The sequence below is a fragment of the Pedobacter sp. UYP24 genome (assembly GCF_054057295.1).
Map to the genome: position 1 here is coordinate 115,343 of NZ_JBSRZD010000009.1, position 41,894 is coordinate 157,236.

General features: G+C 39.8%; 36 protein-coding genes (1 of these 36 cut by a window edge). 13 read left to right on the plus strand and 23 right to left on the minus strand.

The features are described from left to right. The 3 genes from ACVWYN_RS15215 to ACVWYN_RS15225 all read right to left on the minus strand — a co-directional run. On the minus strand, positions 1-118 hold the beginning of the coding sequence (locus tag ACVWYN_RS15215; protein ID WP_457289732.1) for a Gfo/Idh/MocA family protein. The gene continues 1,244 nt to the left of window position 1, outside the view; only the first 118 of its 1,362 coding nucleotides appear in the window; its start codon is at positions 116-118; its stop codon lies off the left edge, out of view. A gap of 5 nt (positions 119-123) precedes the next feature. Beyond that, positions 124-825: a 3-keto-disaccharide hydrolase gene (locus ACVWYN_RS15220; protein ID WP_457289733.1), complete on the minus strand. Its 702-nt coding sequence runs from the start codon at positions 823-825 to the stop codon at positions 124-126. A gap of 121 nt (positions 826-946) precedes the next feature. Then, entirely contained in the window at positions 947-1,603 is a 657-nt protein-coding gene (locus tag ACVWYN_RS15225) for an HAD family hydrolase (RefSeq protein ID WP_457289734.1), read from the minus strand. Between the two features lie 88 nt (positions 1,604-1,691). Between ACVWYN_RS15225 and ACVWYN_RS15230 the strand changes: the two genes are divergently transcribed. Continuing rightward, the gene (locus ACVWYN_RS15230; protein WP_457289735.1) at positions 1,692-1,925 is read left to right on the plus strand and encodes a hypothetical protein; all 234 of its coding nucleotides are present in this window, start codon (positions 1,692-1,694) and stop codon (positions 1,923-1,925) included. A 61-nt stretch (positions 1,926-1,986) separates the two neighbouring features. Continuing rightward, positions 1,987-3,066, plus strand: coding sequence for an aminotransferase class V-fold PLP-dependent enzyme (locus tag ACVWYN_RS15235; protein ID WP_457289736.1), 1,080 nt, complete (start codon positions 1,987-1,989; stop codon positions 3,064-3,066). A 47-nt stretch (positions 3,067-3,113) separates the two neighbouring features. Here ACVWYN_RS15235 and ACVWYN_RS15240 read toward each other — a convergent pair whose 3' ends face one another. Further along, positions 3,114-5,684: a glycoside hydrolase family 38 C-terminal domain-containing protein gene (locus tag ACVWYN_RS15240; protein WP_457289737.1), complete on the minus strand. Its 2,571-nt coding sequence runs from the start codon at positions 5,682-5,684 to the stop codon at positions 3,114-3,116. Between the two features lie 180 nt (positions 5,685-5,864). Between ACVWYN_RS15240 and ACVWYN_RS15245 the strand changes: the two genes are divergently transcribed. After that, positions 5,865-7,109 (plus strand): TCR/Tet family MFS transporter, encoded by a 1,245-nt coding sequence (locus ACVWYN_RS15245; protein WP_457289738.1) that lies wholly within the window; start codon positions 5,865-5,867, stop codon positions 7,107-7,109. A gap of 7 nt (positions 7,110-7,116) precedes the next feature. Here ACVWYN_RS15245 and obgE read toward each other — a convergent pair whose 3' ends face one another. Together obgE and ACVWYN_RS15255 are read right to left on the minus strand one after the other, a co-directional pair. Beyond that, entirely contained in the window at positions 7,117-8,124 is a 1,008-nt protein-coding gene (gene obgE, locus ACVWYN_RS15250; RefSeq protein WP_457289739.1) for a GTPase ObgE, read from the minus strand. A gap of 3 nt (positions 8,125-8,127) precedes the next feature. Further along, positions 8,128-8,703 carry an adenylate kinase gene (locus ACVWYN_RS15255; protein WP_457289740.1) on the minus strand — a complete coding sequence of 192 codons (576 nt, stop codon included), beginning with the start codon at positions 8,701-8,703 and terminating at the stop codon, positions 8,128-8,130. A gap of 296 nt (positions 8,704-8,999) precedes the next feature. Between ACVWYN_RS15255 and ACVWYN_RS15260 the strand changes: the two genes are divergently transcribed. The 5 genes from ACVWYN_RS15260 to ACVWYN_RS15280 all read left to right on the plus strand — a co-directional run bounded on the left by ACVWYN_RS15260 (position 9,000) and on the right by ACVWYN_RS15280 (position 15,273). Continuing rightward, positions 9,000-11,693 carry a family 78 glycoside hydrolase catalytic domain gene (locus ACVWYN_RS15260; RefSeq protein WP_457289741.1) on the plus strand — a complete coding sequence of 898 codons (2,694 nt, stop codon included), beginning with the start codon at positions 9,000-9,002 and terminating at the stop codon, positions 11,691-11,693. Between the two features lie 328 nt (positions 11,694-12,021). Continuing rightward, entirely contained in the window at positions 12,022-12,693 is a 672-nt protein-coding gene (gene folE / locus ACVWYN_RS15265) for a GTP cyclohydrolase I FolE (protein WP_457289742.1), read from the plus strand. Continuing rightward, entirely contained in the window at positions 12,690-13,406 is a 717-nt protein-coding gene (locus ACVWYN_RS15270) for an SDR family NAD(P)-dependent oxidoreductase (RefSeq protein WP_457289743.1), read from the plus strand. The genes folE and ACVWYN_RS15270 overlap by 4 nt, the downstream gene beginning before the upstream one ends. Before the next feature lies 1 nt (position 13,407). Further along, positions 13,408-14,502 (plus strand): oxygenase MpaB family protein, encoded by a 1,095-nt coding sequence (locus ACVWYN_RS15275; RefSeq protein WP_457289744.1) that lies wholly within the window; start codon positions 13,408-13,410, stop codon positions 14,500-14,502. 81 nt (positions 14,503-14,583) lie between these two features. Further along, on the plus strand, positions 14,584-15,273 hold the full coding sequence (locus ACVWYN_RS15280; protein ID WP_457289745.1) for a MarR family winged helix-turn-helix transcriptional regulator: 690 nt from the start codon (positions 14,584-14,586) through the stop codon (positions 15,271-15,273). Here the strand turns inward: ACVWYN_RS15280 and ACVWYN_RS15285 are convergent. From ACVWYN_RS15285 to ACVWYN_RS15305, 5 genes are all read right to left on the minus strand, one after another. Then, positions 15,238-16,224 (minus strand): glycosyl hydrolase, encoded by a 987-nt coding sequence (locus tag ACVWYN_RS15285; RefSeq protein ID WP_457289746.1) that lies wholly within the window; start codon positions 16,222-16,224, stop codon positions 15,238-15,240. The genes ACVWYN_RS15280 and ACVWYN_RS15285 overlap by 36 nt on opposite strands. Positions 16,225-16,247: 23 nt before the next feature. Then, positions 16,248-18,077, minus strand: a complete 1,830-nt coding sequence (locus ACVWYN_RS15290; protein WP_457289747.1) for a hypothetical protein — start codon at positions 18,075-18,077, stop codon at positions 16,248-16,250. 32 nt (positions 18,078-18,109) lie between these two features. Continuing rightward, positions 18,110-19,768: a glycoside hydrolase family protein gene (locus tag ACVWYN_RS15295; protein ID WP_457289748.1), complete on the minus strand. Its 1,659-nt coding sequence runs from the start codon at positions 19,766-19,768 to the stop codon at positions 18,110-18,112. 273 nt (positions 19,769-20,041) lie between these two features. Beyond that, entirely contained in the window at positions 20,042-21,841 is a 1,800-nt protein-coding gene (locus tag ACVWYN_RS15300) for a hypothetical protein (RefSeq protein WP_457289749.1), read from the minus strand. A gap of 160 nt (positions 21,842-22,001) precedes the next feature. After that, the gene (locus ACVWYN_RS15305; protein ID WP_457289750.1) at positions 22,002-22,895 is read right to left on the minus strand and encodes a winged helix-turn-helix domain-containing protein; all 894 of its coding nucleotides are present in this window, start codon (positions 22,893-22,895) and stop codon (positions 22,002-22,004) included. A gap of 100 nt (positions 22,896-22,995) precedes the next feature. On the opposite strand from ACVWYN_RS15305, the gene ACVWYN_RS15310 reads away from it, so the two are divergent. The 3 genes from ACVWYN_RS15310 (at position 22,996) to ACVWYN_RS15320 (ending at position 26,193) form a co-directional block, all read left to right on the plus strand. Continuing rightward, the gene (locus ACVWYN_RS15310) at positions 22,996-23,613 is read left to right on the plus strand and encodes a hypothetical protein (RefSeq protein WP_457289751.1); all 618 of its coding nucleotides are present in this window, start codon (positions 22,996-22,998) and stop codon (positions 23,611-23,613) included. 748 nt (positions 23,614-24,361) lie between these two features. Next, a complete protein-coding gene (locus ACVWYN_RS15315) occupies positions 24,362-25,132 on the plus strand; it encodes an HAD-IIB family hydrolase (protein ID WP_457289752.1) in 771 nt (256 codons plus the stop codon). Beyond that, the gene (locus tag ACVWYN_RS15320; protein ID WP_457289753.1) at positions 25,129-26,193 is read left to right on the plus strand and encodes a glycoside hydrolase family 130 protein; all 1,065 of its coding nucleotides are present in this window, start codon (positions 25,129-25,131) and stop codon (positions 26,191-26,193) included. The genes ACVWYN_RS15315 and ACVWYN_RS15320 overlap by 4 nt, the downstream gene beginning before the upstream one ends. Before the next feature lie 14 nt (positions 26,194-26,207). On the opposite strand, the gene ACVWYN_RS15325 is transcribed toward ACVWYN_RS15320, so the two are convergent. The 12 genes from ACVWYN_RS15325 to ACVWYN_RS15380 all read right to left on the minus strand — a co-directional run bounded on the left by ACVWYN_RS15325 (position 26,208) and on the right by ACVWYN_RS15380 (position 35,186). Next, positions 26,208-27,101: a F0F1 ATP synthase subunit gamma gene (locus tag ACVWYN_RS15325; protein WP_457289754.1), complete on the minus strand. Its 894-nt coding sequence runs from the start codon at positions 27,099-27,101 to the stop codon at positions 26,208-26,210. Further along, positions 27,101-28,678, minus strand: coding sequence for an alternate F1F0 ATPase, F1 subunit alpha (locus ACVWYN_RS15330; protein WP_457289755.1), 1,578 nt, complete (start codon positions 28,676-28,678; stop codon positions 27,101-27,103). The genes ACVWYN_RS15325 and ACVWYN_RS15330 overlap by 1 nt, the downstream gene beginning before the upstream one ends. Positions 28,679-28,682: 4 nt before the next feature. After that, a complete protein-coding gene (locus ACVWYN_RS15335) occupies positions 28,683-29,459 on the minus strand; it encodes a F0F1 ATP synthase subunit B family protein (RefSeq protein WP_457289756.1) in 777 nt (258 codons plus the stop codon). A gap of 6 nt (positions 29,460-29,465) precedes the next feature. After that, the gene (locus tag ACVWYN_RS15340; RefSeq protein ID WP_457289757.1) at positions 29,466-29,735 is read right to left on the minus strand and encodes a F0F1 ATP synthase subunit C; all 270 of its coding nucleotides are present in this window, start codon (positions 29,733-29,735) and stop codon (positions 29,466-29,468) included. A gap of 12 nt (positions 29,736-29,747) precedes the next feature. Continuing rightward, on the minus strand, positions 29,748-30,452 hold the full coding sequence (locus tag ACVWYN_RS15345; protein ID WP_457289758.1) for a F0F1 ATP synthase subunit A: 705 nt from the start codon (positions 30,450-30,452) through the stop codon (positions 29,748-29,750). Then, the gene (locus ACVWYN_RS15350) at positions 30,449-30,742 is read right to left on the minus strand and encodes an N-ATPase subunit AtpR (protein WP_457289759.1); all 294 of its coding nucleotides are present in this window, start codon (positions 30,740-30,742) and stop codon (positions 30,449-30,451) included. Before ACVWYN_RS15350 ends, ACVWYN_RS15345 begins: the two co-directional genes overlap by 4 nt. Positions 30,743-30,758: 16 nt before the next feature. After that, entirely contained in the window at positions 30,759-31,049 is a 291-nt protein-coding gene (locus ACVWYN_RS15355; RefSeq protein ID WP_457289760.1) for an AtpZ/AtpI family protein, read from the minus strand. A 1-nt stretch (position 31,050) separates the two neighbouring features. Next, positions 31,051-31,434 carry a F0F1 ATP synthase subunit epsilon gene (locus tag ACVWYN_RS15360; protein WP_457289761.1) on the minus strand — a complete coding sequence of 128 codons (384 nt, stop codon included), beginning with the start codon at positions 31,432-31,434 and terminating at the stop codon, positions 31,051-31,053. 6 nt (positions 31,435-31,440) lie between these two features. Further along, complete coding sequence (gene atpD / locus ACVWYN_RS15365) at positions 31,441-32,886, minus strand: F0F1 ATP synthase subunit beta (protein ID WP_457289762.1); 1,446 nt, start codon at positions 32,884-32,886, stop codon at positions 31,441-31,443. 33 nt (positions 32,887-32,919) lie between these two features. After that, positions 32,920-33,108, minus strand: coding sequence for a hypothetical protein (locus tag ACVWYN_RS15370; protein WP_457289767.1), 189 nt, complete (start codon positions 33,106-33,108; stop codon positions 32,920-32,922). Positions 33,109-33,351: 243 nt separating this feature from the next. After that, entirely contained in the window at positions 33,352-34,857 is a 1,506-nt protein-coding gene (locus ACVWYN_RS15375) for a trypsin-like peptidase domain-containing protein (RefSeq protein ID WP_457289763.1), read from the minus strand. A gap of 11 nt (positions 34,858-34,868) precedes the next feature. Beyond that, on the minus strand, positions 34,869-35,186 hold the full coding sequence (locus tag ACVWYN_RS15380) for an HPF/RaiA family ribosome-associated protein (protein ID WP_457289764.1): 318 nt from the start codon (positions 35,184-35,186) through the stop codon (positions 34,869-34,871). Positions 35,187-35,447: 261 nt separating this feature from the next. Here ACVWYN_RS15380 and ccsA point away from each other — a divergent pair, with 261 nt between their 5' ends. Next, positions 35,448-38,693 (plus strand): cytochrome c biogenesis protein CcsA, encoded by a 3,246-nt coding sequence (ccsA, locus tag ACVWYN_RS15385; RefSeq protein WP_457289765.1) that lies wholly within the window; start codon positions 35,448-35,450, stop codon positions 38,691-38,693. Between the two features lie 481 nt (positions 38,694-39,174). Further along, a complete protein-coding gene (locus tag ACVWYN_RS15390; RefSeq protein WP_457289766.1) occupies positions 39,175-40,992 on the plus strand; it encodes an endo-1,4-beta-xylanase in 1,818 nt (605 codons plus the stop codon). Positions 40,993-41,894 lie beyond the last annotated feature (902 nt).

The window sequence follows — 41,894 nt, forward strand, 5'->3', positions numbered from 1 at the left end:
TCCGTTTATAACTACTTGCGTTGAAGCCAAAGGCACCACCGCCAAATATTTTTGTTCCAACAGTAAGTGCTGCCGTTGCAATACCCGCCTTTTTTATAAAATCACGTCGCTTTTCCATAAGACCTAAAGTTTTTTAATTTTTATATTTCTGAAGGAAACAACTCCCCCATGCTCTTGCAAAAGGATTTTACCTTTATCTATGCTTCCGAAAGCCGGAGTAGTTTTACTGAATTTGCTTAACGCTACAGCGTCTGCAAATTCTTTACTATCTCTGGTAAATTCCAGAATCTTATAGTCGTTTAACCAGTGTTCTACATGTTTACCGTTAGCAACAATTCGGATAGAATTCCATTGTCCGGCAGGATATAATTTTTTTACCCGTTTGGAAGGCTCAAGTATGTCATATAAAGAACCCGTCAAATGATTGGCTTTCTGATTATCCTCTGCCAGCATATCATCCAGAATTTGGTATTCCATACCCAGGTTCCCTCCCGTTTGGTATTTGCTATAAAAATATTTTAAGCCGCTGTTAGAGGTCAGCTCTACCTTATAATCCAGTATAAGTTCAAAATTACTATATTCAGCGATAGTTACAATATCGCCACCCTTTCCATCGGCTACGGCCTTCAAGGTTTTATCCACTATCTGCCAACCTGACGGCACTTCTGCACCTGACGTGGTAGTCCAGCCCTTGGTAGACTCGCTATCAAACAGCAATATCCACCCCTTTTTGCGTTCTGATTTCGTTAATACATTAGCTTTCTGGGCATAGGCAGATGAAGATACTGCTACCCAAAAAAGCAAAAGAATAAAAGCTCGTTTCATTTCAAATTAATTTGTGCTTGTTAAGTTAGCAATAACATTTTGATTTACAAGAGTGGTCTAACCTCTATGCTACCTTTACCTCTATAAATAATTATTATGGAGACAAAAAACAAAGCAGTGATCAGAGTAATTGCAACAACTTATCGGCAGTTAGTTCCTTATAATCGCTAATATAAAGGTCGCAAGGCGGAAGTTCCTCCATTGTATGAGAGGTAAGTACCCCAACTACTTTCATTCCAGCGTTTAACGCGGCAGAAACACCGGAAAAAGAATCTTCAAAAACTATACAATGCTGTGGCGTAACGCCAAGATTTGAAGCAGATTTAAGGTAGACTTCTGGATCTGGTTTATGTTTTTTCACATCTTCACTGGCAAGCATAGAACCAAGAAAATCTTGAATATGCACCTTGCTTAAAATTAGTTCAAGATTAGCAAAAGGCGCAGAGGTAGCAACACCTAGTTTAGCTCCATGATCCTTTAAATCAAGGAAGAATTTCAGAAACCCTGCCACAGGATCTACATGCGGTTCATAAATTTTTCTGAAAAGGCTTTCCTTCTCCTCTTCAAGTTGTAAAAGTTCCTGACCAGTTATTGGTCTTTTCAAAAAGTGACTTAAGATATAGCCGTTGCTTTTACCAAACATGTGTTGTGCAAACTCTTCATCTGTTGGAGACAAATTTCGTGTCGAAAAGAATTCCCTAAAGGCAAGGGAATGGTAAGGGTTAGTGTGGCATATTACGCCATCCATATCAAAAATTACAGCAATATCTTTAATCATACCCCAAAGATAACATCATTTTTTATCCTACCATGTCTTATCATTCTCCCATGCAAATGGCAGGTTTCTCCCACTAAAAGATTCTTTTGTGGGAGAATTGTGGGACAAAGATGGCATCAGGGGCGAAGCAGTAGGAGCCTTCATTACAGCAAGCCTATATTACGATACGCTGGCCCACATATTTTATAGAATGGGACTGTATGATGAAGCGCTATTGAATCAAAATAAATCTATTAGTCTAATTGAAGATCAAAAACTGCCTAAAATTTTATTAATAAATGCCAGGGCAGAGGCCAAAAAAATGAAAGCGAGAACTTTGTAGTATCTCAGATATAGACATAACATGCTATTTTTATTAATTTAGCCTTTATTAAATACACCACATGTCTTTAAAAGATCAATTTCCGATACTCGATACTTGCACTTACTTAAATACTGCCAGCTCTGGTTTAATTTCAAAACAACAGGTGCAGTGGCGCACAAACCACGACTTAGAATTCTTTACTAAAGGCAGTGGTTTTAGAATTAAACAAGCAGAATTTTTGCAAGAGGTAAAAGTTAACATTGCTCGTTTCTTTGGTGCCAAGGTGCAGAATACCTTCCTTGTACCCAACTTTTCTTTTGGCTTTAACACTTTTTTAGAGGGATTGCCATCGGGGCAACGTTTCTTGCTTCTTCAAGAAGATTATCCATCTGTAAATTATGCCATCGAAATTAGAGGGCACAGCTGCCAATATGTTGAAATGGGCGAAAACCTTGAGGAAAGGCTGATTCAAAGTATTAAAGAATCAAAACCTACCGTATTTGCATTTAGTTTGGTGCAGTATATTAGTGGCATAAAGCTTAGTCTTAATTTCATCAAGGAGCTTAAACAGCTTTTCCCTGATTTACTTATTGTTGCTGATGGCACGCAATTTTGCGGTACTGAAGCATTTGATTTTGAAACTTCCGGACTAGATGTAATTATGGGCAGCGGTTATAAATGGTTGCTTTCTGGTTATGGGAACGGCTTTGCCTTATTAAAAGATGAGGTGGCTGACTACCTATTTAAGGACGCCAAAATTCGCCCTGCACCTAAAGAAGCCATGTTATCTGGAAAAAGTACTTTGGCTATACACTTTGAACCTGGCCATTTAGATACGCTGGCATTCGGCACAATGGACCAGTCGCTCAACTATTTAACCAGTATTGGAATAGACACTATCCAAGACCAAATATCTAAACTGGCCAACAGGGCTAAGCAAGAATTTACAGACAGGAACTTATTAACCAATATTGTAGTAAACAGGGAACTGCATTCCTCTCTATTCAACTTGCAATTAGACAAACAGTGTTATGAAAAGCTCCTTGCAAAAAAAATTATCTGTTTACAACGTGGGCCTGGTGTTCGTATTGCCTTTCATTTTTACAATACAGAAGCAGATTTACTTAGACTTCTATCTGTTATAGATCAAAGTATATAAAATTGTACTGGCAGCATTATTTTGCAGGTTTACAGGAAAATTATTCCTTACAAATCAACCTTTATATTGCTTATACCAAATGCAGGTATATTTATTACCAGGTTTGTTTTACCCTCTTTCGCTTTTTTAATAGCTAGCTCCCTAATGATTTTACCGTTTAGCTCAATCAGCCTAACTGCTTTTGCACTCAAGTTAACGGCAACATTGGCATTAACTGTTGCAGCAGATGGATTAAACAGACGAAAAAGCACTGCTGCATCTTCCAGTTGAACAGATGATACTTCTATATTGGGGTTAGATAAGGTAATTAACGAGGTAGAGATAGAAGATTGTTCAGAATCTTCACTTAAACGTACTTGAAGTGGCTCATTAAATGCTAAACTTTTTGTCCAAATATTTGCTTTATCCCAATTGCCTGGATGTGGTACTAATGCATAGTGATACTCAGAAGGACCTGATATTGAATAATTTCTTCCCCATAAACCCATCCCAGAATATTGAAGCGTAAGGCCAAGAAGCCCATACTCATCATGCTGATAACTCGTGGTGTGATCGGTAAACAGCGCCATACCTATTTGGCCATCTTTATCGTCTATATCCACCCAGTTCACAATGATATTGTTCTTTATACTATCCCATCTACTAAAGAAGGTATCGCTCAATTTACTCTTCAACACGTCAAACGCTGCATTTTTATAAACCTCCTGTTTGGCTACAGCAATTGGAAATAAAGCCGATAACTTAAACCTATCATTGTAAAAGGCCTTCTTTAACTGCTCTTGTTTCCAGCCTTTATGTTGAAAATAGTCTTCGCCAATGCCCGGGTTACCCTTCCAGTGTATTTTGGTATCAAGGTCTATCCTGTCCTCTCCTTGTGTTAAGGTTAGGTATTGCGTGAAGGGGTGAATGGAAATTAAGCCTTCTATTTTAAGCTTTACACGTAGTGGGCCTAGTTCCACCACCGTGATCTTTGCTTCTCTATCTGCACTGGAATGAAAAGCACTATCACTATAAAAATATCCCTTCATTTCATTGAAGAGCACTTTGGATGATGGGTCTACAAACTCTTTATTGTTTACCATTTTGGCGACTAGGCTTTTTATCGTCCCTCCTTTTTTGCCATCAACTATAATTTTATAGCGATCTGTTTGAAGGATATAAGTTTTGTCAATTTTAGTTACCGTTATTCCCAGGGCTGGTTTTAATGAGCCAGAGGTTTTCTTAATATGATAAGTCGCCGAGGCCATTGCAGGTACATCCGCTTTAAATAACAATAAGGCTCTACCGGAAGAATCAGTTGCCTGTTGAGCTGCGACTGATTTTCCATTTTGATCAAAAACGGAAAAAATTACGCTTTTATCAAGACTTATGGGAACTGATACTACTTCTGAACGGTGATGTCCTAATGTGTTATAAACCACAATATGAGTAGAAAGGGTTGCCTTTTGCTTTGGGGAGGGCATGATAGTTTGAAGCACACTGTCTCCCGTCCGATTCGCATTATCCGTCCACAATTTTACTTGATCGGCCCAATTGAGTTGCTTTGATTTATCTACTATATTATAAGGTACTATCCATGAATCATGGTGCTGAGCAATCAGCAAATTTTCCCAGGATGTTTTGAACAAATCTTTATGGAAAGGTATTTTGTGATTTATGGCATGGATAGCGTATAACTTTTCTGCCATGATCACTTTATTTTCTGCTATGCGTGTATGCTGAGCAAGGCGCTGTAAGATCTGCGCGCCCCATACCAGGCTAACCTGCACGTTTTCCTGCGTGAAATTCCAAGTTTTAGCATTCGTCTTGTCGGCAGTATTTGTTATATAATCCTTCCAAAGCTTATATTCAAATTGTTTAGGCTGACCAAGCCATGGTCCATTTTTCCAACCGGCATCCTGTATAGCCATTCCAATTGGGTTTGCTATACCTTGTGCCCTCGCACCGCTCAGGTATTCTGGCGCATTATTCCAGGCGATGGTTTGCCAGGTTGAATTGCTTTTGAGCCCTTCAGATTGGTAGCGTGGTACGGTTAACAAACTGGAACCATCTGGCCCTGTCCAGTTTACCAGTTCGCCGCCATACGCTGTGGTATAACCGCCCCAACAAGTATTTGGGTTTTTTAACGAAGCATATTGATAACCAAATGAGCGCAAAATTTGTGGGAGTGCGCTGGTAAAGCAGGGCTCTTCAGAAGAATAGGTAGTAAATTTAGCTTCAGGGAAATGTTCTTTAATTTTTTTTATCCCAATCTCAAATTGTCTAATTACAGATTCACCCTGTATGTTGAACAAATAGCTTTGTCCGTAAGAAGGGTTAACAAATTCAATTCTTCCATTATCAGATTGATTGGCAGCGTATTTTTTTATTCTCTCATATCCGCTGGCGTCATTTCTTTTAACAACATCCCAGGTAATTGGTTCAATTTCCAGGTTAAGTTTCCAAAAGGGATTTTTATCCATTTGATCTGCTATGAAAGTTGTATAACCGGTAGGATAATGGCCAAGGATGCCACCGTGATAGCCATCAATAAAATAGGTATTTTGGGCAATCAGCTGATGGGGAAGAGCCGTTTGAAGACAAAATAGTGATAGGATTGCGAAGTAAAATTTATTCATCTGGTTATAGTAATTAGGCTGGTACAGCCGCAACTAATTTACCTTTCTTTAAGATATTGCCGAAATTAATCTGAAAATTAGAACGAGATGAAGAAAACATAGCAAAAAGGATAAATAACACAAACAGCAAATCTCTATTACTAACAAAAATATTATCTTGCAGGCCATTTATAAATTACCATGGCAAAATCTGGCAAGGCAGCCCTCAGTTTTATCTTTATTACACTGCTTCTTGATGTAATTGGTATCGGTATTATCATTCCTATTTTCCCAAAACTTATTGAGCAATTAATTGGTGGCAATATTAGTCAGGCTTCCAAATGGAGTGGGTGGTTAACGTTTGCCTATGCAATTATGCAGTTTATTTGCGCACCCATTATCGGCAACCTAAGCGATAAATATGGACGCCGGCCTGTGCTGTTGCTTTCTCTTTTTGGCTTTGGTATTGATTATATTTTCCTGGCGCTTTCTCCAACCATCTGGTGGTTGTTCGTTGGGCGGATCATTGCGGGTGTATTTGGCGCGAGCTTTACCACAGCAACAGCATACATTGCAGATATAAGTACGAGTGAAAACAGGGCACAAAATTTCGGGATGATTGGAGCTGCCTTTGGATTAGGCTTTGTAATTGGCCCTGCAATTGGCGGTCTGCTTGGCGAAATGGGCCCTAGAATTCCATTTATAGCTGCTGCTATTCTCACGCTTATCAACGTAATTTATGGTTATTTCGTATTACCAGAATCTCTTGATAAAGAACACAGGCGCCCGTTTGAGTGGAAAAGAGCCAACCCGTTGGGCTCTTTATTACAGCTTAAAAAATATAAAGGTTTAGGAGGTTTGGTCGTGGCTCTTGTATTTGTATACATTGCCAGTCACGCGGTACAAAGTACCTGGACGTTTGTTAATATGGAGAAATTTAAATGGAGCCCTTTTACCGTTGGTATGTCATTAACCGTTGTAGGTTTACTTGTAGCTATCGTTCAAGGTGGCCTAATCAGATTTATCAACCCCAAATTGGGTAATGAAAAAAGTATTTACATTGGTTTGGGAATGTATGCGCTTGGCTTATTGTTATTCGCATTCGCTACCCAAAGCTGGATGATGTTTGCCTTTCTGGTTCCTTACTGCCTTGGCGGTATTGCTGGCCCTGCTTTACAATCCATTATGTCAAGCAATGTTCCTCAAAATGAGCAGGGTGAATTACAAGGAGCGCTAACAAGTCTCATGAGTGCAACATCCATCATCGGGCCATTACTTATGACTCATCTGTTTGCTTGGTTTACAAGACCTGGGGCACCAATAAAATTTGCAGGAGCACCTTTCCTTGCGGGCGCTGTATTTATGTTGATCAGTGCCGTAATTGCAGCAAGTACAATGAAAAAAGATACTTTCGTTACTCGCGGCGAGCAGCCTCAAGCCAAATAAAGAATTATTAGTCTATTTCAGCGTTGATGGCCAGCCAAAGCATATCCTTCAATTCAACCAATCCTTTCTCTGCTACAGAAGAGATAAATATAAAAGGAATATTTTTAGGAAGTTCTTTCTTCATTTCAGTCGTCAGTTCCTCGTCCAACATATCAGATTTCGTAATTGCCAATACATGGGGCTTTTGCATCAATTCAGGATTATAATCTTCCAGCTCTGATTTTAATATGGCATATTCTTCCTTAATGGTTCGGCCAGTATCAGCAGGCACCATAAATAGCAATACAGAATTACGTTCAATATGACGTAGAAAACGATAGCCTAATCCTTTTCCTTTAGAAGCACCTTCTATTATGCCGGGAATATCTGCCATAACGAATGATTTGCTATCGCGATAGGAAACAATGCCCAAATTAGGAACTAAGGTAGTAAAAGGGTAATCTGCAATCTCTGGCTTAGCTGCCGATACTACCGACAATAATGTAGATTTTCCTGCATTAGGAAAACCAACTAAACCAACATCTGCCAATACTTTTAATTCAAGTACCATCCACTCCTCTTTGCCTGCCTCACCAGGCTGAGCAAAACGAGGGGTTTGTAAAGTAGGGGTTTTAAAGTGCCAGTTTCCTAGTCCACCTCTTCCTCCTGACGTTAATATTTTAGTTTCACCATCTTTAGTGATCTCAAACAACACTTCACCGGTTTCGGCATCTTTAGCTATGGTTCCTAAAGGAACATCAAGAATTTCATCCTTACCAGATTTACCGGTAGATGTTCCGCTTGACCCAGGTAAACCGTCTGGAGCAATAATATGCTTGCGGTATTTAAGGTGTAACAAAGTCCAGAATTGAGTGTTACCTCTTAAAATAACATGGCCACCTCTGCCGCCATCGCCACCATCGGGACCACCCGTAGAGGTAAGTATATCTCGGTGTAAATGGGCAGAACCTGCACCACCTTTACCTGATCGGCAACAAATCTTAACGTAATCTACAAAATTGGATCCTTGCGACATGCTTTATTTTTGGTATTGATCTACTTGTGCACAAAGCGCATTAAAGATATCATCAATTTTTCCGATACCGTTTACCTTATTCAGTTTGCCTTGCGCCTCGTAATACGGCAATACATGTATAGTTTTATCAAAATACTCTTCAATACGTTTTTTTAGCTTATCCGCCTGATCATCAACACGACCTGTTTCCAATTGGCGCTGTGCAATGCGTTTAGTCAATTCTTCCTGATCAACATCTAAAGCAATCACTCCTGCAATAGCACTTCCTTTGCTTACCAGAAAATCATCAAGCGCTTTTGCTTGTGGTACCGTACGCGGAAAACCATCAAAAATAAATCCATTAGCCTGTGGATTCTTATCGGCTTCTTCTTCCAGCATCGCAATCGTAATCTCATCCGGAACAAGTTCTCCTTCTGCAATTAGTGCGCTTACTCTCTGACCTAAAGACGTTTGATTTTTAATATGGGCTCTGAAAAGATCTCCTGTTGAAATGTGTATCAACTGGTACTTACTAATCAGCTTCTCTGATTGGGTGCCTTTGCCTGCACCTGGTGGGCCGAAGAGAACAAGATTTAGCATTTGTGGTGTGTTTTATGTACAAAATCCTCCTGTAATAACAGAAGGCCTGCAAATATATGAATATTTCGGTAAATGCTCATTTCTATTGAACAGGAACGACTCTAATCATCGTATGGATCCGTACCAAACATATCCATCACCAACAATAGCGTTATGGTAAAAAAGTATTTTAATTGCTGAAGACCGAACTAGAAATGACAGGTGATGGATTTTCCTAAAAATATAAACGGTAATAAAACATTAGGCAAAAAACGTATTTTGCTAGTCGTATAATACACCACACCAATTACGTCAAAATGAAAAGGATCTCTGCCCCTGTTATTTTATTTCTGCTTTATCCGGCAATTCTGTTTTGCCAGTCTGCAACAATTAAAGTAGAAAACCTAAAATGCGACAACCTGGTAAACCCCATTTCAATTGAAAGTCTGTCACCAACTTTGAGCTGGCAGCTGGTATCGGAACTTCAAGTTAAAAATCAAACTGCATACCAAATAATAATATCAACCAGCGCTATATTGCTAGTGCAAAACAAAGGAGACTACTGGAATAGCGGTAAAATCATATCATCAAATTCTACGCATATCAGCTATAAGGGCAAAGTATTATCGTCCAGAAAAAAGTTATACTGGAAAGTGATGATCTGGGACGAGAAAAACCAGCCTACACATTGGAGTAAAAATGCTTCCTGGACTATGGGCTTATTGCAACCGCAAGACTGGCAAGCGAAATGGATTGGGCAGTTTGAAAACCCATATCCAGATTCTTCCATTACCTACCCCGCACCCTTCTTCCGCAAAGAATTTGCTATTCAAAAAAAAATAAAGCAGGCAACAATTTATGTAAGCGGACTAGGTTTTTATGAGCTTTTTTTAAATGGCAAAAAGTTAGGCGATCAGGTTTTAGCCCCTGCGGTTACCAATTATGATAAAAGGCCGTTTAAGAAATTATTATACCCTTATGATGATCAATCTACCCAAAGGGTGCTCTATAATAGTTTTGATGTTACTTCCAGTCTCGGTCAACAAAACGCCATCGGGATATTGCTTGGTAATGGGTGGTACAACCAACGTGACCGAAGGGTAGAGGGAGATATGTGGTATGATCTCCCCAAAGTAATTTTTCAACTGGAAATAGTCTATACAGATGGCTCAACCAGTCGCATATTATCCGATAATACATGGAAAACAACTACCGGCCCACTGTTAAAAGATGGCATTTTTACTGGTGAGCAATACGATGCCCGGAAAGCACTTGGCGACTGGAACAAAAAGAACTATAATGACAAGCAATGGAATAAAGCAATTCTTGTGCGCCCACCTACAGGAAGCCTGCATGCACAAAACGCACCTTTTGATAAAATAATAAGGACACTAAAACCGAGTTTCGATGGTAAAATAAGTGATTCCGTTTATGCCTATCATTTAGAGGAAACCATTGCAGGTTGGGCATCAATTAAGGTTAAAGGAAAGGCAGGAGACCAGCTTAAAATAAGATATATCAGTGAGGAAGGCGAAGATTATGGACAGAATGACACCTATACCTTAAAGGGTGGCGAAACTGAAAGTTGGGAACCAAAGTTTACTTGGCATGCCTTTAGAAAAATAGAAGTTGTTTCCCATCATGTAATTCTTGATCAGGAAAGCTTAACCATCAAAGATGTCCACACGGATGTAGCATCAAACGGTAGTTTTGAATGTTCTGATCCTTTCCTGAATAAAATAAACCATTCTTATTTAATAACTCAAAATGCAAATCTCCACGGCAGCATCAGCAGCGATTGTCCCCATAGAGAAAGGCTTGGTTATACCGGCGACGGACAGGTGGCCATGGAAAGTGCGTTGTATTCATTTGATATGTTTCAATTTTACCGCAAATGGTTTAACGATATTGATGATGCAAGAAACAAAAAAACAGGCTTTGTTACCCATACCGCACCATTTAGTGGTGGTGGTGGCGGACCAGCCTGGGGATCTGCTTATGTGATTATGCCATGGCTCTATTATTCTTATTATGGTGATGTTTCCATCCTTACCCAGCATTACACAGGTATGAAACAGTGGGTAGATTACCTGGAAACCCGAACCGATGAAAAGGGACTAATCTCCAGAGAAGAACCAAATGGATGGTGCCTTGGCGACTGGTGCACCCCTACCCCTATTCAAGTTCCAGCGGAATTGGTAAATACAGCCTATTTTTACCATGTTACAGTTATCATGTCAAAAGTTGCCAAAACACTTGGTAAAACTGAGGATTACAACAGACTGGTAAAACTTGCAGCATCTGTCAAAATAAATTTTAACAAGGCTTATTATAACAGTTCAACAAAGACCTATTGGGAAGGAAGAGAAGGTGCAGACGTGTTTGCTTTAGCCTTTGGCCTGGTACCAGAAGAGAAATACAATGATGTTTTCAATTCCTTATTAAATCATTTAGAAAAGATTAACTATCACTTCGATACAGGAATCCTTGGTACGCCACTATTGCTAAAAGTACTTTCTCAAAATGATCGGGATGATATTGCCTACAAAATAATGACTCAAAAAGATTTCCCTGGCTTTGGCTACCTGTTGGATAGCAAGAATAGCACATTATGGGAATCCTGGAATGGCGATGGCTCTAAAAGTCACCCCATGTTTGGAAGCGTTGTAGAATGGTTTTATTCTGCTATTGGAGGGATAAAAACCAATGCGGAGCATGCCGGCATGCAACACTTTGTTATAGCACCAAAGACAATAGCAGACTTAGCTTACTGTAAATCTTCCTACAACAGCTTATATGGAAAAATACGCTCAGAATGGAAAAGAACAGCAAATGGAAATCTTGATGTTATCATTGAAATCCCTAAAAACAGTACCGCAACATTCATACTCCCACAAAACAAAACTGAAATACAGGACAACACAGGCAAAAATATAGCTGCAAAAAAGGTTATGGATAAGTACCAGGTTGATTTTCAATCGGGAACCTATAGGTTTACAGTTTTAAAATAGCAGATAACCAATGGCAGCTAACATAAGGAATTCGTTGTAGCTTGTTATGACCTGGAAGTGGCTTTGCTTTGGGCTAGATAAGGTTTCAGTTAGGTTTTGCTTGGGAATTCATTGTTAAAAGGTACCTTTTAACAAGCAAGCCCCAACCAAGACCTAAGCAAAGGGTTACTGAGTATAGAACGAGGCCATAACTTAGTGCGCTGTTGAATTATACAAAATCCATCCTCTTCATTACAATCTCTGATTTGTCATATTAGTACTATAACATTTTACTTTTTATAATTTAATATGTTATTGTATTACATTTGTTCATATTAATAGATAAAAAATGAATATTTCAAGTATGAGCAGCCTTACCGCCCCAGAAATTTCAATGGTAGACAACAACAGTTCTGGGTTTGATACACCCATGCGTACTGATGCATTTGAACTGGAAGATGATGCAAAAATTGACATCATTGCAAAGCACTTTACTGGCATTATGCAGGCGCTTGGGTTAGATTTAACAGACGACAGCCTAAAAGATACGCCAAAAAGAGTCGCTAAAATGTATGTAAAAGAGATATTTAGTGGTTTGAATCCAGCCAATAAGCCTGAACCAACATTATTTAAAAATCCGTATCAATATAAACAGATGCTGGTTGAAAGGAACATCGCTGTATTTAGCAATTGCGAACATCATTTTGTGCCAATTGTAGGGAAGGCTCATGTTGCTTACATCAGTAACGGGGAGGTTATAGGCCTTTCAAAACTAAATAGAATTGTTCAATATTGCTCTAGAAGACCTCAGGTGCAAGAGCGACTTACCGTTCAAATTGCCAATATGCTTAAAGAAGCACTAGGCATAGAAGATGTGGCTGTAATTATTGATGCACATCACCACTGTGTTTCCAGTCGTGGAATAAAAGATGTTGGCAGTACAACGTTAACAGCAGAGTATTGCGGTCTATTTTTAAATACGGAAACAAAAACCGAATTTCTTAAGTACATCGCCTTATGAGTTTTGAGGGCAAGAACATCCTGGTAGTTGGTGGAAGTTATGGTATAGGCTTATCACTTGTTAAATTGCTAAGTGTGCAAAATGCGAGTGTTTATGTCATATCAAGATCCAAATCTGAAGAATGGGCTAACGATATACATTATTTAGAAGCAGATATCACGCAAAATATCGACTCTGTTGCAACATTCTTACCGGAACAATTACACGGCTTGGTTTATGCAGTGGGCAGTATAACACTCAAGCCATTCAACAGGCTGACTTCAGCAGACTTTTTAAATGATTTTCAGCTAAATGTTTTGGGCGCAGCCCTTATTATTCAACATGCCTTAAAGTCTATAAAAAATGCCGGTGGTGCATCAATTGTATTGATTAGCTCTGTTGCTGCTAGAACCGGAATGCCTTTTCATGGTAGTATTGCAGCGGCCAAAGGCGCAGTGGAAGGAATGGCATTATCACTGGCCGCAGAGCTGGCCACGCAACAGGTTAGAGTAAATGTGGTGGCTCCATCTCTTACTGATACACCACTGAGCCAAAAGCTGCTTAGTTCGCCAGATAAACAGGAAGTTTCTGCAAAAAGACATCCCTTAGGTAGATACGGACAACCAGAAGACATCAGCCAGCTGATTGCTTTTTTATTGTCGGATGAAAGCAGTTGGATGACCGGACAGGTAATAGGACTAGATGGCGGATTAGGTAAGTTAAAAACAACATAAAATGAACACCTCACATCATCAGAGGAGCATGAAAGACCAAAGGATTTATAACAGCGAATTTTTAAATACCAAACGGTTAGTAGCAGACCCACAGGCAGATGAATTTATAGCCTATGTTTTCGAGGATGCTAACAGGAAGAGTAACCTGCAAAAATGGCTGACTGACAAAACAGAGTTAAAGCATTTAAGTTCACTAAAAGCTGATTTCCCCGGTTTTGATGTAATAAACCACTCAGAAACGCTCCCTCCATGGGCAGAAAAACGACTAATGAAGTTAGGCTCGGCTTTTTTCGCCAGGCACTCAGAGATCATTATGAGTCTGTTGGGTTTGTTATCTCTTCCATACTGCTATACTGCAGCCAATGGCGCCATGGTTTTACAGCTATCTGAGCAGATGAGAAATCAAACAACCAAGCGACTATATGATACCGCAATCTTTGTTTGGAAGGTGATGGCTCCAGCAGCTTTCGAAAAAAATGGAAAGGCCTATGAAGAGATATTAAAAGTACGTTTGATACATGGCGCCGTTCGTTATTACACCACTAAGAGCGGAAAATGGGAGAATGCCTGGGGTTTACCAATCAATCAGGAAGATATGGCTGGAACAAATCTATCCTTTTCACTCATAGTAATCCGTGGACTACGCCTGCTGGGCTACACCGTAAGCAGGTCTGATCAAGAAGCTTTTATGCATACCTGGGCAGTAATTGGTCACTTAACAGGGCTAGATCAGGACTTGATTCCCGAAAATACAAAAGAAGCTCAGCAATTGGATATTGCTATTAAAAAACATCAGTTCTGCGTTTCTATTCATGGAAAAGAGCTTACAAAGTCGCTTACCACACACATACTAAAAGTAAATCAAAGTAAGGCTACCGCCAACGAAATATTAGGCCTAATGCGTTACTTATTAGGTAGCGAAATAGCAGATATGCTCTCTATTGAGGCGCCGGAACTTCCAGGTTATAAAATTTCACTGCTCAGAACTTTAAATTTCTTGAAAGGCTTTAAGCCCAGTGGCAATCCCATCCAAGATTATAGGATTGCTTATGCTAAATTTCAAAAACAGAGTTTGGAACTTGTCCAAAGAAATTAATTTACCTTACATGGTCGGGATCTAATAAAAACAATGGACGATTGGAGTACTTAGGAAATAGAAACGACTAAATTACATGACATGAAATCATACCAACTCATTCACCAGTTAATAGACCTGGTAGCGCAACTAGAAGAAGAAAACCATGGTCGGGAAGCTTCTCTTAATGACTTTACTGGGTTCTTGTTGAATAAAGTAGGTGATCCTGCAGCAAACCACTCAATTAATAACGAATCCCGGTTTGGCGACAATGACCAGACTGCGCTAGAAAGTGCCTATCAGCTAGACAATAATATTGGGCGTCTTTTTGTACATATGAGCCGTTATGCCAAATCTTACATCAAAAAGGCATTGGAAGAAACTCCATTAAAAACTGCTGAAGACTTTACTGCGCTTGCCATTTTGCTTACCCACACTCATTTGTCAAAAAGTGAATTGATCAGCCATAATCTACAGGAAAAAACTTCTGGCACTGAAGTGGTAAAGCGACTGATTGACTCAAAATTGGTTAAACAATGGGATGATGTAAAAGATAAAAGAAGCAAACACATCGCCATTACTGAAGAAGGTAAAGAAGTATTATACAAGGTATTTGTAGACATGAATTATGTAGGCCAAATGATCACCGGGAAATTGACTATTGCTGAGAAATTCACTTTGCAATACCTATTGCAAAAGCTGGAGAATTTTCATTTGGAACACTATCAAAAGAAAACAATATTGACAAAGGAAGACTTAAAAAGCTTTACTCTTACTGGAATAAACCTTTAAAATATCAGGCACCTCATCTTTAGTAATGACCAAATCGTGGTTATAGACACGCTTTAAATAAGCCCTATCAACTTTAGTTAAGTGGCTGGTGTGCCACTCCATCCACCATGACCACATTGAACCTTCGGCCAGGCATTTATCAGGATCAGGCGGTGTACCACATTCATGATAAGGAATTGGGACCCGGTCGCCTACAATCTCTTTTGTCTTTTTATACATTGCGCGCTGCGGACTATCTCCTACTCCATAAGTATCAGCCCCGGCAATATCTACATAAGCATCACCAGGATACCAGCTACCGTCTGGTTTTCCAGTATAGCACAATACCCAGATCAGGTTGTTCAGCTTCCGAGTTTTTGTATAATAGTCATACATTGCTATCCAAAGCTTCTTAAATTTTTCAGGTCCTTGTTTACTCCACCAGAACCAGTCTCCATTAAGTTCATGAAAAGGCCTCCAAAGCACAGGCACATTTGCCTGCTGTAACTGTTCCAACAAATCGCCCTTTTTTTTAAGCTCAGACCAGAAAATTTCATACTCTTTTGTGCCTTTCTCCAGGCACTTGTCAATATCCACTGATTTCTTACTGTTTTCGTAGCCTTCGCCATTTAAGGGGGCTCCCATGTGCCACATGATGGTTGGAATTCCTCTAGATTTCCACCAATCTATTGCTCCTTTAACTTCAGCCTGGTTGTCTCTATCAGTAATAAAATCAAACCCATTTATTGCAGGAAGTTTTCCGGTATTTTCTTGTATGTATTTAATTTCATCAATGCCCCAACTGGAACTCATTTGTCCGGACAATATTTTCTTTCCAAACATATCATTGAGATAGGCATAAAGTGCCCTCGCCTCTTTAGAAGCCTTCGGATTTGAAAGTCGGTGTTGCGCATTGGTACTAAAGGACAACAATAATAAAAACGCGAGCACTAGTTTTGCTAGTTTCATCATATGGATAATTTTAGTCATGTATTTTATTCAGCGACAAGGGTTAAGTAGCACCGCGGATCAAGGTTAAATACCGCCTTTCCATCTTTGGCCACTATATTACCAAGCGAAGTCATGTTGCGTGTCCTATCCGTAAGAAATGCTTTAAACTTAGTAATTCCTTTAGGCAGTCCTGTAACCGTTGCTTTCCGCCCTGCACTGTTGTTTACAATATGTATGGTATAATTATTACCCATTCCAGCCAGTGCAGCTACCGAAATATCAGCACGGTTGGCATGCGCAGCAATATGACGCTGACCACTCCTGGTATCTGCAAGTTGCTTTAATTGCCAAAATCTTTGTGTCGGTTTGAGGGGTCCTGTATTACCGAAAACACCACCACCGGTTAGGGGGGAATAATCAGCGGTGAGCTGCCATTGTAAAATAGACAGCGGTTCACATATATCCAGTAAACGCGTGTACAGATTGATCTCTTCTAAAGCATAGGATTCTTCCTCAAAATAAGCAGGGTACTGCCAGGCAGCAGCATCTATACTACCTTCTCCAACTAGCAAATCGACGTTAATTTTTTTAGCGGCATCTGCCCATTTTTGCAGTGTTTTGGTTTCCCAACCGCGCCAGGAGTGAAAAGATATGGCTCCAATATACGGTCTACATGCCGCATCATTCAGTGCCGGATAGATAAATTCATACGTATTGGCATCAGAATTATCACCCAAAAGCAGTTTTGTTTTCAATCCTTTAGATTGGAAGTAAGCTCCTAACCCTTTAATCAGATTCGCATGCTCTTCAGCGGTTTGTCTTACATTAATTCCCAGATCAGATTCATTGAATGAAAAATACGTAGCATCTGTTCCATAATTTACTTTCAGATAAAGGAGATAATCGGTGATCGACTTGTAGATCTCCTGCATTCTGTCCTGATTTAATGGGTTGCCCCAAACTCCTTCAGGAGTAGGACTGTTATTTGGTTTACCCACTATGGCCCAGGTAGGTGGCGACCATGCAGACACGATAACTGGCATCCCTATTTTATGAAGACGCTGAGCCATTTGCATTGATTTTTCAACATGTGAATCCAGCTTTCCCTCCATTGCTGCTACGGTTGGATCAGTTTCCAGATTCCTATGCCAGTCACGCCATGGCATTTCTACCCTTCCAAAGGCTACCCTCATGTTCGATAAACAATAATCTATCACCGGTGGATCGGTTACTGGGTTTTGGAGCCTGAAATTTCCACCTACTCCAGCAAAAGGCCTGCCTTTTATAGCAGCGTCTATGCTAATTTCTACGGGCGCAATATCGATTTCACCGGTAACGCTGATCGTAAAAGATTTTTCATAGACCATACCCTTTTTGAAAAACCGCTGATGTATTGGCACGAACAATTCCGTTAGATTCTTATCAATACCACCCCTAATGATCTGGTAATTTGAGGGTTTAATCTCAAAACTGTTTTTACCTGAGTATTTTGTTTTATTCCACCTTGCCCCAAAATAAACACCGGTAATATTAGTATCAGCTTTTGCTTCACACTTGACTGTTACACTAACTGTTCCCTGTTTTAAATCTGTTACAATTTCGGTGAATTTAATCCCTCCTATCTCCGTATTTACGGTTTGAACATTGCCAATACGATTGAACTTTGGCTTTTGCAGCTCTTTTCCTGAAAACCGAACGTCCGACCAGCCTCCTTTACCCACGACATTTAAACTGGTGTTAAAATCCATCAGCTGTCCCTTTACCCGAATTCCATTCAAGTCGCCCCATGGCATAAGTTCCGCCTGCGCGAATGTACTTTCCGCGGATATAATTGATATAAAGGCAAGAAATAATAATTTAAAAGAAGTGTTCATTTGTCTTAACGGATGTAAATTTTTAAACAATATTACGGATTCGGTGTGATTTTTCCATGAAGCAATTGTTCGCTACTTTCACCAGGATTTACAGTCACAATAAAATCATAAGCTACACCTTTCTTAAAATCCTTGCCTACATTAAGCTGAACATTAGTTTTTTCAAATGGCTTCAGCTTATTAAATTTTGCCATCGGCAGTACAACTTCCTTTCCATCTTTAACAAAAGACAGTTTCACCACGGCTGGTTTCGAATCAACCTGACCAAAGTTTTGAATTTCAATACTGGCATCAAAACCCATCGCTTTAGCAGATAGCACCGGCATCCTGGGTGATAGTATAGGTTCGATAAAATTGATCCCTGGTAAACGTGCATATCCAGTCAACAGCTTTCCAGAGGTGCTCTTACCAATCAGTTTAGCAACATAATCATCTTCTGGTATCCCATGATCTTTTCCATCGAAAGTAACAATCAAATCCCTTCCTGATTTTTCCGTCTTCAATACTTTTGCGCCCTTACCATAGTTAACCTGCTCGGCTCCACCAAACCTTAATGAACGGACATCAATATCTTTCAATGGATTAAAATCTGCTTCAGCTAATATCCTGACCCTGATCTCCTTGGTATATATGTTTATAGCCTTTTTGTCCAGTATGGTAAGCAAACGTCCTTTGGTAAGAGGGATGCAGATGTTCTTTGAGCTATGATTGTCATTCGGCTTGTCCAGTGCCTTTTCTACATCTATTACTGCAAAATTTGCCTGAATGGCGCGACCATAATTATCCTGCAATACCCGCATTCTTTCATACTTATGCCAGGCTTCAACTTTACCATCTTCATGAACAGATACGCCAGGAGTATATGCCTCACCAGATTCCTGTTTCCAGTTGATGCCATCTTTAGAGCGCAAATAATAAGCAATACGGCCCAGCCAGTCGTTCACAATCAAGTGATATTGGATATTATCCCGCCAAACTACGGGATCCTCAAACTCACCACGTATTGCCGGATAGGCACTTTTATCAGAAACCTGGTGGAAAGTAGAATCTCCTGTTTTACTGATCCATGTTCCACCACCCCTATTGATCATTAAGTAACTTCCGTCTTCACGCCGGGCAAAAGTGAGGTTAGTCATTCCGTCGATAATCCGGCGGTCACGGTTCTGGAAATCGAATTTCTTATAAGTCCAGGGGCCGTTTATATCATTACTGATGTAGTATCCGTCAATAACATATACCACCCATCGCCCATTTTTTAGCTGGTATACTTCGGGATTATGACCTGCACCAAGTGTATCTTTCACTACATAGGGTCCATCCATCTTATCCGAAACTGCATGAAAGGTAATGGATCTTGGCCATTCTGCATGCCCCCTATTGGAACTTTCCAACCATGCAGCAGTAAACATGTGGTATTTACCTCCAACTTTTTTGATACTGGCACACCAAAATGACCATTTCTTGTTTTCAATACCATTGTTTATATACCTCGGAACCACGTTTTCTGCACCCCAGGTATCACTAGTCAGTTTACCGTTGTTGCGCATAGGAAGGAAAAGATCCATAAACCTACCACCAAAAACCAAATTTGTCCATTCAGCGGGCCGCGTGCGTTCTGTAGTTTGTGCATCAAGTCTCAAACTAAATGTAAAACTCACTAGTATAGCAAGAAATAAAAGGTTTGCTCTCATAACATGATTTATATTGGATTGTAAATAAAGAGAATTAAGGCTTGTAATTTTTAAAGAAATTAACAGCCTATTAAGCAATCTTATCAAGAATGGGTTTTGAACAAAATCTCTTGAGAAGGTGTCGTGTTTTTTATAAAAATTAGACAGTTTTTGATAATTAAACCCATATATCTTTAGGGACAATTTCTCTGATTTTTGCTGCGAAAGAAAGGCAACGCTATAAATTCATTACCATAATTGAGACTAAAGCTTTTCAATTTTCAGACTTGTAGTTCATTTTTTAGCAATGGTAACTACAGCATGGTAGTTTGCATCCATCATATACATACTATTTTGAACGAGGCTTAAAAACACAGTTTTATAACCTTTTTGTACATTCTCTTTGAGTAGAATTATATTGATTTTTGCATAGGATGAGTTTGCTGGAATGGTTACAGAGTTCGGGATCCTGCTGTAATCTATTCCATTAACCGCCGTTCCATGAACTGTAAAATTTACCGTTAGTGCTTTCGCCGTACTTCCTGTGCGTGAGATTTCAAAAACACCTGCATCTTCACCTTTACCGTAAGCAATTAGACGAGTAGCATTTATATTTATTTTAGAATTGGACGCTTTTGGAAATGTAATGTCCGTAACATAGTTACCTATGTTAAAATTACCTTCTTTTGTATTCGTAATTCTGGAGCCATTTACACAATAATTTGTAAAAGAAACACCACTTATGCTATTAGACACGTTTTTTGGAGTATACCACCCTGCGTTTAACGAATTATTGCCATTTGGCCATGGGCACTTCGAAGCATCTTGACTTCCTATTTTACCAAAATTCTCTTGGCTGATCTCATTTAATTTAATGTTTCTAATCCTACCATTTCCTTTGTCGGGATTACCATAAGCACTAAAGTCCCAAAAAGTTACACCGGCAAATAAACTGTTTGGCGGATTTTCTGATCTGATGTTATTAAAAGTACAATTAGTAACCGTACCACCACCATTGCCACCAGACCATACCTCTAAAAGATTACCAGTTATATTACCAAGAATTCTGTAACCGTTAGCATGGTCAATGTTTTCCATATTGAAATTAGAAGTTACACCCGGCGATGCATAGTAACCTATTGCAATCATTCTGCCTCCTGCAACCTGATTAAATGCAACTGAATTGTTTACATGGATATCCCAATCTTTATCAGCGGTACCTGTATTGTGTGCGGTAAAAGGATCGTCGGTATTTATAATAATGCAATCGTCTATGTTAACGCTCCTACCTGCCATTCCAATACCATCGGTATTCCCTACTTCCATCCCGGTGATACATTTTACATTTCTGAAAGAAAGGTGTGTTCCATAAGTCATTACATTCCATGCAGTGGGATTTCTCAATATGATCCCTTCCATCTTCCAGTTATTACCGTTGTTTTGAAGCAGATTGTACATCCTCCCAGCTGGCCTATTTATATCGCCTCTGCCCTCTAATACACCTCGTCCTTTTATAGTTACATTATCAGCATTTATATTAAACATAGTTTTTGCGTCTCCATCTGTTGTAGACTGAATTACAGCTCCAGCAGCAACATAAATAGTGGTATTTGCTTTACAATTTAATCCATTAGCTGTATAAAGACCTGGAGGGAAGTATAATACTCCCTTGTTGGGTATTGCATCAATAGCATTTTGAATTTGCCTGGAATTGTTATTATTACCACTCTTATCAACCCCGTAGTCCAAAACATTAATTACTCTTATGTCATTCAACTTTGGAACATTTTCCTCTATGCCATCTGCAAAAATTGCCAAAGATTCTATAGATGAATTTACATGGTGAAGAATCATTTTTCGCGGCTTATCAAGTGAAAACGTTAACTCATTCCCTGACTTAGATGATACGATCCCATAGCTTTTTGGACTGAGAACATAACTACTAACCAATTCATTTACTGTTATCTTCAAATCTATTTTCCCAGCAAATGCAAAATGAACATAACTTGGCACTTTGCTTCCCCGTATTTTAATCACTGGAACGGAGATTCCATTTACAGTAACGCTATACCGATTGCTAATATTTGCGTCCATTTCTTTTGGATCTAATACAACCCAGCCCTTATTTGATTGAGCTACCGACTGGAAACCAATTAAAAACAAAAACACCAAAAAAAAGCTATAGAGATTAGATGTCCGCCAATATCTATATAGGCCTCTCTTATCTGCAGATAATATAGCCTTCTTTACACGCCTATTGGTTGATCTCAAGCTTATACCCCTTTCCGCGTACAACAACAATGTTGATATTGGGATCAAATTCCAACTTCTTTCTAAGTTTTGATATGAACATATCCAGACTGCGACCCACAATAACACCTTCATCTTCCCAGATCTCTTTTTGCAGCCTACTTCTCTCTATAATTTCATTAGGCGATAACGCGAAAATGAGCAATAGACGCGTTTCGGTTCCAGTCAGGTCTATGTTGTTATTATTTATGATGAGCTTACGTTCCTGCGCGTCAAACAATACAGCACCAAAAGCAAATGTTTTAGCGTACTTATCGTTAGGTAAGACTTTCCGAGGCTTAACAGACCTCAAGAAAATGAAACCTACAAATGCTAAAAAAGGAAGGCCACCCAGAAGATATCCGCTCTTTGATGTATTTAGGCCCACAGGTTTAAACTTAATGTTAATCAGATAATGCGCTACCGGTTGCTTTCTTCCTATGCAGGTTACAATATCATCTTTTTTATTTTTGGATATAGCATATCCATAGGCTACACCAGGCTTGCCACTTTTCAGAACATTGACAACATAATCACTTGCTAGCGGATCTTTGGCTAATAGACGCCGGGTAATATTTACAAGAGAATCCGCTTGGAAAGTAAGCTCATTCTCGAAACTGATTTGATATTCATGATCTGCGAGTTTTTTTACCGGGAGCACCCTTGATGTACTGTCGCCTGATTGCAAGAGTAATTCATGCCCGATCTTGCGTAGCAAAATTTCCTTTTTGGCTAGATCAAAACCATCATCACCTGCCATACTGAAAGCCATACAGGTTATGAAAGCAAAAAAGAGTAATGTAAAAACAAACAGGTACTTGCGTTTCCCAAAGAAGAGGTTTTGACTATCACTCATCATATTTATATTTTATTTACAAAGTTTACATTTTTATTTACAATCCAAATTCCCTGCGCTGAAATATATCAAAGTAATTTTGTTGCACCAACTTAAAAAGGATATGAAAAATAAAAAAAATGCCTTAACCGGATCTGACTTATCAGCAGATATGTCAGTGTTAATTAAACCCACAAAAAATATGAAAAAAGTCATTTATGTGCTGATCTTAATGCTGGTTGTGGTAAGCGGACTAGTATCTGCTAATCGCGAAAGTAAAAATGAAAGTTATAAAAGGCCAGCCCCAAAAACCCTCTCTGCTGCTGAAAGGCAAGCCGAACTGAAAAAATGGGAGGCTACCCCTGACGGTGTAAAATTCAAAAAATGGGAAGCGTCTCCCGCAGGTAAAAAAGTGCATGCAGGTGCTGATAAAATAAGGAAGAATATAAGTGCTTTTACCGATATGGAGGCTGTTATAACCTCACTTTCTCTTCCGCCAGGATCAAGATTAGGTTTCGGTGTGATGGCCAGGATTAATGGTGTCGATTACATTGTAAAATTTGATCCGGAAAAGTCTCAACTTGACCAATTGCATAGCCTGAAAGTTAACGACAAAATAATTATAAGAAGCCATTACCTATCTTACGCACCAAAGTATTCATACCCAATAGTATCTGGCGAATATGTAGAACGAGATAGTAAAGTAATTTTTAAACGTGTCCCTCGCAAAGGCGGTTGCTGAGCAAATAAACTATGAAAATTTAGGCCTAGAATTATAGAATAAATTTGGAAGACCATATAGGTTGTGCAAGGCCCTAATTATCGTGCAAAAATAAGCTGTAAATGGGGCATAAAGTCAGTTATTTGTAAGTAGAAAAAAATACTACTAACACACTGTAAATCAATGTATTTAATTCTAAATAATCAGCGAATTTACTTGGAAATGTCAACTATTTTTCCTACCTTTGCACTTATAATAAAACGAGCTTTTCATAAGCCACAATCATACTAAACTATCGGTTAAATCCGAACAATTTGTAAGTATCGGAAACGCGTTCCGCCATCGCTGATCGGCTAAAAATAACAGGCATTGTTCTAAAAACAATAGGCAAGTATTCCGGTTTCAATTTTTTAATTAGTCGACTAATTAGATTTAAACTACCAGCTGTGATAGCAGGTAGCAATAGTTCATTGACGTATTATAAGCCAAGTAGGCTATGAATAAAGCTTTCATTGGCTTCGGTGTGTTTAACCTAGAACATGCCAATAGAAGCCTGTTATAAAACAGAAACAAAACTATTCTTTACAAGTGAAGAAAACCTAGCATATCAATTTATATATTTCAACTTTCCCAAAAACAAAATACGATATCATCTGTAGTAAAATTATGGTATAGATACGTTCAGCGCCCGCCAGAAGCAGCAATTTTGGCGCGAGATAGGATATACTACTTTTTTGGAGGCAGCCGATCTGCTTGATAATAGAATTTAATGATGAAAAAGTTAATTATTTTTGATTTGGATGGAACGCTGGCTCAAAGCAAATCTGCTATTGATGAGGAAATGGCAGCCCATTTAAGTCAGCTGCTTGAAGTAGCCAATGTTGCCATTATATCAGGAGGCGATTGGCCTCAATTTGAAAAACAGGTGTTAAACCATTTACCTAAAAAGGTTGCTCCAACTAAATTATCTATTCTCCCTACCTGCGGCACTAAATTTTATCAGTACCAAAAAGAATGGAAGCAGTTGTATGCAGAAAATTTTAACAAAGAGGAAAAAGAGCTGATTATTAACGCCTTAAACAAAGCAGTTGAAGAATCAGCACTTGACATCAGCCAAACCTGGGGAGATCAGATCGAAGATAGAGGCAGCCAGATTACCTTCTCTGCCTTGGGCCAAAGTGCGCCATTAAAGGAAAAACAGGATTGGGACAGTGATTTTGCAAAACGTAAAAAAATCAAGATCCTGCTTGATAAATCACTTAAACAGTTTTCTATAGAAATGGGTGGGGCAACTTCCATTGACATCACTAAACCCGGCATCGACAAAGCTTATGGCATCCAAAAGCTTCATGAAGTGTTAAATATAGCTATCTCAGAAATGATATTTATTGGCGATGCGCTCTTTGAAGGAGGAAACGATAACCCGGCAAGAAAAACAGGTGTAGCTTGCATTCAGGTTCGTGATCCTGAGGAAACCAAAAGAGTTATAGAAACAATCATCGCCTGTTTGGCAGAAAATTATATAGAGAAGAAATCATGATCCCATTTCAGCTACAACGTATTGGTACAATAATGGAACCTGAACCGGGAAATGAATTGGAGGTAGAAGGTGTGTTAAATCCAGCGGCAACACGTGGGCCGGATGGTGCCCTCTATCTTTTTCCACGGTTAGTTTCAAACAATAATTATTCTAGGATTGGCATTGCCAGGGTAAAATTTAACAATGCCGGTGATCCTGTTGGTGTGGAACGTTTGGGTATCGCAATAGAACCGGAAGCTGAGTATGAAAAACGCCCTAACGGCGGAGGTGGCTGCGAAGATCCAAGAGTAACTTATGTTGAGCCCTTGCAGCATTATATTATGACCTATACGGCATTTGGTCCCAACGGGCCTCGTATTGCGGTAGCAAGGTCAAAGGATTTATTTAACTGGGAACGTTTGGGCCTGGTGAGGTATTTTCCCTATGAACATGTTGATTTTAACGGGATTAATAACAAAGATGCCAGCGTTTTCCCGATAGCTATTCCGAGTCCTCATGGACATCCTTCTATAGGGATGTTACACCGTCCGCTTTTTCCTGACTCCACGCCAGAAGAAAAAGTTAAACAGGGCACAAAGCATAGAACAGACGTAAATAAGGAGAGCATATGGATCTCTTATTACAATATGGGTGAGGATAGTACCATAGAATACGCTAAATTCACTTCCAATCACCGTTTAGCACTCCCTGAACAACCATGGGAAGATGTGAAAATTGGCGCAGGAGCCCCGCCTATATTAACCAAACATGGCTGGCTAATTATTTACCACGGCGTACATGAATTGGAGGGTTCTACCCCAGCTAAACCAAAACTATGCTATTCTGCAGGGGCGATGATCCTCTCGGTTGAGAATCCGCAAAAAGTACTTTATCGCTCTGCCAACCCAATTTTAGTTCCAGAATTACCGGAAGAAACTATTGGTACCATCGCTAATGTGGTATTCCCGACGGGGATAGATAAGCGCGACGATATCGGTCAGCCCAACCGGATTGATGTTTATTATGGGATGGCAGATAACCGAATTGGCGTGGCTAAAATGGAAATTCCAGATACGCTTTAAAAATATATTTGGTTTTAGTGATGGTCTTTTTTTAAAGCTTCAAACCCTGAAACCACATCAAAAAGCTCTTCGTCAATCATACTTTGTCGCAAACTCTGGAATTTCTTTCCAAGACTGTCCAGCATTTCGCTGATACTTTTTTCTGCCCGTTGCATGGCTTCCAGTCGACTGGCATTTTCAGCTGCCAGTGATTCTGCGCATGCCTTAAATCCTGAAACGAAAAGATAAGCATTGATGAGTGCGCTTAAAGTATTGGCCGAGTCTCCTATAACTTCAGGAATGATATTAGTGGGCCATTTTATGGCAATTAAGTCGAGCATCCATTTTTCGTCTAGCGGTAGTAGTCGTTGTTGAACGGTTTCATATCCTGAAGCGGACTTTGGCCGGTTGTGAAACACATAGAACTGTTTAATATGCCTAGTTGTACGACTTGCCTCCATTTCAATCAAAAGATCCTGAATTAGTGGCGTAACTGCATCTATTGAACCGGGAACTGGATATGATCTTGTGATATTTAGTCCTCCATCCGCCAAAAGTGCCTGTACCCGCTCCCCAATTACCCAGATTTCTTTTTTACCAACGATGGTTGGTAAAGCCTGCTGCACATATCCAGATAGCTGGTCGTTAAATTGTCCAACAAGACCAAGGTCTGAACCAAAAACAATGACACAAACGGTTTGATCTTCATTCTTTAATCTGCTTGGTTTCTCAATTACCGTTTGAATTTTTTCTGCCGTTAGGTAAGCTTTGATACCCAATACCACGGTGTGATAATAATCGCCAAGGGAAGCAACGGCCTCTTCATACTGAGTTATGTTTGAGGCAGCCATTGCCTTCATGGCTTTTACAACAGATTTAATATCTTTTGCACCCTCCAGCTTCCGGTTTAAATCTTCTAATGTATCCATTACTTTGCGGGAACTTCCATTTCCGGCTTCTCTGCGCCGAGTGTTTCTGTTTCGTGTTTTTCCTTAAACGGAGCGAGTATACCATCCACGATTTTTAAAATCAACTCATGATCTGCTTCCTTTAAAGGCTGGTACGCTAGCAATCCTTTCAGCATAGTAGCAGGAAACTGGCTCATATTACTAAGAATAGCTGCTTCAGCATCGGGTACTTTATCCACGGCAATAGTGTCAAAGAGTCCGTTTGTTAAGGCCAGCAGCACAACAATCTGTTCTGCAACTGTTAAAGGGCTAAGTTCGTTTTGTTTTAGGCAGCTTCTTATGCGTTCGCCGTGATCAATTATTTTCTTAGTGCTTTCGTCTAACCTGGTACCGAAACGCGAAAAGCTTTCCAATTCCTGAAACTGCGCGTACTGCAATTTTAAGTTTACAATTGATTTATAAACAGGTAGCTGCGCATTAGATCCAACACGAGAAACAGATTTACCAACGTCCACTGCTGGTAAATTACCAGATTCAAAAAGTTTTGGTGAAAGGTAAATCTGTCCGTCTGTAATGGAGATCAGATTAGTTGGAATGTAGGCAGAAATATTTTGCGCTTCTGTTTCTATTATAGGTAGCGCTGTAAGGGACCCGCCTTTCAATTTATCATTGAGGTGAGTTGACCGCTCCAGCAACCTGGAATGAATATAAAATATATCACCGGGAAAGGCTTCCCTACCTGGCGGTCTGCGCAACAACAAAGAAAGTTCCCGATAGGCTCTGGCATGGTGTGTCAGGTCATCATATACAATAAGCACATTTTGACCTTTTTCCATAAAGTATTCAGCTATACTGGTTGCCGCATAGGGCGCGATATATTTTAGCCCCGCAGCATGATTTCCTTCTGCCACCATCACTACAGTGTAATCCATCGCTCCTTTTTGTTCAAGAGTAGCAATCGCTTTTGCAACCGCAGCAGCCCGTTGTCCTATTGCGCAGTATACACACACCACATCATTGCCCTTTTGGTTAAGTATAGTATCAATAGCAATTTGTGTTTTTCCGGTTTGCCGGTCACCAACAATTAATTCGCGCTGGCCACGGCCAATAGGAATGAGTGCGTCAATAACTTTTATACCAGTTTGTAAGGGCGAATTTACAGCCATGCGATCCATAATTGCTGGTGAAGGTCGTTCAATGGGTAATCGTTGCCCAGTTTTAATAGGGCCTTTCCCATCAATCGATATACCCATGGGATCTATTACCCTGCCAATTAACTGATCTCCAACAGGGATATCCATTACCCGTCCGGTACGTTCAACTTCGTCGCCAGCATTCAATAAAGTATCTTCTCCAAGCAAGATCACACCGATCTCATCTTCGTCCAGATTATAGGCTATGCCGTAGAGATTTTCCGAAAACTTTAGCAATTCCTCAAATCCAGCACCTTTAAGCCCAGAAACTTTTACAATTCCTGTTGCTACGCTTGTTACATAACCTACCTCATGGACTGCAAATGTGAATTCATGGTCGGCTATGCTTTTCTCTAGTTGATTTAAAGTATTAACTATACTGTTCTTTAAAGTAGTTGAAGGCATATCGTTATTGCTTAACGTATTTAGGTGCTACGTTCTTTATAGAAGCCATACTTTTTTCGAGTGAGTTGATATAGGCAGAAAAGCTCCAGGAAAGCTTATAGCCGTTTGTAGCTAGTTCAACACCACTTATCATGCCTGGATCGGTCGCAAATTCATATTTAGTCTCGTCTCCGAGTATACTGTTAATCGCAAACTTAATACTTTTTTGATTCTTTTCTGAAAGGCTGAAAGCACTTTTAACTGATAATGGGGAGGAATTCAATTGAAATGCATCCATAAATTGCTTTTTATCCTTGCCAGTAATGGCTTTTATTTTACTGATAAAAACGGTTACGGATTGTTCCTCAAGATTTGTAGATGCCAATTCGGCCAAAGCTTTTTTAGTGATAGTGAGCACTTCAGTTTGTGTTCTTTCTGCCAATTCATTACTCATGTTTTCCTGCAATTCTCTAGCTGCATCTTCTAGCTTAAGTTTTAAAACAGCTCCTTCTTTTTTGGCGGCATCCATTAATTTTTCCCGCTCTGCCGCTGCATCTGCCAATGCCTGATCCATAACTTTCTTTTTATTCAGGTCAAGCGCTTCATTTTTCTTTTGAAATTCATCCTGCTCCTTTTTAGCTTCTACCATTTTACTCTTTGCGTCTGCAAGTTCAGACGCTATCTTTTTCTCGCGCTCATCAACAGCCTGAATAATAGGTTTGTAGAGATATTTTTTCATCAGCCAAACTAGCAACAGAAAGTTGATGATCTGGGCGATTACCGTGAACCAGTTAATTTGCATGTGCTGCTATTTAGCGATGATGTGAGTCCAGAATGGATTTGCAAAGATTAATATCATAGAAACCACGAAACAATAAATAGCTGTAGATTCTATCATTGCGAGGCCCACAAACAAAGTTCGGGTTATGGTAGGTGCGGCATCTGGCTGTTGTGCTATAGACCCTAAAGCGGCTGCTACTGCTTTACCTTCACTTAAGGCAGGAAACATGCAGCCGAAACTTGTGGTTAGTCCTGCAGTAATGATTGATGCGATTGCTATTGATGATACATTATCCATTTTTATCGTATTTTAATTTATATTTTTTTGATGTATTAATTTCTTCTTTTTAATGCTTTCCTGCACAGCCGCGGCAATGTATACCGTAGCCAATATGCTAAATATGTAAGCCTGCACCATACCGGTAAGAAGGCCAAGTGCTTTCATCACGATTGGGAGGAACAAAGGGGAGATACTTAGTAGAATAGCGATGATCATTCCACCACTCATCACATTACCAAATAACCTGATTGCCAGCGCCAATGTTCTCGATAATTCGCTGATGATATTAAAAGGAAGCATAATAAAAGTTGGCTTAATATAAGTTTTGAGGTAGGCTAAGAAACCACTTTTCTGTATCCCAAAAAAAGGAACTGCTAAAAACACAGTGATGGAAAGAGCGGCTGTAGTAGAAAGTGAACCTGTTGGCGGCTCATACCAGGGTAATACAATCCAGAAATTACAGATAGCAATAAATAAAAAAAGTGTACCAATAAACCCGATATATTGTCTCGGGTTTTCCAATCCTACCTCCTTAATTTGCTCATTTATTGTTGTGACTACCATTTCCAAAATACATTGCCAGCGGGAAATTTTATGCGTTGTTTTTAGGTTGCGTGTAATTAGCCTGGCACCAATTATCATAAATAGCATAACTCCCCAGGTAGTAACTATAGTGAGGTTGATGGATATAAAACTCCAGCTCCAAAAAATGGTTTGATCCGGTGATAAATTCATGCCTGATGATTTGGTACGTTTGCGATTTGCTTTAGCTCAAGCTGTCTGGTGACGCGCAAAACCAGGAAGCGTGCTGCAATAAACCCTGCAACGCTAATGAGCAACTGCAGTAATCCGTTTTGCGACAAAAAATAAAATCCCGTTAGTGCAATAGCCGTTCTTATCAATGAGCTTCCCAGGAACCACAATGAAACGTATACTGTTCCTAAAGCCTTTTTTACCGTAAGCCATAAGCCGCCAAAAAATATAACCCCCAATATCAACCCACCTATCAATGCTACTATTATCATAATTAAAATTATTTTACTATTTGTCTTCTTTGATTACCCAATTCCAGGCAATTATACAGCCTGCAACCAAGCCCAATATTAAACAGGTAACTGTCCAGGAAAATGATTGCGGAAAATGCTTATCCAGCCAAATTCCGCTAACAATACCCAAAAATGTGGGCACAATAACAGACCATCCTACCATTCCAAACATGCCGAGTCCAAACCATTCTGCTCTACCTTTTTGACTCAGTGCATTTAGCTTTCTTTTTTCCTTTTCCGAAATCATCCGGCCGAAAATCTCATCGTCGTCCTTTAACTCTGCCATGCTATAGTTGCTGAAATTTTTTTAGTCTGGAGAGTAAGCCGCTCTCTAGCTTTGAAGCCATATGACGAACCTTTTCTTCATTCTCATCAGCATTTTTGAACTCGTTTCTAACCAGATTTGCCAACTTTCCCAGTTCAACTCCACCTACAGCATTCCTGACAGAAACCAATACCTGAGACCCCGCTTTGACCAACAGGCCTTCATCTACTGCTAAATAATGAACCTTATCTGTTTCATACGTAAAAATACCAGGCACTAAGACCGCAATGCAATCCAGCCTTTGCGGCAAAAACCCGTAAGATCCATTACTCGTTTCGGCTATGACGTTCCGGACATTTTTTATTTCGGCAAAAACTTTGTAAGGCAGTAAAATCTTTAGGTCCATCTTTTTCTATTGTGTAACTGTTGATCTGCCAGTGACTGCGGTATCTTTGTTTTTATGCTTTATCGCTTTATCAATGTTTCCAATCATATAGAAGGCATTTTCTGGTGTGTCCTTAAATTCATCAGACAAAATGCGTTCGCAACCGTCTAGCGCATCTTTTAGACTAACCACCTCACCTTTTACACCGCTAAACTGTTCAGTAGCAAAGAAAGGTTGAGTTAAAAAACGCTCCAGTCGCCTTGCACGGTTAACCACTAGTCTGTCTCCGGTAGACAATTGCTCCATACCCAGCATGGAAATAATGTCCTTCAATTGCTCATATTGAGCTAATGTTTGCCTAATTTGTTGAGAGAGTTGATAGTGCCTTTCTCCTATGATACCTGGTGTGGCCATTTTTGAATTGGATTGCAGGAAATCGATTGAAGGATAAAGACCCTCACTGGCCCTTTCTCGAGAAAGCACAATGGTTGCAGAAAGGTGGGAGAATGCATGCACAGCTGCTGGATCTGTTAAGTCATCTGCAGGTACATAAACAGCCTGTATGGAAGTAATAGCGCCGGCACTAGTGTTGGCTATTCGCTCCTCTAAAGCAGACAATTCCGTTTCCAGCGTAGGCTGATAACCCAAACGTGATGGCATTTGTCCCATTAAACCAGAAACCTCCATGCCTGCCTGAATAAACCTGAAGATGTTATCAACCAATAACAGAACGTCCTGATGCTCATCATCGCGAAAATATTCAGCCATGGTTAAAGCTGCATGACCCACCCTAAAACGGGCACCTGGAGGCTCGTTCATCTGTCCAAACATCATGATCATATTTTCCAGTAGGCCTGCGTCTTTCATGGCATTATAAAGTTCATTACCTTCGCGGCAGCGCTCACCAATACCGCAAAACATACTTACACCCTTATTCTGGCCCACCATATTGTGAATCATTTCCGTCAATAAAACCGTTTTACCTACGCCAGCACCACCAAATAAGCCAGCTTTACCACCGCGTTCTAATGGTATTAGTACATCAATAGCTTTGATTCCTGTTTCGAACACCTGTGATTGCGTGGCACGTTTATCTAATGGCGGAGGAGCCTGATGGACATTTCGTCTTTCCCCTTCGGCCAAGGGTTTTAAATGATCTATCGTGTTTCCAAATACATCGAACATTCTGCCAAGTGTACGCTTTCCAACCGGTACCATTAATTGGTTTCCGTTGGTCTGTATTTCCATGCCGCGCGCAAGACCCTGGGTAGGAGTCAGTGCAATACCTCGGATAGTTTTATCATCCAATTGCGACAAAACTTCTATGATAATTTCCCCTTGCTCGCCTGTATGCAATAAGGTATAAACAGCAGGTAATGATTGATCAAAATATGCATCTATCACGCTGCCCCGTACAGATACAATTTTACCGAAGTTTAATTTCTCATCAGAATGCTTTAAACTAGCTTTCATTTTATAATTTATATTATTTGAAAAGCTTTTCTTTTATGTGTTGTGGCGTTGCCGGATAAATACCAGCACAATTGGGCTTATTTTCCATTGCTTTAGCGGATTCTTTTTCCTTTCATCAAACCTGTCTTTCTGCTCTTCCTTACTGATATCTAAGTAATATTTAAAGATAATAAACCCGGAATCAGTTAGCATTTCTTCAAATAATTCAAAAGTCCGTGTAATATTTTTTTATCTTTCATTGCATCATCATTTTTCCATCATGTTGTTATAATTGAATATGCAAACACGAGTGGCTCCATATTTTGTGATAATGCGTTTATGTATAGCAAAGGTGAGATACTACGTTGGAAGAGTTTTTATATAATTTGTCGAATAAGTTGTATTATTCACACATTTAAATAGTCGGCTCTTGTGGAAGTTTACAACAATGTGGGTTGCTGTTCTTCATGTGAATTTATTTAATATTTAGGCGCCGAGTGAGAGGTTAAATACAATTCTAGACCCTTCTGGAGTAATGCATTCAAAACGTGCTATCCCATTTTTTGCAGCCATAAAAGCTTCATTTATATCATTAATACTATTAATTTGGCTACCATTGATACTTATAATAATAGCACCCCGCTGTATGCCGATCTCCGCAAACAACCCTCTGGGATCCAAAGCAATAACTGCCAGACCGGTATTCATTTTATAGTGCTGCCTAAAGGCATTGCTTAAAGGTGCAAATGTGGCTCCTAATTTCGTTGCAATATCTTCAGCAGCATTATCAGAATTGGCCTTTGCAACCGACTCTTGTGCCTTCAAGGTTACATCGATACTAGCTACCTGAACTCCACGCTTATAATCAAGTTTAATCTTATCCCCAGGGTGATGCCTTGCTATACGCTCAGACAATTCTACAGAGGAATTGATTTTTTTATCGTCAATCCCCTGAATGATATCTCCCGGCTTTAACCCAGCCAAGGCTGCAGCACTTCCATTTTGCACACCAGTTATGTAAGCTCCCTTTACACTGCCGGGTTTAATTCCCTGCTGTATCAGAAATTGATCTTCTGTAGCGGGTGAAGGAAAACTTACTCCTAATAGACCACGTTTTACTTTGCCATATGTAATGAGGTCTTTAACAACCTTATCCACTAAATTTACGGGAATAGCAAAACCATAACCCTCGTAACTTCCAGTCTGTGAAGCAATGGCAGCATTGATCCCAATCAGTTCTCCGTTTGTATTTACTAACGCCCCACCGCTATTGCCAGGATTAATTGCCGCATCGGTTTGTATGTAAGCCTCAACAGCCGCACTCATTGCCGATGAGGTACCTGGCTGATCTTTTGAACCCTCATTGCCAATAATCCCGATACTTCTTTCTTTTGCACTTACAATACCTGCAGTAACGGTTGTATTGAGAGAAAATGGATATCCAGCAGCTAAAACCCATTGTCCCACTTCCACTTGATCTGAGTTGCCAATTTCAAGCTGTTTTAGATCGGCAGCAGCTATTTTGATCACTGCAAGATCCGTATTTGGGTCATTTCCAATTAGCTTGGCCTCAAATATTCTTTTGTCGGTAAGGATCACTTCAATTGAGGTTGCCCCCTCTACCACATGATTATTAGTAACGATGTATCCATCTTTACTCCATATCACCCCAGATCCTGAAGCCATTACCTGAGTTGAACCTCCAGAAGAACCATAATATGGATCATAAGCCCCGTTATCCGCAGCATTCTTGTTGAGCTTAACCTTAATGTGGACAATGGATTGGATAACCAAGGCGGCGGCACTAGTAAATTCCGGAAACCTATCGGTCGATTTATGTATTGTTTGAACATTAGCGAAATGTATAGATTGCGCTGTAGAATCTATAGGATCGTCAGTTGAATTTTGCGTTGAATCCATTATTTTAAATGTAGCAAAGCTAACGACCACCGCTACAACCGCAGTGATAACAACCAATCTAAGATTTCTCATGATTTCATGACCTAACGTGCAGCATTAAGTTTTCCAATTTCTGTATCCAAAACATGCTTCATTTTTTCAATTGCGCTACTGACAACGCTTTCTATTGTATCCGCATTAGCAGTAACAGTTAACGGCTCCATACCATTCGGGCGTGCTTCCAACAGACAGCGCTTATCTTTTGGTCCGGTCTTACCTGCATTTTCGTCGCTTAGGTGAATTTCTATCCTGGAAAGATGGCTTTCAAACCTGGTAAATGCTGTAGCGATTTTGTTCTCCAAAAATTCCTGCAAACGCTCAGTTCCTTCAATATTGTGGTCTGTGTTGATTTGTACTTTCATATCTTTAAGTTTTAATGCTTTTAAATATCTTCTTTACCTAAAATAAAGAACAGTGTACCTATGAATTTGTTTTGGAAGTCCTGCCATCATTTATGGCATCCACCAATTTCGTCCAGACACATTTATGATACTTAGCATCTCTTTTTGTTATTCCACATAGCCACTAAAGTCCTAATATTGCCATAAAAATATGTAGTTTATTTTTTTTCAATTGCGAACTGTATATTTCCCGACAATGCTTAAAAACTTCTGATCGCAACAATGTTTAAAACCTTAACCAATATTCTTTTCTCTACCCGAACGATGGGTACAATGCTCCTAATTTATGCTTTTTCAATGGCCATGGCAACTTTTGTAGAGAATGACTATGGAACTCCTGTAGCCAAAGCATTGATTTATAACTGCTGGTGGTTTGAGCTGGTAATGGTCATCTTGATTATCAATTTCATAGGAAATATCAAAAGATATCAGTTAATACAACGTAAAAAATGGCCATTGCTCCTATTCCATCTTGCCTTCGTGGTAATTTTTATAGGTGGTTTTATCACCAGATATATAAGTTTTGAAGGTTCCATGCACATTCGTGAAGGAGAATCAAGCACTAATGTGGTCTCTGATGCCACTTTTTTTAAAGTACAGATCGGAAAAGGCGACCAGGTTTTAGCTTATGACGACGTTCGCACCATTCTGATTTCTAATAGAATTCCAAGTTACCTTAAGGCTTTCAAAAAAACATTTACCTCTGAATATGAATTTCAAGGCGAACGTGTCAAAATGAAAGTGATTGACTTCTATGCCAGGGCGCAAGATTCTCTGGTCAGGGAGCAGTCCGGAGTTCGTATTTTACATGTTGTTGTTTTGGAAAACGGCAAACGTGTAAATAAATATGTGCCCTCAGGTAGTGTTCAGCTCATGAATAATATGTTGTTGAGTTTTAACAAACCTACTGCAGGGGCAATTAATATTGAAGATACCGATGGAGCTTACCACATCTCGTCACCTTATGCAGGTAATTACATGATCATGGCTACGCAGGAAAGAAAGCCATTGATCGGCGACAATCTTCCTACGTCATTTAATCTGAGAAGTTTATATACCTACGGAGACCTTGCTTTCGTCATTCCAGAACCTGCTGTTAATGGCCACATCATGTATTATGAAGGCGATAAACGTACCCATCAGAATGATCTCGACCTAGTAAAAGTAGAAATCACCACACCGACTGCAGTAGATACTGTTTCTTTCTACGGTGGAAAAGGGCTGACTAATTTCCAACATCAAAGCGAAGTGGGCGGCTTGAAAATCACGCTTGCCTATGGTTCTACGATTTACAAAACCCCTTTCGCACTTAAATTGGCACATTTTAAAATGGAAAAATACCCGGGCAGCAATAGTCCCGCAGCATATTCGTCTGATGTGATCATCCAGGATGGAAATAAAGAAACACCTTATAAAATATTTATGAACCATGTGTTGGACCACGGCGGATTTCGTTTCTTCCAATCAAGCTTTGATGAAGATGAAAAGGGCACTATCTTATCTGTAAACCACGATGAGTTGGGTACAAACGTAACCTACATAGGATATACCATGTTATTTCTTGGTTTGTTTATCACCCTATTTTGGAAAGGGACGCATTTCCATAAGCTAAACGAACAACTGAAAACACTAGCCAAATCTAAAGCCCTCTTATTACTACTTATTCTTTTACCAGTAGGTGCAGCTTTTAGTCAGGAAATAGACATGCATGGTAAAGATGGACCTCAGCACATTCATCAGCCAGGTGAGACGCATAGCGACGAACCAACACCTACCCCTTCAGCTGTACAACCCTACAAACCTTTGAAAAATGCGGATGCGCCTGAATTTGCAGCCGCTTTAAAGATAGATGCTCAGCATGCTGATAAATTTGGTCATATTTTGGTTCAGAATTTTGATGGTAGGATTGAGCCTGTAAATACCATGGCATTGGAAATCCTTAGAAAACTTCATGGCACGGATCACTTCTATACACTCAGTGCCAATCAGTTTTTTCTGTCCATTTCAGTTAATCCCTTCATCTGGATCAATGTGCCAATTTTTAAGGTGAATACCAAAGGCGGAAAAGATATACTGAAAGCCGTAAACGCTACACCGGATGGTTACACCTCCATGGTGAATCTGATCAGGATGCATGATGATGGCAGTGCTGAGTTCGTTCTGAAAGATGATTACATGACGGCTTTTGCAAAAAAAGCATCCGATCAAAATAGCTATGACAAAGACCTGATCGAACTGAATGATAAATTAGAGGCAATGGGTCAACTACTTAGCGGTAAGTATCTTCGTGTTTTTCCTATAATTGGCGATAAAAACAATACATGGGAAGCACTGTCGCCAATAAACCTGGACAGCGCGGCTACGCCAAATTCGTTTGACCACTATATAGATGCCGTCAACATGGCACGTTCTTCGGGCAAATGGCAAACGGCTGATACTATACTCCAAAGCATCAGCGATGCACAGCAGAAATACGGTAAAGCAATTGTACCGTCTGCAACAAAAGTCTCATTGGAAATCAGCTATAATTCCTGGAACTTGTTCCTTAACCTGATGATCTGCTACGCGGTTTTAGGAACACTAATACTTTCATTGGCTTTTCTAAAATTATTTAAAACGTCTAAAGCGCTGAACAAATTGGTTGGCTTTGTACTGGTACTGATCACCACCGCAGCTTTTCTTCAGGCGGTGGGTCTGGGAGTACGCTGGTATATTTCTGGTCACGAACCATGGAGCAACGGCTATGAAGCTGTACTTTTCATTAGCTGGATTGGCGTAGTTGCAGGTTTACTCATGTATCGAAACAGTAATGCTTTTATTCCAGCCGCAGGTTGTCTGGTTGCTGTAATCCTGATGGGTTTTGCACATGGAGGCTCCCAAATGAATCCGCAGATTACGATGTTGGTACCTGTTTTGAAATCCTATTGGCTAATGATTCATGTGGCCATTATTACCAGTAGTTATGGCTTTTTTGGCTTGAGCGCACTCATTGGAACAGTAGTATTATTACTTTTCATTATAGATAACGATAAGATTTCTGCAAAGGTTAAATCATCTGTTACCGAACTCGCCATCGTGAATGAGCTATCCTTGACAGTGGGCCTATTTCTACTCAGTGTAGGCACGTTTTTAGGTGGTATCTGGGCAAATGAAAGTTGGGGCAGATACTGGAGCTGGGATCCAAAAGAAACCTGGGCTTTCATCTCTGTGATCATATACGCCTTTATACTACATGTCCGCCTGATACCTGGACTAAGAAGTAAATATGTATTTAACCTGCTCTCGCTTGTGGGATTCTCGACCATTATCATGACCTATTTTGGTGTAAACTACTACCTAACAGGCTTACATTCTTATGCTCAAGGAGATCCTGTACCCATTCCATTCTGGGTATACATTACCATTACATTTGTATTCTTATTGGCTGTTGTGTCTTATTGGAGATATAGAGCAAGGAATAATAAATAAAAGCGGGGATTGATCCATCCGATCTTTCCCCGCTTTATCTAAATTAACGCTCTCATCTATAAAACAACATCAAACTCCTTTAGTTTGAAAAAAATCATATTTCTTTAAATTTTTTAACATCGTTTAGGCAGGATTTCCCACATCTATTTTTCAATATCCATTTTAAATTTCTTTGTTGCTTACGCTATTGATACAAACAACAATAGTAAACCTGTGAAGCCCAGGGCAGACACCAACGAATAATAATGTGCAATAAAGCCAAGTATTGCAGGCCCTGCCAATTGAAATTGAGATACAGATTGCTGCCGTGAAAGGCATAAGACCAATTCTTATCAAAAAACCTATCCAATGATCGGCTTGTCGTAAAGATTTTGCAACTGCACACCATGCGCATTCATCGCTATATCTATAGCACCAAAAGATGAATTATCAATGTAATCGGCTCCGTATTTATCTAAGAGAAATTATTTATCTTAAGCACATGAATAATACGTTGAGGAAAGTCAGTCTCATGATAGCATTGGTAATTTTTGGTTCACTGAAAGAGGTAATCAGTCAGGTGCTTCCAAAATTGCCAACAAAAATAATTAGTCTGGCGCCTATCGACCTTTTTCCAAACGATCCAATTAAAAATTATCTATTTTCAGATCGTTCTGAGGGTAAAAAAAATACCATAACTATCAAAAATACAGCTGGACAGCCAACCATTTTCACAGCCGAGGTGTTCTCTCCTATGAAAAACCACTACGATACGCAACTAAGCTGGCCCATTCTCAAAGAGATTAAAAAAGGAGATGTTTTGTTGGCGAGATTTTCATTGCGTATGATTTATGCGAAGCGCGAGTCTGGAGAGGGGGAAGTAAATTTCTATGTGCAACAGTCTTCCTCTCCTTACGACAAAATGATAATGACTGAGTTAGGTGTTTCCCCTGATTGGAAAAGCTATGAGGTATCTTTCACAGCCAGCCATGATATGATTCCGGGTGCCGTAGGCCTTTATTTTTCATTCGGCTCCATTGCTCAGAAAATTGAAATTTCCAGCATACAACTGCTTAATTTCAGAAAATCCATAGCTATTAAAGACCTACCGGTTACAAAATTCAGTTACGCTGGAAGAGCAGCGGATGCAGCCTGGAGAAAAGTTGCACTGGAACGGATTAATCGGATTAGAAAGGCTGATTTACATATCCAAGTCATGAATTCAGCCGGTAGACCGGAAAAAAATGCAAAGATTACCTGCAGACTTATTGAATCAGAATTCGGATTTGGTACTGCAGTATCTGCTGACTTGATTGCAGACAATAAGACAGGTACAGAAATTTACCGCGCTAAAATAAAAGAGCTTTTCAATACAGTAACCATCGACAATGGATTGAAATGGGGAAAATGGACAAACCCAGAGGCACGCCAGGTCTCCCTAAAAGCAGTAGACTGGATTAACTCCGCCAAACTCAAACTGCGTGGACATAACCTGGTTTGGCCTGGAAGCAACTTCACTCCTTCTTTATACCGGAACCGACCTAAGTTTGGCCCTGGGTTTAAAGATTCTTTGCTGGTCCACATTAGGGAGGAGGTTACCGCGCTAAAAGGAAAGGTTGTATGCTGGGATGTACTCAATGAGATGCTTCACGAAAAAGATTATTTCCAGATTATGCCCAGAAATGAGGCGGCAAAATGGTTTAAGACAGCGCGGCAGTATGATCCCGGATCTAAATTGTTCATTAATGAATACGCCATGTTGAACGGCCCGTCATCGCCAGAGGTGATCAAGTCTTATTTGGCACTAATCTCAGAACTGCGAAGTTACGGAGCACCAATTGACGGCATGGGAGTTCAGGGACATTTAGGAAGGTCGCCCAGGTCTCCCGAGCTTGTGCTTAAAGATCTTGATCAACTGGCAACAGCCAACCTGCCTATAGAAATTACTGAATTTGACATGAACACGGATGATGAAAATCTACAAGCTGATTATACGAGGGATTTTTTAATAGCCTGCTTCAGCCATCCCGCTGTAAACGGTTTCATCATGTGGGGTTTTTGGGAACCAGCGCACTGGATTCCAAACGCATCCATGTTTAGGAAAAACTGGGAGGAAAAACCCAATGCGGAGGTCTGGAGAACTTGGGTACTTAATAAATGGAAAACCAACTGGGCAGGAAAGACGAACAATACAGGCAAGGCAGTAGTGAACGGTTTCTTGGGTAAGTATGAGGTTTTAGTAACCGGTGCTGATGGGAAAACCAAAACCAGCTATCACATTCTTTCGACGGGTGGAAGCGATTGTTTGATCAGGTTGTAACGAAATTCAAACCAACTTTTTGAATTATTGCCCAGCAAGTTCTCCCCTAGCACTAATAGAGGGTTTGGAGCAGGTAAATAGGTAATTTGGTGCGGTAAGGGATATGCTGAGTGCTACAATGTACCTAGTTACCTGCACCAAACCTGCTAGAAACACTGTAGGTGCTATTGATAATATTCAGGTATAAAGGCTGTCTTCGCTTTGGGATCATTGGCGGTTTAAATGCAGTTTAGCTATGGTTTCTTCGTGTATGAGGTACCTTAAGTCGCAGAAATCACGACTAAACCACGAACAAGACACAAATGAACCCGGAGTTAAACCCCCTTCTAACAGGAATGTAAAAGACTTGACATTACAAGTGAATTTCAGCAATAATTATAGTACAAAAACAGCCAATAAATAAGGTGTAAAAACGGTCTTTTCAGAAATGCAAAAAATACAATTAACTTACTGTAAATCAGTCTATTTAATTCAAAAAAATCTATGATTTTATTTGGAAATGTCGACTATTTTTCCTACATTTGTACATGTAATCAAACGAGCTTTTTATAAGCCACAATTATAACAATCTATCGGTTAAATCCGAATAATTTGTTGGCATCCGGAACGCACTCCGCCATCGCTGATCAGCTAAAAATAATAGGCATTGCTTCCGTTTCAATATTTTAACAAGTCGACATAGTAGATTAAACTGCCAGCTGTGATAGCCGGCAGCAGAAGTTCATTGACGTATTAAAAGCTGGTGGGGCTTTGATTAAACTAATTAACTCAAATTGATGCTCACTTCTTTTATTCTTTTTTAACTAGTAACCTGAGTTCGATTTAAAAAAGTGTTATTTGTGTTGAAGCATCAGTTTGATATTTGATTGCTGGTTTTTTCGGAAAGAAGCTATAGGCGATTA

What these genes read in the sequence shown, in the direction of transcription:
- ACVWYN_RS15220 (WP_457289733.1), bottom strand. Translation starts at nt 825, where the DNA reads ATGAAACGAGCTTTTATTCTTTTGCTTTTTTGGGTAGCAGTATCTTCA.
- ACVWYN_RS15225 (WP_457289734.1), bottom strand. Translation starts at nt 1,603, where the DNA reads ATGATTAAAGATATTGCTGTAATTTTTGATATGGATGGCGTAATATGC.
- ACVWYN_RS15235 (WP_457289736.1), top strand. Translation starts at nt 1,987, where the DNA reads ATGTCTTTAAAAGATCAATTTCCGATACTCGATACTTGCACTTACTTA.
- ACVWYN_RS15240 (WP_457289737.1), bottom strand. Translation starts at nt 5,684, where the DNA reads ATGAATAAATTTTACTTCGCAATCCTATCACTATTTTGTCTTCAAACG.
- ACVWYN_RS15245 (WP_457289738.1), top strand. Translation starts at nt 5,865, where the DNA reads ATGGCAAAATCTGGCAAGGCAGCCCTCAGTTTTATCTTTATTACACTG.
- obgE (WP_457289739.1), bottom strand. Translation starts at nt 8,124, where the DNA reads ATGTCGCAAGGATCCAATTTTGTAGATTACGTTAAGATTTGTTGCCGA.
- ACVWYN_RS15255 (WP_457289740.1), bottom strand. Translation starts at nt 8,703, where the DNA reads ATGCTAAATCTTGTTCTCTTCGGCCCACCAGGTGCAGGCAAAGGCACC.
- ACVWYN_RS15260 (WP_457289741.1), top strand. Translation starts at nt 9,000, where the DNA reads ATGAAAAGGATCTCTGCCCCTGTTATTTTATTTCTGCTTTATCCGGCA.
- folE (WP_457289742.1), top strand. Translation starts at nt 12,022, where the DNA reads ATGAATATTTCAAGTATGAGCAGCCTTACCGCCCCAGAAATTTCAATG.
- ACVWYN_RS15270 (WP_457289743.1), top strand. Translation starts at nt 12,690, where the DNA reads ATGAGTTTTGAGGGCAAGAACATCCTGGTAGTTGGTGGAAGTTATGGT.
- ACVWYN_RS15275 (WP_457289744.1), top strand. Translation starts at nt 13,408, where the DNA reads ATGAACACCTCACATCATCAGAGGAGCATGAAAGACCAAAGGATTTAT.
- ACVWYN_RS15280 (WP_457289745.1), top strand. Translation starts at nt 14,584, where the DNA reads ATGAAATCATACCAACTCATTCACCAGTTAATAGACCTGGTAGCGCAA.
- ACVWYN_RS15285 (WP_457289746.1), bottom strand. Translation starts at nt 16,224, where the DNA reads ATGATGAAACTAGCAAAACTAGTGCTCGCGTTTTTATTATTGTTGTCC.
- ACVWYN_RS15290 (WP_457289747.1), bottom strand. Translation starts at nt 18,077, where the DNA reads ATGAACACTTCTTTTAAATTATTATTTCTTGCCTTTATATCAATTATA.
- ACVWYN_RS15295 (WP_457289748.1), bottom strand. Translation starts at nt 19,768, where the DNA reads ATGAGAGCAAACCTTTTATTTCTTGCTATACTAGTGAGTTTTACATTT.
- ACVWYN_RS15300 (WP_457289749.1), bottom strand. Translation starts at nt 21,841, where the DNA reads ATGGACGCAAATATTAGCAATCGGTATAGCGTTACTGTAAATGGAATC.
- ACVWYN_RS15305 (WP_457289750.1), bottom strand. Translation starts at nt 22,895, where the DNA reads ATGATGAGTGATAGTCAAAACCTCTTCTTTGGGAAACGCAAGTACCTG.
- ACVWYN_RS15310 (WP_457289751.1), top strand. Translation starts at nt 22,996, where the DNA reads ATGAAAAATAAAAAAAATGCCTTAACCGGATCTGACTTATCAGCAGAT.
- ACVWYN_RS15315 (WP_457289752.1), top strand. Translation starts at nt 24,362, where the DNA reads ATGATGAAAAAGTTAATTATTTTTGATTTGGATGGAACGCTGGCTCAA.
- ACVWYN_RS15320 (WP_457289753.1), top strand. Translation starts at nt 25,129, where the DNA reads ATGATCCCATTTCAGCTACAACGTATTGGTACAATAATGGAACCTGAA.
- ACVWYN_RS15325 (WP_457289754.1), bottom strand. Translation starts at nt 27,101, where the DNA reads ATGGATACATTAGAAGATTTAAACCGGAAGCTGGAGGGTGCAAAAGAT.
- ACVWYN_RS15330 (WP_457289755.1), bottom strand. Translation starts at nt 28,678, where the DNA reads ATGCCTTCAACTACTTTAAAGAACAGTATAGTTAATACTTTAAATCAA.
- ACVWYN_RS15335 (WP_457289756.1), bottom strand. Translation starts at nt 29,459, where the DNA reads ATGCAAATTAACTGGTTCACGGTAATCGCCCAGATCATCAACTTTCTG.
- ACVWYN_RS15340 (WP_457289757.1), bottom strand. Translation starts at nt 29,735, where the DNA reads ATGGATAATGTATCATCAATAGCAATCGCATCAATCATTACTGCAGGA.
- ACVWYN_RS15345 (WP_457289758.1), bottom strand. Translation starts at nt 30,452, where the DNA reads ATGAATTTATCACCGGATCAAACCATTTTTTGGAGCTGGAGTTTTATA.
- ACVWYN_RS15350 (WP_457289759.1), bottom strand. Translation starts at nt 30,742, where the DNA reads ATGATAATAGTAGCATTGATAGGTGGGTTGATATTGGGGGTTATATTT.
- ACVWYN_RS15355 (WP_457289760.1), bottom strand. Translation starts at nt 31,049, where the DNA reads ATGGCAGAGTTAAAGGACGACGATGAGATTTTCGGCCGGATGATTTCG.
- ACVWYN_RS15360 (WP_457289761.1), bottom strand. Translation starts at nt 31,434, where the DNA reads ATGGACCTAAAGATTTTACTGCCTTACAAAGTTTTTGCCGAAATAAAA.
- atpD (WP_457289762.1), bottom strand. Translation starts at nt 32,886, where the DNA reads ATGAAAGCTAGTTTAAAGCATTCTGATGAGAAATTAAACTTCGGTAAA.
- ACVWYN_RS15375 (WP_457289763.1), bottom strand. Translation starts at nt 34,857, where the DNA reads ATGAGAAATCTTAGATTGGTTGTTATCACTGCGGTTGTAGCGGTGGTC.
- ACVWYN_RS15380 (WP_457289764.1), bottom strand. Translation starts at nt 35,186, where the DNA reads ATGAAAGTACAAATCAACACAGACCACAATATTGAAGGAACTGAGCGT.
- ccsA (WP_457289765.1), top strand. Translation starts at nt 35,448, where the DNA reads ATGTTTAAAACCTTAACCAATATTCTTTTCTCTACCCGAACGATGGGT.
- ACVWYN_RS15390 (WP_457289766.1), top strand. Translation starts at nt 39,175, where the DNA reads ATGAATAATACGTTGAGGAAAGTCAGTCTCATGATAGCATTGGTAATT.